Genomic DNA, 44,940 nt, shown 5'->3' on the forward strand with positions numbered 1-44,940 from the left:
ACGAGCAGAATGGGAGGCAGGCTGGCGGGGGTCACGTCGCACATACTCGCACGCCCTCGGGGCGGATCGTGCCTGCTCATCGCGGACTGTGACGGCCGAGCCCGCACTCAACGCAAATCCAGACATTTCCCTTGATCCCCGCACCTATCGCAACAGAACGCCAGCGCGTTCACCGCTACCGTCCCGGCCCGGTACCGCACGCCACCACCGCCCGACCGGCGCCGACCCGGACGGCCTTCACAGCGGCGGCGCCCCCTGCGGGGGAATGAGTCCCGCTCGGCTCTGCCGCGTCCAGCAGCACCGCGCTCGTCCGGTCGACCAGCGCGCGCACCGACCGGGAAGCCTCCCGGACCGTCAGCGACCAGGAGACCTCCGGCCCGGTCGTGGGCGTCGACACCGCACGCCTCGCCGGAGGTCTCGCCTGGTCTCAGGCCGTCACGCCGTCGACGAGGCCCCTGGTCGCCACGACTAGCCGATGCAGATGGCGACGGCCCTGATGGTCTGGACCGTCGCGCCCCGGTTGCTGCCGCGCACCGCCCAGCCGTTGCCGGAGGCGAAGGAGTCGGTGAAGAAGATGTCGAAGGCGGATGTCTGGCCGCCACCGCCGGTCACAATCGTGCCGGACGGGCAGGTGACGGTGGCGACCCCGTTGGCCCCCGGCGACACCGACACGGAGGTGCCGGTCCGCTGGGACATCGGAGCCATCGCCGCCTGCGACTTGGCGGCCGCGGTCGAGCCGGGGTCGGCGGAGGCGGCAGTCAGGGGTACGGCCAGCAGGAGGCCGCCGGCCAGCGCCGCCCCGGCGCCGGCGAGGATCAACTTCTTGTTCTTCATGGCTGGAATGCCCTTCGCTTGTCGAGACATGGTCGCCCGTACGGTGGCCCCAGGTTGGCCCACTCCGGGGGATCAAATCCATAGATGACCGGCTAAATTCCAGATAAGACAAATCTATCGACATTCATCTGGTTTGGCCCACGGCAGTATCCTCTGACCAGGGCTTTTGTCCCGCCTGACCGCCGTTGGTCGCCTGGTCGTCAGCGGGCCACACCAGCGGCTGGGTCTGTCAGCGACCACGGCAGTGTGGCGGGCAGAGCTTCAGCGCGACCGTCCGGGCCCGGTGCCGCGCGCCACCACCGCCAAGCCGACTCCGGCCCGGACGACGGCCACGTCCCCATCGGTGTCGGTACGCATCACCCGCGCGCCACCCCTGCTCAACCGCCCCAGCAGACCGGGGTTGGGATGCCCGTAGTCGTTGTCGACACCGACGCAGACCAGCGCGACTGCCGGGCGCACCGTGGCGAGGAAGTCGGGGTCCTGGTAGGCGGACCCGTGATGCGCCACCTTCAGCACGTCCGCCCGGAACGCGCCGGCCGGCACCGTCTCCAGCAATGCCCGCTGCTCCTCGGTCTCGGCGTCCCCGGCCAGCAGGATCCGCACACCGGCCACCGTGGCGGTCAGCACCAGGGAATTGTTGTTCGGATCGGAGCGGCTGCCGTGCAGCGGGTACGGCGGCCCGACCGCGGCCAGCTCCACCGCGCCGGCCCGCCAGCGCCAACCCGCCGAAGCCGGGGCGAGCGACGCACCACCCCGACGGGCCGCCTCGCGCACCTGGGCCACCCCGTAGGGCGGCTCGGACCAGGGCGGGCCCACCACCGCGCCGACCCGCCGGCCCCGGAACACCCCGGCCAGCCCGCCCACGTGGTCGGCGTGGAAGTGACTGACCACCAGCAGCGACACCTCGCGTACGCGGAGGCGGCGCAGACAGGCGTCCACGCCGGACGGCTCCGGGCCGGCGTCGACCACCACGACCCGGCCGGGGGTGACCGGCAGCACCACGGCGTCGCCCTGGCCCACCGCGCACGCCACCACCACCCAGTCGCGCGGCGGCCACCCGGAGGCGAGCAGCCGGATCGGCAGCGCGCCCAGCACCACGGCGAGCGCCACGACCGCGACCAGCCGTCGGGCCCGACGTCGTCGGGTGGCGAGCAGCAGCGCCACGCTGACGGCGGTCAGCAGCAGGCCGCCGGTCACCCCGCCCGGCCAGGGCAGGTTCCCGGCCGGCAGCCCGGCCCCGTGGGTCGCCACCGCCACCAGCCAACGCGCCGGCCAGCTCGCCAGCCAGGCGAGGAACTCCGCGCCGGCCGGCCACACCGGTGACAGCACCGCGGCGAGCACACCCAGCACCGTGGCCGGCGCGACAGCGGGCACCACCAGCAGGTTCGCCGGCACCGCCACCAGGCTGACGGTCGCGGACAGCGCGGCGATCACCGGGCCGCAGGCGAGCTGCGCGGCGGCCGGCACCGCCAACGCCTCCGCCAGTCCCGGCGGTACGCCCCGACGACGCAGCGCGTCCCGCCAGCCCGGCGCGAGCAGCAGCAGCCCGCCGGTGGCACAGACCGACAGCGCGAAGCCCGGGTCACCGGCCAGATCCGGGTCCAGCAGCACCAGCCCGGCGACCGCCGCGGCCAGGGCGGGCAGCGTGGCCCGGGGCCGCCCGGCGGCCAGCGCGGCGAGCCCGATCGCCCCCATCGCCGCGGCCCGCACCACGCTCGGCGAGGGTCGCACCAGGATGACGAAGCCGACAAGCGCCAGGCCGCAGAGCGCCACGGCGGTACGCGGACCGGCGCGCGCCCAGCGAGCCAGCAGCAGCACCGCTCCCACGACGATGGCCACGTTGGACCCGGACACCGCGTTGAGGTGCGTCATCCCGGTGGCCCGGAAGTCCTCCTCCACCTCGGGCAGCAGCCGGCTGGTGTCGCCCACCACCAGGCCGGGCAGCAGCCCACCCGGGGCGTCCGGCAACGGTTGGCAGGCCCGCTGCAACCCGGACCGCAGCGCGCCGGCGGCCCGCTGCGGCCACGACGCGGCGCCGTGCCGGGTGGGCGGCCCGGTGGCCGAGAGCACCGCCGCGGTCAGGTCGCCGCCGCGCGGCGCGGCGAGCCGTCCCCGGGTGGTGACCCGCTGCCCCGGCAGCAGCCCCCGCCAGCCGGGGTCGGTGGCCAGCACCAGACCGCGCACCGGGCCGGTGACCTGACCGCTGGCGGCGCCGGTGAGGCGTACCAGCTCGACCCGGACCAGCAGGGTGGCCGCGCGGCCGGGCGCGCCGCGCACCGGGCGGGGGTCGTCCCGGACCACCAGGTCGGCGGTGACCAGCGCGCGTTCGGCGACGAGTGCGCGGACCGGGGCGGCGTCGCGGACCGCGACCCGCGCCCCGGTGGCCGCCGCCCCGCAGAGCGCCCCGAGCAGGACGGTGACGGCGATCCAGCCGTACCGGCGGGCCGGGCCGACGGGGTGACCCAGCAGGCCACCGAGGTGCAGGCCCGCGACGAACGCGAGCACGGCGGCGACGGCGGCCAGCCCGGCGGTCCACCGGACGGAGAGGTGCAGCCCGGCCAGCGCGGCGAGCCAGGCCGCCACCGCGAAGCCGGCCAGTCGCAGGTCCGGCCCGGCCTCCCCACCGTCGGCGCTCACACCGTCACCAGTGTCTTGAGCTGCTCGTAGCGGGCGTCCCCGATGCCGTCGACCTGACGGAGGTCGGCCACGGACCGGAACCCGCCGTGCTGGTCCCGGTGGTCGAGGATCCGCTGGGCGAGCACCGGGCCGACGCCGGGCAGCGCGTCGAGCTGGGCCAGCGTGGCGGTGTTCAGGTTGACCGGCCCGGCCGCCGGACCACCGGGCGCACCGCCGCCGGCCGCCGGACCGGGTGCGGGCTGCCCGGGCGGGGCGGTGACGCCGACCAGGATCAGCTCACCGTCGGTGACCTTCCGGGCGGGGTTGAGCAACGCCACGTCGATCCCGGGCAGTGCTCCCCCGGCCGCCGTCAGGGCGTCGGCCAGCCGGGCGCCGGCCGGGAGCCGGACCAGCCCGGGGCGGCGGACCTTGCCGGCGACCGTGACGACCACCTGGCCGGACGGACCCGCCAGGTCGGCCGCCTCGGTCGCCGCGTCGACCGGCACCCGCGTCGCCGCGCCGGCCGGCGTCTCGCCGACCGGCGCGGCCGGCCGGACCGGTTCGGCGCTCGGACGGGATCGCCACGCCCAGACGGCGGCCACCAGGACGACGATCGCGGCCACCACGGCCAGGACGCGGACGCCCCGCCGCCCCGGATCGAACGCGCCCGGCCCGGGCAGCCGGGACGTCAGCCCGAGCCCGGCCTCCGGCTCCGGGCTGTCCTCGTGGGGCCCGTCCGCATCGTCCGTCGTCGGTGTCCCCGACAGGGGCGCCGGGTGTCCGCGTCGAGGTCCGGGACGCTCCGGCTCGGCGAACAGGTACGCCGGTGGCGGCTCGGGCACCGCCGCCCGGGCGGCCCGCGGAGCGCTGCCGGCGGGAGCCGGGACGGCAGCCCTGCCCGCCGCCGGTGTGAACAGCCGGGCGAGCCTCCGCTGTACCGTCGTCTCCTCGTCGTCTGACACGGCCGGGACGCTAGCGGCGACGCCGGGCCGAGAGCTGTCCCGCGTACCCGCGCCTGTGGACAGCAGGGCGGTTGTGGACAACCACCCGATCATGCCGGCGATGTGCTGTTGTCAAAACGGGCCGGAGACAGCCATGGCGTTCCCGTCACGGGTCGGAGGAGCGCGCCGGTCAGCGGGCCTCCGGGTCCAGCCCGAGCGCGGCCCGACCGCCGTCGACCGGCAGCGTCACACCGTTGACGAACGAGGCCGCCTCCGACAGCAGGAACGCGACCACGTCGGCCACCTCCCCGGTACGCCCCATCCGGCCCACCGGGTGCAGTCGGGCCAGCTCCGACTCGACGTGCTCCACCCCGGCCCGGTCCAGCCCGGCCAGGTAGGCGGCGTGCCGTTCGGTGTGGATCGAGCCGAGCGCGACCGCGTTGGTGCGGATGCCGTGCCGGCCGTAGTCGACCGCGAGCGCCCGGGTCAGCCCCTCCACGGCGGCCTTCGCGGTGGCGTACGGCAGGGCGCCCGGCACCGCCCGGCGGGCCTGGTGGGAGGAGACGTTGACGATCGCGCCGCCGCTCCCGGCGGCCAGGAACCGGCGTACGGCGGTGCCGGCACCCACCACGGCGGGGCGCAGGTTGGCCGCGATCAGGTCGAACACCTCGGTCGCGGGCACCCGGTGCAGGTCGCCGTCGCGGAAGACCGCGGCGTTGTTCACCCAGCCGGCCAGCGGCGCGGACGCCTCGGCGCGGTCGGCGGCCCGGCCGGTGACCCCCTCGTCGGCGGCGTCCCCGGTGACGGCGTGCAGCCGGTCGGCGGCCGGATGCCCGGTCAGCCAGTCGAGCGCGCTGTCGTCCCGTTCGACCACGACCACCGCGCCACCGTCGGCGGCCAACCGTTCGACGACGGCCCGACCGACGCCCCGCCCGCCTCCGGTGACGACGTACGACCGCGCGGTCATCCGGCCGACCTGGCGTGCGGGCCACCGCGGCGTGCCCGGTGACCGCCCGCCACCGGGACCGTCACGGGCGGCGGTGGACGACCACGCAGGCCAGCCCGGGGCCGGCGTGCGCGGCGACCACCGCGCCGGCCTCGGTGACGTACGTGTCGTGCAGCCGGTCCCCCAGCCGCTCGGTCAGCGCCGCCAGCAACGCCTCGGCGCGCTGCGGGGCGGCGAGGTGGTGCACGCCGAGGTCGACGTCGTGGTCGCCGGCCGCCTCGACGGCCAGGTCGACCAGGCGCGCCACGCCCCGGCTGGCGGTGCGGACCTTGTCCCGCACCACGATCGCGCCGTCCGGCATGTGCATGATCGGCTTGACCGAGAGCGCGGTGCCGAGCAGCGCCTCGGCCGCGTTGATCCGGCCGCCCCGACGCATGAACTCCAGCGTGTCGACGTAGAAGAAGATGGTGGTCCGGTCGATCGCGTCCAGCGCCGCCGCGCGTACCCCGGTCAGGTCGGCGCCCCCGGCGGCGGCCGAGGCGGCGGCGAGCGCCGGGAAACCGAGGCCCATGCCGGTGGAGCGGCTGTCCACCACCGCGACCCGGTCGTCGCCGACCTCGGCGGCGGCGAGCCGGGCGGCGTCCACGGTGCCGGACAGCCCGGCGGAGAGGTGCACGGAGACCACGCCGTCCGCGCCGTCGGCGAGCAACGCGCGGTAGACCTGCGCGAACTGTTCCGGCGCGGGCCGGGAGGTGCTCACCGAGACGCGTCGGGCACCCAGCGCGCGGGTGGCGTCCGCCGGGAAGGTCTCGATGCCCTCCAGCCCTTCGGCGCCGTTGAGCACGACGGTCAGCGGGACGACGGTGAGCCGGTGCGCGCGGACCAGCTCGGGGGGCAGGTAGGCGGTGGAGTCGGTGACGACCGCTACGGGCATGACCGGCACGCTAGCCGATGTCGCGGTGCCGCGCCGGGGCCGACCGGCTCAGACCGCGTCGGTGAGCGCCGGCTGGGTGATCAGCCCGACATTGTGCGCGCGCAGGTGCCAGCCGCGATCGTCGTCGTGGCGCAGCTCGGTCCAGTGGCAGTTGGCCAGCGAGCCGACGCTGCGCAGCACCACGTGGTCCCAGCCGAGCAGGTGGCCGATGCCCTGCCGGGCCCCGCCGCCGTGGGTGGTGACCACCACGGTGCCGCCGGTGGCCAGGTCGGCCGCGTCGCGGAACGCGGCGCCGAGCCGCCCGCCCAGGTCGTCGAGGCTCTCGATGCCGGCGCCGGGGTCGGGGTCGCCGGCCCGCCAGCGGGCGAACTCGTCGGGGAACCGCTCGGCGGCCTCGGTCAGGTCCAGGCCCTGCCACTGCCCGAAGTGCCGCTCGCGCAGCCGTGGGTCGGAACGGACCGGCAGCCCGGTCGACGCGGCCAGCGCGGCGGCGGTGTCGGCGGCGCGGCGCAGGTCGCTGGCGACGATGGCGTCCGGGCGCAGCGCGGCCAGCACCGACGCGGCGGCGCGGGCCTGCTCCCGGCCGAGGTCGTTGAGCGGCACGTCGGTCTGCCCCTGGACGCGGCTCCGCGCGTTCCAGTCGGTGTTGCCGTGCCGCCAGATGATCAGGCGGGTCATTCGGCGGTGGCGGTGCCGGCGGCCGAGTCGGCCAGGTCGCGGTCCACGAACGGGATCTGCGGGCAGTCCTTCCAGAGCCGGTCGAGCGCGTAGAACTCGCGCTCCTCGGTGTGCTGGACGTGCACCACGATGTCGACGTAGTCGAGCAGCACCCAGCGACCGCCCCGCTCACCCTCGCGGCGGACCGGCTTGGCCTTCTCCGGCAGCTCCAGCAGGCGCTCCTCGATGGCGTCGACGATGGCGAGGACCTGCCGCTCGTTCGGAGCGGAGGCCACCAGGAACGCGTCGGTGATCGCGAGCTGGTCGCCCACGTCGATGATGACGATGTCCTGTGCCTTCTTGTCGGCCGCGGCCTGGGCAGCGGCCATCGCCAGCTCGTAGGCGCGTTCCGGAATGGTGGTCACCGTTCTCCTTCGATCAACCGTGCGACCCTCCAAGCCTCTCATACCCGTCGACGTGACGACCTGTCAGTTCTGGCCGGTTATCGGCACGAACGGGGCGGTAACGGGCGAGATCATCGCTGGTAGAGGCGCCGTTTGGCGATGTACTGCACCACACCGTCCGGTACCAGGTACCAGACCGGCTCGCCCCGGGCCACCCGGGCGCGGCAGTCGGTCGAGGAGATGGCCATGGCGGGCACCTGCACCAGGCTGACCGAGTCGGCCGGAAGGTGCTTGTCGGTCAACTCGAAGCCGGGGCGGGTCACCCCGATGAAGTGGGCCAGCTCCAGGACCTCGTCCAGGTCTTTCCAGGAGAGGATGCGCTCCAGCGCGTCCGCGCCGGTGATGAAGAAGAGCTGCGCCTTCGGGCCGTACTCGGCGTGCAGGTCGCGCAGCGTGTCGACGGTGTAGGTGGGCCCGCCGCGGTCGATGTCGACGCGGCTCACCTGGAAGCGGGGGTTGGAGGCGGTCGCGATCACGGTCATCAGGTACCGGTCCTCGGCGGGGCTGACCGGTTCGTCCGCCTTCTGCCACGGTTGCCCGGTCGGCACGAAGACCACCTCGTCCAGCCCGAACCGATCGGCCACCTCGCTCGCCGCCACCAGGTGACCGTGGTGGATCGGGTCGAACGTGCCACCCATGATGCCGATCCGCCGGATGTCTTCCTCCACCCCGCGATCCTAGGCCGCGCCCGGGCACCGGTCGGCCGGGGTCGCCGGCTCGCGCCGGGCGGGCGGTCCGCCGCCCGGCGCGATGCGTCGCTCAGGCGCCCACGGCGGCCACCGCCGTCCGGGCCACCAGCGCGCGGCGCAGGTCGTCGTCCAGGTCGACGACCCGCCGGCGCAGCCCCGGCGTCAGGTCGTCACGGGCCAGCAACGCCGCGGCCAGTTCCCGGGTGGACTGCGTCACGGCGTAGCGCGGGAACGCCACGGCCGCCACCCGGTCGGCCACCCACGCGGTACGCAGACGCGCGGTCGCCGGCATCTCGGCGAAGTAACGCTCGACGTAGCCGGCGGTCAGCTCCGCCTGCTCCGGCTGCCAGAACCCCTCTGCGGTGGCCTCCACCAACCGGTTCGACAGGTCGGTGTTGCTGACGATGATCTCCCAGGCCGCCCGCTTGGCGTCGGCGTTCGGCAGGGCCGCCCGGCAATCGGCCGCCCGCTCGGCGCCGGTGGCGCTGCGGTCGGCGGCCGACTCGGCGGCGATCTCCGCCTCGCCGGCGCCACCCAGCACCACCAGCCGGTGCAGCAGCGCCCAGCGCAGGTCGGCGTCGACCGCCAGCCCTTCCGGCACGCCCGCGCCGACCAGCCAACCGTGGAGCAGGTCGGCGTCCGTGGTGGCGCCGATCAGGCCCCGCACGGCGGCAAGCTGGAGCGAACCGCCGGCGGGAGCGCCGACCAGCAGCGCCCGACACGCCTCGGCGATCCGCAGCAGCGCCGCGTCCCGGGCCAGCGGTTCCAGGTAGCGGTCGACGAGGTTACGGCTGAGCGCGAGCACGTCCTCCGCGATGATCACCTCGGTCTCGGCCGGCAGCGCGGCGGTGATCAGGGTGACCAGCTCGGCGACCGGCCGCTCGCCGTCGGTGGCGGCGTCCAGCGCCTCACCCCAGAGCAGCGCCCGGGCCAGCGGATCGTCGAGCCCGGGGAGCAGCATCGGCACCGCGTCGGCGGAGGCCGCGTCGAGCCGGATCTTGGCGAACGTGAGGTCGCCCGCGTTGGGCAGCAGCAGGCCGGTGGCGGGCTGACCGGTCAGCTCGGGCAGCGGCGTCCGGCCGCCGTCGGCGTCCGGGTCGAGGTCGACCTCGAACCGGCGCGTCGGGCCCTCGGCGGTGTGGTGGGCCACGCCGATGCGGTGCGGTCGCAGCACCGGATGGGTCGTCGGCGCGGTCTGCGTCACCGCCACCTCGCTCCACCGGCCGTCGGCGTCCACCGCGGTCTCCATCCGCAGCGTGTTGACCTGCGCCTGGCGCAGCCACCGCTCGGCCCAGCCGCTGAGGTCCCGGCCGGCGGCCGAGGCGAGGCTGTCGAGCAGGTCGGCGAGGGTGGCGTTGCCGAACCGGTGCGCGGCGAAGTGCGCGTTCAGGCCGGCGAGGAACACGTCGTCACCGAGCCAGGCGACGAGCTGGCGCAGCACGCCGGCGCCCTTGGCGTACGAGATGCCGTCGAAGTTGAGCAGGCCCGCCGCGGCGTCGGCGACCTCCTCGGGTGCCACCGGGTGGGTGGAGGGGCGCTGGTCGGCGGCGTATCCCCACGCCTTGCGACGCATCGCGAAGGTGGTCCAGGCCTGGTCGAAGCGGGTGGCCTCGGCGGTGACCCGGGTGCCGAGGTACTCCGCGAACGACTCGTTCAGCCACAGGTCGTCCCACCAGCGCATGGTGACCAGGTCGCCGAACCACATGTGCGCCATCTCGTGGGCGATCACGGTGGCCCGGTACTCCCGCTGACTGTCGGTGACCGCGGAGCGGAAGACATAGTCGTCGCGCAGCGTCACCAGGCCCGGGTTCTCCATCGCGCCGGCGTTGAACTCGGGCACGAACGCCTGGTCGTACTTGCCGAACGGGTAGCGCTCGGCGAAGAGCTGGTGGAAGCGGTCGAGGCACTGCCGGGTGACGGTGAGGATCTCGTCCGCGTCGGCGTCGAGGTGCGCCGCGAGCGAACGCCGGCAGTAGAACCCGAGCGGGATGCCGTCGTGCTCGGCGCGCAGCACGTGCCAGGGCCCGGCGACAAGCGAGACGAGGTAGGTGGCCAGCGGCGCGGTCGGGGCGAACTCCCACCGACCCGGCGCCGGCCGGTCGGCGAGCTGCCCGTTCGCGGCCACCGTCCACTCCGGTGGCGCGGTGACCGCCAGCGTCACCGGCGCCTTCAGGTCGGGCTGGTCGAAGGCGGCGAAGATGCGCGGCCCGTCGTCCAGGAAGGACATCGCGTACAGGTATGTCTCGCCGTCGGCCGGGTCGACGAAGCGGTGCAGCCCCTCGCCGGTGTTGGAATAGGCCATCTCGGCCTCGACGGTGATCTCGTTGGTCCCGGCCAGCCCGGTGAGCGGCAGTCGCCCGTCGGTCAGCAGGGCCGGATCGAGGTCGCGGTCGTTGAGGCGGACCCGTAGGAGTCGGCGGGGCTTGATGTCGACGAACGTCTCGGCGCCGGGGGTGGCCCGGAACCGGATGGTGGTGGTGGAGCGGAACCGCTCGGCGTCGCCGGTCACATCGAGGTCCACCTGATAGGACTCGACGGTGATCGACGCGCCACGCGCGGTCGCCTCTGCACGGGTCAGGCTCGGCATCCGCTTATCCTGCCCGATGAGGTCCGCACGGGCCTTCCCGTGACGCGTGGCGATGGAGGTAAAACGATGGGTCAACACCCCAAGGGCGATTTCGACCTTTCTCGGGCGGTTTGGCAGCGAGCGGAGGGCGACACGTCCGAGGGCGCGGTCGAGGTGGCTTTCGTCGACGACCTGATCGGGATGCGCAACTCGGCCGAGCCGGACGGCCCGGTCCTGGTCTTCACCCAGGCCGAGTGGGACGCGTTCGTGGCGGGCGCCCAGGACGGCGAGTTCGACCTGGACTGAGCCGCCCGGGTCAGTCACCGTCGCCCCAGCCGAGGCCGCCCGGCCCGGGCGCATGGTGGAAGCCGGGATGGCCGGCCACGTCGACGCACCGCTCGCCGTCGGGCCCGGCCGCCCCGCAGAACAGCCGCTCGGCCCGGTGCCAGGCGTCGGCCGGGGACAGCGCCGCCGCGCCGAGCGCCAGCTCCGGGCGGAGCAGGTCGAGCGCTTCCGCGTACGCGACGGCCAGCTCCCGCGCGACGGCGGGGTCGGCGGCCACGAAGCCGAGGTGCACGGTGAAGAACCCCGGCGGGCGGGCCCCGGGCCGCCGGGGCCCACTGGTCGGTGACTCCGCCCGTCCGCCGCCCCGCAGCCGGACCGTCCCGTCGCGGTGATACCGCCGCGCCGCCCGGTTGTCGCGCATCCGTGCCTCCCCCGTCGCCGGTGACCGCCCGCCGGACGCCGGGCCCGGCGCGGGCCGGACCGGCCGCCGCCGGTCCGGGTACGAGCCAACCAGCTTTTCCGCGCCTCGGGAGGGGCCAGCGCCCGGGTGTGTGGGCCGCCCTCCCCGGGCGGGCGGATCTGCGGAAACGGAGGATTCGGCCGCCCCGGCCCGGGTAGGTAGCGCAGACCGCGCAGGGTCCAGGAAGCGCAGATCGCGCAGGGTCGCCGAGCCGGGGCAGGAGCAACCGAGATGAGCACCATGCCGAGCGACCGGAGCCCGGACAGCACGCTCGCCTACTACCGGGAGGGCTACCGCTTCGTCGGCGCCCGCTGCGACCGGCTGGGCTCCGACGTCGTGCAGATCCGACTGATGCTGGAGCCGACCATCTGCCTGCGCGGCCGGGAGGCCGCCGAGCTGTTCTACGACGAGGAGCGGTTCGTCAGGCGGGGCGCCACGCCGATGCGCGGCCAGCGCACGCTGACCGGGGTGGGTGGCGTCCAGGGCCTCGACGGGGCGGCGCACCGCGCCCGCAAGGCGATGTTCATGTCGATGATGACGCCGGCCGCGGTCCGGCGGCTCGGGCAACTCTTCGACGACGAGTGGCGGGCCCGGATCCCGGTCTGGGCGGAACACGGGCCGGTGGTGCTCTACGACGAGGTGAGCCGGCTGCTGACCCACGCGGTCTGGGCCTGGGCCGGGGTGCCGCTTGCCGAGGCCGACGCGCGCCGCCGCACCGCCGAGATGCACGCCATGATCGAGGGACCGGCGGTGCTGGGCCCGAAGCACTGGCGCGGCCTGCTCGGCCGCCGCCGGGCCGAACGCTGGGCCGGCGCGCTGGTCGAGCGGGTCCGCGCGGGCGCGCTGCCGGCGCCCGAGGGCAGCGCGCTGCGGATCGTCGCCGAGCACCGGGACGAACGCGGCCAGCCGCTGCCCCGCCGGATCGCCGCGGTGGAGCTGCTCAACGTGCTGCGCCCCACGGTCGCGGTGGACCGGTACGTGGTCTTCGCCGCGCTGGCGCTGCACGACCACCCGCACTGGCGCGACCGGGTACGCGGCGACGACGACGCGACCGAGCAGTTCGTGCAGGAGGTCCGCCGCTACTACCCGTTCTTCCCGCTGGCCGCCGCGCGGGTGCGCCGCTCGTTCGAGTGGCGGGGGTACGCGTTCCCGCAGGGCCGCCGGGTGCTGCTCGACCTGTACGGCACCAACCACCACCCGGAGCTGTGGCCGGAGCCGGAGCGGTTCCGCCCGGAGCGGTTCGCCGGTTGGCGGGACGACCCGTTCGGCCTGGTCCCGCAGGGCGGCGGCGACCACGACACGGGTCACCGCTGCGCCGGCGAGTGGATCACGATCGAGTTGATGAAGCGGGCGGTGGCCAACCTGACCGGCGCGATGAGCTACCGCGTCCCGCCGCAGGACCTGGCGCTCGACCTCACCCGGATGCCGACGCTGCCGCCCAGTGGGCTGGTCGTCGACGGGGTGCGGCGAGCGGCCTGAGCGGCCCACCGCTCCCGTCCACGGTCAGCCGGCTGCGCTACCCGGGTCAGGCGGCCGAAACGGTTTCAGGGGCCGCATTCCGGGCAAGTCGCGGGACCCGACCCGACCGGAGACGACGTGACCCGAGCGACCGTTCCACCGCTGCCGCACCCCGGCCGGTCCGTCGCGGCGTCCGCGCCGGACCGGCTCCCGATGGCGTACGTCCTGCCGCTGCGCGCCGCCGACGACCACGGCCTCGACGAGCTGACCGGCTACCTGCGCGAGCTGCGCCGCTGGGTGGACGTGGTGGTGGTCGACGGCTCGCCGCCGGAGCTGTTCGCCCGGCACGCGGACGCCTGGCGAGGGCTGGTCCGGCACGTCCTGCCGGATCCCGCGCTGCGCGGGCGCAACGGCAAGGCGCTCGGGGTGCTCACCGGCGTCGCGCTGGCGCGGCACGAGCACGTGGTGATCGCCGACGACGACGTCCGGTACGACCTGTCGGCGTTGCGCGCGGTGCACGAGCTGCTCGACCGGGTGGACCTGGTCCGGCCGCAGAACCACTTCGCCCCGCTGCCCTGGCACGCCTGGTGGGACACCGGACGGACGCTGCTCGCCCGGGTGTTCGGCGGGGACTGGCCGGGCACGCTGGCGCTGCGTCGGAGCACCTTCCTGGCGATGGGCGGCTACGACCCGGACGTGCTCTTCGAGAACCTGGAGCTGGTCCGGACCGTCCGCGCGTACGGCGGCAGCACGGCCACCCCGGCCTGGCTGTACGTGCGGCGACTGCCGCCCACCGCCGGGCACTTCCTCGGGCAGCGGGTGCGCCAGGCGTACGACGAGACGGCCCGGCCGGCGTGGCTGCTGGCCGCGCTGGCGGTGCTGCCGGCCACGGCGGTCGCGCTCGCCGCCCGCCGCCCGGGGCTGCTGGTGCGGGCCGGGCTGGTCACGGTCGCGGTGGCGGAGCTGGGCCGGCGACGGGCCGGCGGGGCCCGGGTCTTCCCGGCGCACACCACGCTCGCGGCGCCCGCCTGGGTGTTGGAGCGCGGCGTGTGCGCCTGGCTGGCGGTGGGCCGGCGGCTGCGCGGCGGGGTGCCGTACGCGGGCAGCCGCCTGCGGACGGCGGCCCACAGCACCCGCGCCCTGCGGAAGCTGGCCACCCGCCCCCACCCCGACGACCTGACCCGCTGGGTCGAGACATGCGAAGGCGGGGGCCCTTGTTAACGCCTGAGCGATAGCAGGGGCCCCCGCTTGGCAGACTGCGGTCAGGAGCGCGCCTGGTGGGCGCTCTCCCGCACATCCTGGGCGGCGCTGCGGCCGTCGTCCTTGACCGCGTGCACGGCGTCCTGCGCGGTGGAGCGCACCGACTCGGCGGCGTGCTGGGCCGGCTCGCGCAGCTCGTCCCTCAGCTCGTTGGCGACCTCACCCAGCTTCTCCTTGACGACGCCGCTGTGCTCGGTCGCCTTCTCCTTGACCTGCGCGGCGAGCTCCTGCTCGCGGCGGGTGGCCGGGATCAGCGAGGAGACCAGCATGCCGACGCCGAACGCGATCACGCCGGCGGCGATCGGGTTGCCCTGGGACTTCTGCCGCACGACCCGCGGCGCCCGGTGCGCCGCGTCGCCCACCGTGGCGGCGGCGGAGTGCGCCTTGTCGCTGACCGTGGACGCGGCCGAGGAGGCGTGGTCGCCCACCGAGTGCGCGGCGTGGCCGGTGCTGTGGCCGAGGTCGGAAGCGGTTCCCATCACCTTGTCCTTCACGTTGGTCAGCGCGCTGCGGACGCGCTGCTTGCGGTCGTCGACGATGCGGCTCGGGCTGACCTTGTACGCCAGGGCGTCCACGTCCGAGCTGAGGTTGTTGCGGGTGGCTTCGATCTCCCGGCGGATCTGGTCGGGATCGGTGCTCATCGGGTGACTCCCTCCGGGTGCGGCTTGAGTGCGTCCGGGATGCGCTGGACGCTCTCGTTGGTCTGCTTCAGGCCACGGATCTGCTCGGCGTTCTTCTTGGCCTTGGAGTAGAGGACCGCCGCGATCGCGGCCCACACCACCGCCACGATGAGCGCGGCCAGGCCGGAGTCCATGACGTTGTCGAGGAACTGCCACACCGCGACGGAGACGAAGAGCGCCACCATGTAGCCGCCGAAGCCGGCGCCACCGTAGAGGCCGGCGGCCTTGCCCGCCTTCTTGCCCTCCTGGCGGATCTCGGCCTTGGCCAGCTCGACCTCCTGGCGCATCAGCGTGGAGAGGTCGCCGGTGACCTGGCTCATCAACTGCCCGATCGAGCTGCCGCGTACCTCGTCGGCGTGGTGCGGCGCGCCCCCGGCCTGGTAGCCGGGGTCCTGCGTCGGCACGGTCATGCCGTGGTCTCCCTTCTGCCGGTCCGGCCGCTCACGGGCGCGGAGCACCGGTCGACGGCATGCCCGGCAGCGGGTCGGTCTGGCTCGGCGGCGGCAGCGGCTGGCCGGTGCCGCCGGCCGGGTCGGCCCAGGTGTTCGGGGCGCCGCCGGCGGGGTAGGTCGCGCCCGGCGCGGAGTAGCCCGGGTCCGGCTCGGCGTAGGTGCCCGGCGTCGGGTCGAGGTAGCCACCGGCCGGCTGGGTCGGCACGGCCGGCGTGGTCGGGATGACCGCGGTCCGGTCCGGGTCGTAGGCCGGACGGACGCCGCTGCCGCCGTTGCCCACCGCGGCGATGTTCCGGGTGAGCCGGCCGGCGACCACGCCCAGCAGGGCGGCGCCGACCAGGAACGTGCCCGGGTTACGACGGGCGTAGCTCTTCACCTCGTTGAGCAGGTCGCCCGGCTCGCGCTGCTCCAGCCAGCCGGCCACGCCGTGCACCCGCTCGGCCGCCTGGTGGGCCAGCTCGGTGACCGGCCCGGAGCCGCCACCCTGCTGCGCCATCGACCGCATCTCGTCGGCCAACGACCGCAGGCCGCTGGCGGCCCGCTGCTGCTGCTGGCCGGCCTGCGCGGTGACCTGGTTGCGGGTCTCGCCGTAGAGGTCGCGGGCCTGCCGCTTGGCCTCGCCCACCACCTCCCGGCCCTGCTCCTTGGCGGTCTGCGCGACCGCGCCGCCCGCGCTTGCGGCGTCGGAGCCGACCTGGCGGGCCTGATCGCGTACGCCGCCGCCGTTCGTCGACTCGTACGTGGCGGTCGTGGAGGAAAAGTCCTGAGTCATGGTGTCCCTTCCGCTCGTGCGTTCCCAGCGGTTGTGTTCGGGGGTTCACGCGAATGCTTTCCGCGTGACAACTGCCCTACCCTCGGCCGTCGGGTCCATGCCTGATTCGTCATTTCTCTGCGGAAACGGCCCGCCCCGATCACAGAATGGGGAGGCCGACCCGCCCCGGGTGGGCCCCACGGGGGGTGACAGCGATGCCACGTGAGGTGCGCGGACGCCCGTCCGCCCGGCCGACGGTGCAGAAGGTCGCGCTCGCGGCCGCGGCCGTCTTCGTCCTGATCGGCGTGCTCGGCTTCGTCCCCGGCGTCACCACCCACTACGGCGAGCTGGCCTTCGCCGGGCACCACTCGGGGGCGAAGCTGCTCGGGGTGTTCCAGGTGTCGGTGCTGCACAACCTGGTGCACCTGCTCTTCGGGCTGGTCGGGCTGCTGGCCGCGCGGCGGCTGGCCGGCGCGCGGGTGTTCCTGGCCGGCGGCGGCGCGCTCTACCTGGTCCTCTGGCTGTACGGCTTCGCCATCGACCGGGAGAGCACGGCGAACTTCGTGCCGGTCAACGACGCCGACAACTGGCTGCACCTGTTCCTCGGCTTCGGCATGCTCGCCGCGGGCCTGCTGCTGAACAACGAGGTGGGTGCCGGCGGCCGGCCGGACATCCCGATGGACCGGCCCTGACCAGCCACGACACGACACGCCGGGCCGGATCAGCGCCCTGCAGTTCCTCGGCACCAGCGACTTCTGGTTCCAGTCCATGCCGAACTGGCAGAGCGAGTTCCTCGCGGTGGGCGTGCTGATCCTGCTCAGCATCGTGCTGCGGCAACACGCCAGCCCCGAGTCCAAGCCGGTGACCGCCCCGCACGCGCAGACGAGCGCCTGAGCGGTGTGTGAGAAGGGGCCCCTTCTCGACGCCAGGCGTTAGGAAGGGGCCCCTCCTTACGCCGCCACGGGGAGGTGTTTGGCGAAGCAGACGCTGTACGGGTTGTCGACGTACTCGCCGTAGACCGGGACCGGCTGGTAGCCGCTGGAGCGGTAGAGCCCGATGGCGGCCGGCAGGTAGGTGCCGGTCTCCAGGCACACCGTCCGGTGCCCCTGCCGGAAGGCCAGTTCCTCAAGCGCGAGCAGCAACTGCCGGGCGATGCCGCGCCCCCGGTACGCCGGCCGGACGTACATCCGCTTCAGCTCGCCGGTGTCGACGTCGAGCGCCTGGAGACCGCCGCAGCCGACCGCCCGGCCGCCGACCACGGCCGCCAGGTAACGAATGTCGGAGTGGGTGACGGTGACCTGCCCGTCCAGCCCGCCGTCGGCGTCCCGCAGCTCACGCTGCTGGGCCACGACGAGCGCGGCGACCTCCGGATCGGTGGCGGGCCGGCATTCGATCAGCATCCCGTCACGGTAGGTCGACCGGATTTCGCGAAGGTTTCCGGCCGAGGTCCCCGACACGGACACGACCGGACTAGTCGTCGTCCGGTTCCTCCGCCGGGGCCGCCTCGACCTCGTCCTCCGGGCGCTGCCGGCGGGCCTTGCGGGCCTCCAGCCGGTCGGCGGCCGACGGTCGTGTCGACTTGTCCTCTAGCCGCACGTCGGTGCCCCGGTTGCCGGGCGTGAAGTCGACGCCGGCGTAGAGCGTCGGCTGCCAGTCGAACTCGCGCTCGCCGATCCGCACCAGGTCGCCGGCCCGCGCGCCGGCCTTGGCCAACTTCTCCTCGACGCCCAGCCGGGCCAGCCGGTCGGCCAGGAAGCCCACCGCCTCGTCGTTGTCGAAGTTCGTCTGCTTCACCCAGCGTTCCGGCCGGCTGCCCCGGACGGTGTAGGAGCCGTCCGGCTCGGCCTCGATGGTGAAACCGGCGTCGTCGACCGCCTTCGGGCGGAGCACGACCCGGGTCGGCTCCACGTCCGGAACGGCGCGGCGGCCCTCGTCGACCACCTGGGCCATCGCGTACGTCAGCTCGCGCAGGCCCTCGCGGGTGGCGCTGGAGACGTCGAAGACGCGGAAGCCACGGGCCTCCAGGTCGGGGCGGACGATGTCGGCGAGGTCCTTCCCGTCCGGCACGTCGACCTTGTTCAGCGCGACCAGCCGGGGCCGGTCGGCCAGCCCGCCGTACTGGGCCAGCTCCGACTCGATGGCGTCGATGTCGGCGAGCGGGTCGCGGCCCGGCTCCAGCGTCGCGGTGTCGACCACGTGCACCAGCACGGCACACCGCTCGACGTGGCGGAGGAACTCCAGGCCCAGCCCCTTGCCGGTGGCGGCGCCCGGGATCAGGCCCGGTACGTCCGCGACGGTGAAGGTGTGGTTGTCCACCCGGACCACGCCCAGGTTGGGCACCAGCGTGGTGAACGGGTAGTCGGCGATCTTCGGCTTGGCGGCCGAGATCACCGAGATCAGCGAGGACTTCCCGGCGGACGGGAACCCGACCAGACCGACGTCGGCGACGCTCTTCAGCTCCAGCACCACGTCGAGCTTGTCGCCGGGCTCACCCAGCTCGGCGAAGCCCGGCGCCTTGCGACGGGCGTTGGCCAGCGAGGCGTTGCCCCGGCCGCCCCGGCCACCGCGGGCCGCCTCGAAGGTGGTGCCCACCCCGACCAGGTCGGCCAGCACCTCGCCGTCCAGGGTCTGCACCACGGTGCCGTTCGGCACCTTGATCACCAGGTCGCGGCCGTTGGCGCCGTCCCGGTTCGAGCCGGCCCCGCCCTTGCCGTTGTCGGCCTTCAGGTGCGGCCGGAAGTGGAAGTCGAGCAGCGTGGTGACCTGCGGGTCGACCACGAGCGACACGCTGCCGCCATGGCCGCCGTTGCCGCCGTCCGGGCCACCGAAGGGCTTGAACTTCTCCCGGTGGATCGAGACACAGCCGTGCCCGCCGTCGCCGGCCTGCATGTGCAGGACGACCCGGTCAACGAACGTCGTCACGACGCCAATCCTTCCAGCGGGGTCCGCCCCGCACGTGGAAAGCCGAAGCGGGCCGGGACCCGAGGTCCGCGGCCCGCTTCGGCTTCGAACTACTGCTGAGGCACGATGCTGACGGTCTTGCGACCGCGCTTGGTGCCGAACTGCACCGAACCGGCGGACAGCGCGAACAGCGTGTCGTCGCCGCCACGGCCGACCAGGTCACCGGGGTGGAACTTGGTGCCACGCTGACGGATGAGGATCTCACCCGCGCTGACGACCTGACCACCGAAGCGCTTCACGCCGAGCCGCTGGGCCGCGGAGTCGCGACCGTTACGCGAGCTGGACGCACCCTTTTTGTGAGCCATTTCCGACGACCTACTTCCCGCTGTTGGAGATGCCGGTCACCTTGATCTGGGTCAGCGGCTGCCGGTGACCCTGACGCTTGTGGTAGCCGGTCTTGTTCTTGAACTTGTGGATCCGGATCTTCGGGCCCTTGGTGTGCGCGGCGATCTCGCCGGACACCGCGACCTTGGCGAGCTTCGCCGCGTCGGTCACCAGGTCGTCACCGTCGACGAGGAGCACCGCGGTGAGCTTCACCGCGTCACCGGGGGCACCGGTGAGCTTCTCGACCTCGATCACGTCGCCCTCGGCGACCTTGTACTGCTTGCCGCCGGTCTTGACGATCGCGTACATCGGAGGCGCACTCCCTGTCGTTGAGGCTGCTGGCGTCTTTTCCCACCGTTGCCGGCGGGTCGTTCCCACGGCGTCTCGCCGGGAGCCGTGACACCGGCGGCGCGGGCGCGCGGGAACTAGGCACACCAAAGTGCGCCGCAGGCAAGAGTACGCCATACCCGGTCCGCCGCCCAAACCGGGCTGCCGGTCACGCCGGGCAGAGCTGGTCGAGCCGCTGCTGGAGCCGGTCGAACGCCGTCTCGTCGATCTTCCGCACGTCGGTGCCGAGCCCGCCCACCTCGGTGGCCAGGTCCGCCAGCAGCGTCCGCAGGCCCGGGTCGGTGGCCCGCCCGGACTGCTCCCGCAGCACGTCCCGCCAGCCCGCGAGCGCGGCCTCCGCGTCCCGCCGGGCGGCCTTCTCCGTGCCCCGGTCCCCGGTGCCGCCCGCCCGCAGCATCTCCGCCAGCTTCTGCACGTACGTCTGGACGGCCACGGACCCGGCCTGCTTCGCGCGGGCGCAGACGCCCGCGTCGCCGGTGACGGTCGGGGCGGGCGTGGGCGACGTGGCCACCGGGGCCGGTGAGGCGAAGCCCACCGAGAACGGGTCGGTCCGTTCGGCGCAGCCCGACCCGGCCAGCAGCAGTCCGGTCAACGCGGTGACCGCGAACACCCGGCGCATGTCTCCTCCCTCCGGGGCGCGGCCGGCCCGACCGGGGGTCGACGGGAAACGGCAGGGCCCCTGCTCCCGGCACTCTGTTGCCGGACCAGGGGCCCTGTCAAACGCTACGCAGGTCAGCGGCTCACGGCCGGGTACGCCGCCGGGCGCCGCCACGGCGGGACCGCCGCCGCGACGAGCCGCCGTCGGCGCCCTCGTCGTCGCTGTCGCCGTCGCCGATCGCGTCCGGGTCGTCAGCCGCCGCGAGTCGGGCCGAGTCGCCCTCCTGGCTGTCCGCGACCGCCGGGGCGGCCGGCGTCTCCGTCTCGAACCGGGACAGGTCGTAGCCCTGGGTGTCGTAGTAGTCGTCGGCGGACTCGGCCACCTCGACGACGGTCCGCTCCGGCGCGGCGGCGGCCGGCGGCTCCGCCGCGGCCTCCACGGCGGGCTTCTCCGCCGCGGCCTTGCGACCCCGGCGACGGCCCTTCTCCTCGACCGGCGCGACCGCCGAGGCGACCGCCTTGACCTTCTCCCCCGCGCCGGCGGCACGCGGCTTCTCCGGCACCGGCTCGGTGTGGATCACCACCCCCCGGCCCTTGCAGCACTCGCAGGTCTCGCTGAACGCCTCCAGCAGGCCCGCGCCGATCCGCTTGCGGGTCATCTGCACCAGGCCCAGCGAGGTGATCTCGGTGACCTGGTGCTTGGTGCGGTCCCGGCCCAGGCACTCGGTGAGCCGGCGCAGCACCAGCTCCCGGTTCGATTCCAGCACCATGTCGATGAAGTCGATCACCACGATGCCGCCGAGGTCGCGCAGCCGCAACTGGCGCACGATCTCCTCGGCCGCCTCCAGGTTGTTGCGGGTGACCGTCTCCTCCAGGTTGCCGCCGGAGCCGGTGTACTTGCCGGTGTTGACGTCGACGACGGTCATCGCCTCGGTCCGGTCGATCACCAGCGACCCGCCGGAGGGCAGGAAGACCTTCCGGTCCAGCCCCTTGAGGATCTGCTCGTCGATCCGGTACTCGGCGAACACGTCGGTGACGCCGGCGTGCCGGCGCAGCCGCGCCACCAGGTCCGGCGAGACGTGCGACAGGTACGACTCGACCACGTCGTACGCCGACTCGCCCTCGATGACCAGCTCGCGGAAGTCCTCGTTGAAGAGGTCCCGGACCACCCGGATGACCAGGTCCGGCTCCTCGTAGAGCAGCACCGGGGCACCGCCGGAGGCGGCCTTGGCCTGGATGTCGTCCCACTGCGCCTGGAGCCGCTTGACGTCCCGGGCCAGCTCGTCCTCGCTGGCGCCCTCCGCCGCGGTCCGGACGATCACCCCGGCGCCGTCCGGCACCAACTTCTTGAGGATGTCCCGCAGCCGCTTGCGTTCGGTGTCCGGCAGCTTGCGGCTGATCCCGGAGGCGTTGCCGTTGGGCACGTAGACCAGGTGCCGGCCGGAGAGCGCGACGTGGCTGGTGAGCCGCGCGCCCTTGTGCCCGATCGGGTCCTTGGTGACCTGCACCAGCACCGGGTCGCCGGAGCGCAGTGCCTGCTCGATCGAGCGGGCCCGGCCCTCCAGGCCGGTGGTGTCCCAGTTGACCTCGCCGGCGTACAGCACGGCGTTGCGCCCGCGCCCGATGTCGACGAAGGCCGCCTCCATGCTCGGCAGCACGTTCTGCACCTTGCCGAGGTAGACGTTGCCGGCCATGGTGCCGGACGAGTTGCGGGTCACGTAGTGCTCGACCAGCACGCCGTCCTCGAGCACCGCGATCTGGGTGCGGTCGCCACGCTGGCGCACCACCATCGTCCGGTCGACCGCCTCGCGGCGGGCCAGGAACTCCGACTCGCTCAGGATCGGCGGCCGGGTACGCCGCTGCTCGCGGCCGTCCCGGCGGCGCTGCCGCTTGGCCTCCAGCCGGGTCGACCCGGAGACGCCCTGCACCTCGTCTACCGCCTTGCGCGGCTCACGGATCTTGACGACGGTGGGCACGCCGTCCTCGGTGGTGGTCTCCGCCTCACCCGCGCCCCGGCGACGACGCCGACGGCGACGACGGGTCATCCCGTCGCCCTCGGCCTCCTCGTCGCTCTCCTCGGCCTCCGCCTCGGTCGGCTCCGCCGTACCGGTCTCGTCCTCGTCGGCCTCGTCGGCGCCACGGCCACGGCCACGGCCCCGGCGACCACGACGGCGGCGGCGGCGACCCTCGGCGGTGTCGTCGTCGTCCTCGGCGTCGGCGGACTCGTCCGCCTCGGCGGCCGGCTCCTCCTCCTCGACGGCCTCAGGCTCGACCTCGGCCGCCACCGGCTCGGCCTCCCGCCGGCCGCGACGGCGACGGCGGCCGGTCTCGACCGGCTCCTCCGCCGCCTCCTCCACGGCCGGGTAGGTGACCCGGACCGCCGGGGCCTCCTCGGGCTGCGGGGGCATGAACAGGACGGTGGGCGCGGAGAGCGCCGCGCGACGCCGGCGGCCGGTGGCCGGCCGCTCCTCGGCCGCCGGCTCGTCCGCCACACCCGGCACCGCGGCGCCGGTCGACACCACGCCGGTGGCGTCCGCCGGCCCGCCGGCCCGGGCCAGGTCAACCTCGTCGGTACGCCGGGGCGCGCGCCGCCCGCCGGCACGCGACCGCGCACCACCCTCGGCTGCGGCCCCGCGGGTACGGGACCGGGTGGCGCCCTCGCCCGGGGTGGGCTCGTCCACGGCGTCCTCGCCGACCGCGTCCCCGTCGAGCGCATCCTCGTCGAGCGCGTCCTCGTCGAGCGCGTCCTCGTCGAGCGGGGCCCGCCCCTCGGCGATCTCACCCGCGCCACCCGGGACCGAGACCGGTCCGTCGACCACGGCAGCGCCCGACGGCCCGGTGGCCCCGACAGCCGGCTCGACCGCCGGGCCGGTGGCCTCGGCGGCCGGCTCGACCGGCGCGGCCGACGGCCCGGTGGGCGTCTCGATCGACGCGGCCGGCTCGACCGGCCGGCCGGCGGCCTCGGCGGGCGCCTCGGTCGGCGACTCGGCGGCCGGCATCGGCTCGGCGGCGGGTGGGGTGGCCTTGCGGCGGCGGGTCCGGGTGACCTTGACCGGCGGCACCACCTCGTCCGAGGTGGCCTGCACCTCGGCAGCGGCCACCGGCTCCTCGACCGCCTTCGCCGGGGTCGCCTTCCGGCGCCGGCGGGTGGTCTTCGGCGCGGCCTCCACCTCACCGGCCACCGGCGCGAACACCTCGGCCTGCGGCGACTCGCCGCTGCCGGTGGCCGCGGCGGACGCCTCGACCGGCGCGTCGGTCTGCTCCGGCTGGTTCAGCGGCGCGGCCTTGCGCCGGCTGGCCCGCTTGCGGGGCGGCGGCTTCACCTCGGCGACGCCGTCGGTGCTGGTGGCGGTCGGGTCGGCCGGCTCGGCACCGGTCCGTTCGCCGCCCTCGGGCTCGTTCTCGAGCATGGACGTTCTCCAGTTCTGGCTGCCCCGGGCGCGGTTGAGCGCTGCCACGCAGGGTTGCCGCAAAGGTGTTTCCGCCGAGCGCGCAGGTGCGCGACCGCCGAAGTCTGCCTGCCAGAGCGCTGACCGTCGGTCAGTGCCCTCCGATGGCTGCCCCGTCGCGATCCGCGTCCAACGGATCGACGATCTCGCCCTGCGCGGTCAGCGTGCCCTGCGCCAGCCGGATCACCTTCGGGGTGACCGGCGGCTCCAGGTCCGCCACCACGCGGAGGCCGGAAAGGACGTCATCGGGTCGCACGGACGGGGTGACCTGCCGCACGACCAGTTCGAGTATCGCACACGGTACGGTCGCCGCTCCGGAAGGCGTCTCAGCCGGCACCAGCGCATCGATGACGATCACGGCGGCGCGGGCGTCGAACGTCCGCCGGCCCTGCTTGGTCATCCGCTCGACCTGGATCTCCTCGGCGGCGGTGAAGGCCGCCACGGCGGCCCGGAGCACGTCCGGATCGACCTCGGGCAGCTCGATCCGCCAGTACGACGCCTCGATCCGGTCGGCCAGGCTGCCACCGGACGCCTCGACCGCGTCGAGCACGTCGAGCCCGGGCGAGAGCGCGGCGTCCAGAGCGGCCCGGAGGCGCTCCGGGTCGACCGGCTCACGCAGGCCGATCTCCAGGTACTCGGCCTCGCTGGCCACGCCGGTCGGCGCCGCGGAGGCGTACGAGATCTTGGGGTGCGGGGTGAAGCCCTGGGAGAACGCGATCGGCACGCCGGCGCGGCGCAACGCGCGCTCGAAGGCTCGGGCGAAGTCCCGGTGCGAGGTGAACCGCAGCGGTCCACGCTTGGCGTACCGGATGCGGACCCGCTGGACGACGGGCGCCTGGCCGCCCTCGGGTTGAGGCTTTCTGGCGATCGTGAGCTCCTCGGCTGTGCCTGCGCGTGTCCGTCCCATCCTGGCGCAGGCCGCACCGCCTCCCACACCCGCCCCCACCACCCCCTCTACGGTGGGGTGGGTCAGGGGCGGCGGTCGCCGGCCGGGGTGGGGCCGCCCAGCCGGCCGGGCGCGTCGTCCGGGAGCTGCGCCACCCGGGCCAGCTCACGTCGGTGCCGGCGCCGGTTCCAGATCAGGAACACCACGAGCGCCAGCAGCACCACCAGGGCCACCGCGATGCCGATGCCGATCACCAGCACCTGCTGGTCGGTGGGGCCGCCGCGGTCGCCGTACTCCGTCACGTCGAAGTCGTCGTCCTCGGCCGCCTGCGGCGCAGCCGCGCTCGCCGAGGCCGGGTCGAGCAGCGGGTTCGCCGAGACCGACGGCACGTCCGCGGTGAGCGCCGCCACCGGGTCGATCCGGCCGAAGCCGAACTGCGGGTCCCGGCCCGACGGCCCGGCGTCCCGGGCGGTGCGGATGATCCGGTTGATCACGTCGGACGCGGAGAGCTGCGGGTACTTCGAACGGATCAACGCCGCGACGCCGGAGACGATGGCGCTGGAGTCGGAGGTGCCGTCACCCCAGCCGTAGCCGTGGTCGCGGCCGGCGTTGTAGATCCCGCCCGCCGGCGCGGCGATGACCGCTGCCGGGCCCTGGGCGGAGCCGGACCAGAAGCCGCCGCCCCGGGTGGTGCCGGTCACCGCGATCACGCCGGGGATCCGGGCCGGCGAGGCGATGTCCACGTCGCCCGCCTTGCGGTTGCCGCCGGCGGCGACCACGACGACGTCGCGCGCCAGCGCGTACCGGATCGCCTCCTCCTCGTCCGGGTCGGGCGCGCCGGCCCGGCCGAAGGAGAGGTTGAGCACCGTCGCGCCACCGTCGACCGCCATCCGGATGCCCAGGGCGGACGCGCCGTCGGGCACGGTTCCGGGGCCGGGCTCCTGCTTGATGGGCAGGATCCGGGCGTCCGGCGCGATGCCGTCCACGCCGTCGCCGACGTTCGCCGCCGAGATGATGCCGGCCATGTGCGTGCCGTGACCGTCCGGGTCCTCCCGGCCGTCGCCCCGGGCGCCGTAGCTGCGGTCGCCGGGCAGCACGCGACCGCGCAGCGCCGGATGGGTGGCGTCGACGCCGGTGTCCACCACGCCGACCACCACCCCGCGCCCGGTGGAGATCCGATGCGCCCGGTCGATGCGCAGCTCGTCGAGGTACCACTGCTCGGCCCGGCGCGGCGCGGCCGGTGCCGGCGGGGCCGCGCCCAGCACCATCAGGCCGGCCAGCAGTCCGGCCGCCACCGGCCGGAGCGCGGCGACGTGCACCCTCATCCGTCCGTCCTCATCGCAGGATGCCCGGGGACGCACTGTCACCGGCACCCCACGGATCGTCGTCCTCAGTCAACCACGACGAGTGCTCGGCACCGCCGCCGCCGTGCCCGGCGCCGCCGTGCCCGCCCATCATCCCGCCGCCCATCATGCCCCCGCCGGCACCCGCGCCGGTCGCGTTGCGGAGCGCGCTGGCGGCGCTGGTCAGCGGCGGGACCTTGCCGTTGCCGCCGCCGACCAGGCCGGGCAGCGCACCCACGCCCATCCCGCCGGCCGCGCCGAGACCACCGCCGCCGAGGCCACCACCGGCGCCCAGCCCGGCGCCACCGCCGCCGAACCCGCCACCACCACCGACGGTGCCCGGTACACCGCCACCGAACGCGCTGCCCGGACCGCCGGTCGTGATCGTGCCCGGCCCGCCCGCGCCGGCCAGGCCGGTGCCGTAGTCGTGGTCACCCGGGCCCGGGTAGCCGCCACCGGTGACCGGCGGGACGTACGACCCGCCGCCGGTCTGACCGCCGCCGAGATCGACGCCGCCCGTGGTGGGCGGCGGTGAGAACGAACCGCCACCGTACGAGCCACCGCCGCCACCACCGATGCCGGTGCTGCCCAGCGAGGGCACCTTGCCACCCCCGCCACCACCACCGCCGCCGGGCAACCCGGTGTCGGGCACACCGGACGGCGGGACGCGGTTGTCGGGCGTGTAGCCGTCACGCGCGTCATTGGCCGAGGGCTGGGGCACGACCAGCTTCGGGCGTTCGGTCTCCACCGCGGCGGGCAGCGGCGACATCGCCCTGTTGGCCGCCTCCTGGTTGTCCCGGTACCAGTTGTCCAGGTGCGACTTGGTGTCCCACCAGCCGCCCCGCTTCTGGTCGTCGGCGTTGCCGTCGACCCTCATCGTCGCCTCGAGGTCGTCGGCCTTGTCGCGGAACGCGCCGTCGGCGTAGAGCGACTGGTTCTGCTGGTAGTCGCTGCGTAGCGAGGCGAGGAAGCCGGACTGGCTCTCGCCGTCGCGGGCGTCGTCGAGCTCGGTGCCGCCGGGCAGGCTCCACTCGTTCCAGCCGAAGTCGTCCATCAGCGGGATCGGGATGCTGGCCACCGCCTTGCGGATGTCGCCCTCGATCCGCGACAGCGCGCCGCTGACGTCGCTGGCGTGGGTGATCAGCTCCTCGATGTCCTTGCCGATGCCGCCCAGGTGCTCGCGGTACGCGTCACCGCCGCTGCCCGTCCAGCCGGCCAGCAGGCCGGGGAGACCGCCGCTGTGCGGGCGTTCCTGACCGGACGCGATCGGACCGACGAACGAACGCCCGACAAGCGCGTCGCGCAGGTGGCCGAGCCCGGCGGAGAGGTTGCTCCAGCCGACGCCGACCGATCCGACCGTCTCCGGATCCGCGGCGAGCGTCACCTCCCGGACGCAGCGCTCCCAGGTGCCTCCAGCCATGATCGCCTCTCCCTCAGGCCGGGTACGGATAGGTGGGCTGCTGCCCCGCCTCGGGCGGCGGCGCCGCGGACTCCAGCAGCCGCTCGATCTGCTTGCCGTTGGCGGCGTTGCGGGCCTCGGCGTCGCGGAACGCCTTCGCGATGTCCTCGGTGCCCTTCTTCAGCCCGGCCAGCTTGCTGGAGATGGCCTTGAGGTGGGCCTCCATGTTGGCCGTCGACCGGGTCAGCGCCGCCCACTGCATCCGCGCGTCCTCGTACGCGCCGAACGGCGTGCCGTTCGGCACCGCCTGGGCGTTGTTGCTGTCGCCCTTCATCCGCTCCTTGATGCGTTCCATCTCGTAGCCGATGGTGTCGTCGACGTACTGCTTGAGGCGCTCGACGTAGTCGGCGGCGGCGTCCAGGTCCTCGACGCTGACGTGCAGGTCGCCGGTGTCCGGCGGCTTGATGCCCATGCTGCTGTCCTCCCCCGCTACCGGCCCGGCCGGTCCAATACGGACGCAGCGTATCGAGGAAGCACCAGCCGGGCAGCCCCGCCCCGACCACCCGACGGTCGACACGTGACACGACGGAGCGCGGGCCCCCCGAGGGTTCCCGCGCTCCGCTACGCGTCGGTGCGGCTCAGCCCTGGGCCGCCGTGGGCAGCCGCATCCCGCCGACCGGCGTCAGCGGCAGCAGCTTGCGCCCGGTCGGGCCGATCTGGATCTCGGTGTCCATGGACGGGCACACGCCGCAGTCGAAGCAGGGCGTCCAGCGGCAGTCGTCCTGCTCGTACTCGGACAGCGAGTCCTGCCAGTCCTGCCAGAGCCAGTCCTTGTCCAGGCCGGAGTCGAGGTGGTCCCAGGGCAGGACCTCCAACTCCTCGCGCTCCCGGGTGGTGTACCAGTCGAGGTCCACCCCGAACGCCGGCAGCGTCTCGGCCGCCGCGTCCACCCAGCGCTGGTACGAGAAGTGCTCGCTCCAGCCGTCGAACCGGCCGCCGTTCTCCCAGACCCTGCGGATCACCGCACCGACCCGGCGGTCGCCCCGGGACAGCAGGCCCTCGATCAGCGACGGCTCGCCGTCGTGGTAGCGGAAGCCGATCGCCCGGCCCAGCGAACGGTCACTGTTGATCGCCTGCTTGAGCAGCTTGAGCCGGCCGTCGATGACCTCGGGCGTGGACATCGAGGCCCACTGGAACGGGGTGTGCGGCTTCGGCACGAACCCGCCGATGGAGACCGTGCAGCGGATGTCCTTGGACCCGGTGGCCGCCCGGCCGGCCCGGATCACCTCGTGCGCCATGTCGGCGATCTCCAGGACGTCCTCGTCCGTCTCGGTGGGCAGGCCGCACATGAAGTAGAGCTTCACCTGCCGCCAGCCGTTGGTGTACGCGGTGACCACGGTGCGGATCAGGTCTTCCTTCGACACCATCTTGTTGATCACCTTGCGGATCCGCTCCGACCCGCCCTCCGGGGCGAAGGTCAGGCCGGTCCGCCGCCCGTTGCGGGACAGCTCCTGGGCGAGGTCGATGTTGAACGCGTCCACCCGGGTCGACGGCAGCGACAGCGAGACGTTGGTGCCGGCGTACTGCTCGGCCAGGCCGGAGCACATGTCACCGATCTCGGAGTGGTCGGCCGACGACAGCGACAGCAGGCCCACCTCGTGGAAGCCGGAGAACTCCAGCCCCTGCTGCACCATCTGGCCGACGGTGGTGATCGAGCGCTCCCGCACCGGGCGGGTGATCATGCCGGCCTGGCAGAACCGGCAGCCCCGCGTGCAGCCCCGGAAGATCTCCACCGCGTACCGCTCGTGGACCGTCTCGGCGAGCGGGACCAGCGGCTTCTTCGGGTACGGCCACGCGTCCAGATCCATCGTGGTGCGCTTGTGCACCCGGAACGGCACGTCCGGGCGGTTCGGCACGACCCGCTGGATCCGGCCGTCGGGCAGGTAGTCGACGTCGTAGAAGCGCGGCACGTAGACGCTCTCGGTGCGGGCCAGCCGCAGCAGCAGCTCGTCCCGGCCGCCCGGGGAGCCCTCGGCCTTCCACTCCCGGACGATGGCGGTGATCTCCAGTACCGCCTCCTCGCCGTCGCCGAGCACCGCGGCGTCGACGAAGTCGGCGATCGGCTCCGGGTTGAACGCGGCGTGCCCACCGGCCACGATCACCGGGTCGGCGTCGGTGCGGTCGGCGGCGAGCAGCGGAATGCCGGCCAGGTCGATCGCGGTGAGCAGGTTGGTGTAGCCCAGCTCGGTGGAGAACGAGACGCCGAACACGTCGAAGTCACGTACCGCGCGGTGCGCGTCGACGGTGAACTGCGGGACGCCGTGGGCGCGCATCAGCGCCTCCAGGTCCGGCCAGACCGCGTACGTACGCTCGGCGAGCACGTCGGGCAGCTCGTTGAGCACCTCGTAGAGGATCTGCACGCCCTGGTTGGGCAGGCCCACCTCGTAGGCGTCCGGGTACATCAGCGCCCAGCGGACGGTCGCCGCGTCCCAGTCCTTGACCACCGCGCCCAACTCGCCCCCGACGTACTGGATGGGCTTGGTCACCTGGGGCAGCAGCGGCTCCAGCCGGGGCCACACGGAATTGGCCGCGACCGGGCGCGGCGTCGTCGACGGGGCACTCATGATGCCCAAGGATACGCGGTCCCCCACCCCGCCCTCCCCCACCGGCACGGTTCCCCCCGACCCCCGCCCCGTTGATCAAGGAGTTGGCGCGCGAATCCGGGCCCCGGCCGACGCGAACTCCTTGATCAACGGGCTGGCGGGCGGAGGCGGGGATTCGTCGGGGGTGGCGGGGCGGTACTAACCTCGCAACGGGCGCGAGAGGAGATTGCCGCGATGTCGCAGCCGCAGCCGGAGGCGGGCCGGCCGGCCGACGGGGCCGATGGGCCAGCCGTCACCGAGCCGCCGACCGCCGTACCGACGCCGGCCGACGCCGAGGCCACCACCCCGCCGTCTCCACCCGACGCGCCGTCTCCACCCGACGCGCCGTCTCCACCCGACGCGCCGGAGACCGGGGTGCCGCAGGTGGCGGCGCCCGACGAGGCCCCCACCGCCGGGGCCGGGGAGCCGGTCACCGCGGGAGCCACTCCGCAGGTCCCCGACCCGTCGAACGCCTCGACGCCGCCGGAGGCACCGAACGCCTCGGCAACCTCGGACGCCTCGGCCGACGATGACGCCGTCGGAACCAGCGCCGTCGGAACCAGCGCCGTCGGAACCAGCGCCGTCGGAACCAGCGCCGTCGGGACCGACGCAGAGCGCGACGCGCCGCCGACGCCCGACACCGACGCGGAGCACCAGGCGCCGCCAATCTCCGGCACCGGCACCGGCACCGACGCCACCCCGGCAGTGCCGGTCGTACCGGTCGGCCGGGCCCGCGGCTCCGCGGCCGTGCCCGGCCGCGCCACCCCACCGCCACCGGAACCGGCACCCACCCGGGGCGAGGACGGGCCGCACCCCACCCGGGTCGAGAACGCGCCGGACGCCACCCGCATCGAGACCGGCCCGAACGCCACCCGGGTCGAGAACGGGCCGCCGCCGACCCGCGTCGAGCCGCCCGCGCCGCGGTGGAGCGGCTCCGCCGCGGTTCCGCCCCCGCAGCCGCGCCGGCGCGGCTGGGGCGAGTCGGCCGAGCCCACGCCGGTACCGCCGGTCGCCTCACCCGAGCACGCCACCCCGGTCGACCCGTGGGCGGGCGTGGACACCACCGGCTGGGACCTCCACTCGGCCGATCTGCCGGCGCCGCCGGCGACCATGCCGTACACCGCGCCCTGGCCGGCGCACCCCGCCCCGCCGCCGGGCGCGCGGCCGGTGTCACCGCCGGCGCCCACCCCGCCGTACCCGGGGCCGCCGGCCGCCCGGCCGGTCTCGCCACCCGCGCACACGCCGCCGTACCCGGCGTCACCCGCCATCCACCCGGTGTCACCGCCGGCGCACACCCCGCCGCCGGCCCCGGTGGTCGCCCCCCGGGCGCCGAAGCAGGCCCGACCGCCGAAGCAGCGCCGGGGCGGGACTCCGCCGCCGGTCGCGCCGCCGCCCGGGTGGCAGGCGCCCAGGGGGTACGCGCCGCGACGCCGGCGGCGCCGCTGGCCCTGGGTGCTGCTGCTCTCCGTGGCCTGCTGCTGCGGCGTCCCGCTGTGGTGGGTCCAGCCGCTGTCCAGCCAGTATCCGGCCAGCGCCAGCCTCCCGGACCAGCTCGACTCGATGCAGTTGCGTCAGGACGAGCGCAGCCGGGCCGCCGCCGAGGAGTTGAAGAGCCAGGTACGCCAGGCGGACCTGCTCGCCGAGGACACGTTCGCCGGCATCTACGCCACCGACGACGGCAAGCGGGTGACCCTCTTCGGCAGCACCGGCTTCCGGTTGACCCCGGAGTCCGACGCCGAGGCCGAGCTGAAGCGTCTGGCCGGCGACTACGCCCTGCAAGCCTCGGTCAGCGTGGACACCGGGGTGCGGGGCCGGTACGAGCGCTGCGCGGTCGGCCGGACGGACGGAGACGCGGTGGTGGTGTGCACCTCGGTCGACTACGGCAGTCTGACCACGGGCGTGTTCACCCGGCTGTCGGTGGACGACAGCGGCCGGCTGCTGAACGAGCTGCGGGAGCAGGTGGTGGTCCCGAAGAAGTCCTGACCCGGGGACCGGGTCAGGCGGGCGACTCGCCCGGCGTCTGCTCGGCGCGCTTCGGCGCGTAGCGCGGGACGTACTCCTGGCCGGTGAGCTTCTGGATCTCGGTCATCAGCTCGTCGGTCATGGTCCGCAGCGACGTCCGGTCGTCGGGCCGGCCGGTGAAGTCCAGCGGCTTGCCGAACTTGATGGTGATCTTGGCGCGACCGGGGCGGGGCACCCGCGTCCCGATCGGCTGGGCCTTGTCGGTGCCGGTCACGCCGACCGGGATGATCGGCACGCCGGCGGCCACCGCCAGCCGGGCCGCGCCGGTGCGCCCGCGGTAGAGGCGCCCGTCCGGCGAGCGGGTGCCCTCCGGATACACCGCGACCAGGTCACCTGCCTGGAGCACCGGGATGGCCGCGTCGAACGCGGACAGCGCCGCCCGGCCGCCGGCCCGCTCGACCGGGATCGCACCCAGCCCGGTGAGCACGAACTTGGAGAAGCCGCCCTTCACCCCGGTGCCGTTGAAGTACTCCGACTTGGCCCAGAAGGCCAGGTGGCGGGGCACCACGGTGCCGAGCAGCAGCTCGTCCGCGACGGAGAGGTGGTTGCCCGCGAAGATCGCACCGCCGGTCGCCGGGATGTGCTCCAACCCCTCCACGTGCGGACGGAAGGCCAACCGGAGCGTGGGCGCCACGGTGAGCTTGCCGATGGTGTAGAGCAGGGGCACGGGTCCTCCGGCGGTCGTACGCGGAACAGGCGCTGTCACGGTAGCCGACGCCGCCATCCCCGGCCGAGCGGGTGGCGGGCAGTCCACCCGCCGGTGCGTCGAGTGAGACGGGGCCCCTTCTCTACCGAAGGCGTTAACAAGGGGCCCCGCCTTACACCTCACACGCGGCGGACGCTGACCACCACGCGCTCGCCGTCGCCGACCTCGCCGGCGAAGCCGTCGAGGCCCTCGACGAAGTCGATGCTCTCCGCCAGCACCTCCCGCGCCACGAAGTCCGTGAACGCGGCGACCGCCGCGCGCACCTCCTCGGACGCCGACACCGCCACCGTGATCCGGTCCGAGATGTCGAGGTCGGCGTCCCGGCGGGCCTGCTGCACCACCCGGACCACGTCCCGGGCCAACCCTTCGGCGGCCAGTTCCGGCGTGACCTCGGTGTCCAGCACGACCACGCCCTCACCGCCGGGCAGCGGCGCGGAGTGCTCGGCGTCGGCGGCGACCAGGCGCAGCTCGTACTCGCCCTCGGCCAGGGTGACCCCGGCGGCGACCGGGGCGCCGTCGACGAGTTCCCACTCCCCCGACTTGACCGCCTTGATCACCTGCTGGACCGCCTTGCCGACGCGCGGGCCGAGCGCCCGCGGCACCACGGTCAGCACCTGCTGGCAGTAGGCCGCCACCTCGCCGGTGAGCACGACCTCCTTCACGTTGACCTCGTCGGCGACCAGCTCGGCGAACGGCCGGAGCTGGTCGGCGACCGGCGAGGCCACGGTCAGCGTCGCCAGCGGCAGCCGGACCCGCAGGCCCTTCGCCTTGCGCAGCGACAGCGCCGCCGAGGCGACCGCCCGGACGTTGTCCATCGCGGAGACCAGCTCGTGGTCGGCCGGGAACTCGTCGGCCGACGGCCAGTCGGTCAGGTGCACCGACCGCTCGCCGGTCAGCCCGCGCCAGATCTCCTCGGCGGTCAGCGGCGCCAGCGGCGCCACCACCCGGCAGAGCGTCTCCAGCACGGTCGAGAGCGTGTCGAACGCGTCCGCGTCGCCGGCCCAGAACCGGTCCCGCGAGCGACGCACGTACCAGTTGGTGAGCGCGTCCAGGTAGGACCGGACGGTGGCGCAGGCGCCGGAGATGTCGTACGCGTCCATCTGCGCGCCGACGGTCGCCACCAGCTCGTTCGTCTTCGCCAGCACGTACCGGTCGAGCACGTTCGTCGAGTCGGTGCGCCGACGCGCCTGGTAGCCGTCCGCGTTGGCGTAGAGCGTGAAGAAATACCACACGTTCCACAGCGGCAGCAGCACCTGACGCACCGCGTCCCGGATGCCCGACTCGGTGACCGCCATGTCCCCGCCGCGCAGTACCGGCGAGGACATCAGCATCCACCGCATCGCGTCCGACCCGTACGCGTCGAAGACGTGGTAGACGTCCGGGTAGTTGCGCAGGCTCTTGGACATCTTGCGCCCGTCGGAGCCGAGCAGGATGCCGTGGCTCAGGCAGTTGCGGAACGCCGGCCTGTCGAACAGCGCGGTGGCCAGCACGTGCATGGTGTAGAACCAGCCACGGGTCTGCCCGATGTACTCGACGATGAAGTCGCCCGGGTAGTGGTGCTCGAACCAGTCGCGGTTCTCGAACGGGTAGTGCACCTGGGCGAACGGCATCGAGCCGGACTCGAACCAGCAGTCCAGCACCTCCGGCACCCGGCGCATCATCGACCTACCGGTCGGGTCGTCCGGGTTGGGGCGGACCAGGTCGTCCACCGCCGGCCGGTGCAGGTCGGTCAGGCGTACGCCGAAGTCGCGCTCGATGTCGTCGAGCGACCCGTACACGTCGACGCGCGGATAGGTCGGGTCGTCGGAGCGCCAGACCGGGATCGGCGAGCCCCAGAACCGGTTCCGGCTGATCGACCAGTCCCGGGCGTTGGCCAGCCACTTGCCGAACGAGCCGTCCTTGATGTGCCCCGGCGTCCAGTTGATCTGCTGGTTCAGCTCGACCATCCGGTCCCGGAACTGCGTCACCGCGACGAACCACGACGACACCGCCTTGTAGACAAGCGGCGTGTCGCAGCGCCAGCAGTGCGGGTACGAGTGGGTGTAGACGTCCTGCCGCAACACCACCCCCCGCTCCTTCAGCTCCCGGATCACCGGCTTGTTCACGTCGAAGACCTGCTCGCCCTGGTACGGCGGGACCAGCGCGGTGAACCGGGTGTGGTCGTCCACGGTGACCACGGTCGGGATGCCGGCCGCGTTGCAGGTGTTCTGGTCGTCCTCGCCGAACGCGGGCGCCAGGTGGACGATCCCGGTGCCGTCCTCGGTGGTCACGAACTCCGCGCCGAGCACCTGGTAGGCGTTCGGCCCGGCCGGCTCGACCAGGAAGTCGTAGAGCGGCGTGTAGCGACGACCGACCAGGTCCCGGCCGTGCACGGTGCCGACCTGCTGGTACCCCTCCAGTTCCTTGGCGTACGCGCCGAGCCGGGCCGCGCCGACGACGTACCGCTCGCCGTCGCGGTCCAGCACCGCGTACTCGATGTCGGGGCCGACGGCGAGCGCCAGGTTCGACGGCAGCGTCCACGGCGTGGTGGTCCAGACACCCAGCCTGACCGGCCCGCGCAGCGGCTCCGGCGCGTTCTCGTCGGCGGTCAGCTCGAACCACACGGTCAGCGTCGGGTCGTGCCGGTCCCGGTAGACGTCGTCCATCCGGGTCTCGGTGTTCGACAGCGGGGTCTCGCACCGCCAGCAGTACGCCAGCACCCGGAAGCCCTCGTAGACCAGGCCCTTGTCGTGCAGCGTCTTGAAGGCCCACATGACGCTTTCCATGTAGTCCAGATCGAGCGTCTTGTAGTCGTTGGCGAAGTCGACCCAGCGGGCCTGCCGGGTGACGTAGCGCTCCCAGTCCTGGGTGAACTCCAGCACGCTGGCCCGGCAGGCGTCGTTGAACCGCGCCACGCCGAGGTCGAGGATCTCCGCCTTGCTGGTGATGCCGAGCTGCTTCTCCGCCACCACCTCGGCCGGCAGCCCGTGGCAGTCCCAGCCGAACCGGCGCTCGACGTGCCGCCCGCGCATGGTCTGGTAGCGCGGCACCACGTCCTTGACGTAGCCGGTGAAGAGGTGGCCGTAGTGCGGCAGGCCGTTGGCGAACGGCGGGCCGTCGTAGAAGACGTACTCGTTCTTGCCGTCGTCTCCGGCGGGGCGGGCTTCCAGGCTCGCCTCGAAGGTCTTGTCGGCGGTCCAGTGCTCAAGCACCCGACGCTCGACCGCGGGCAGGTCCGGGCTCGCCGGGACACCGGCGCCGGTCGGGTCGTGCAACGGATAGGCCATCGGGGGTCGCTCTCCTCGCGCAGCTCACTCGTCGGTGGGTCTGCGAGGACGAACGTCTCCGGGTACGCCTGGAACGACGCCCCCGGGTGGTCCGCGGTACCACCCCGCTTGACGGTCGAGGTGCGACCGCCCGCTCGTTGGTCGGCTGTGACGGGCCGTCCCGTCCGGTTCTACTGAGCCGGTTGCCCGACCGTTCTTCCGGAGGCTCGCCGGTGATGGCCGGGTCGACGCCTGTACGCCCCAGCCTACCCTCCCCGCCCGCCCCGCCGCCCCCGAGTAAGGAGGGGCCCCCTGTTAACGCATACGGATTGGAGGGGGCCCCTCCTTACAGAAGCGCATGACCGGCGTCACATCGTCGGGCGTCACGCCGGCCGGGGTCGGATCCGTCGTGTGGGCGTAGCGACGACACGAGGGAGAAGACGATGAGCCGGATCAACCTGGCGACGGTGGCGCCGGAGGCGTACCAGGCGGTGCTCGGGCTGGAGACCTACGTCCGGGGCAACCTGGACCACACCGTGCTGGAGCTGGTGAAGGTGCGGGCATCGATGCTCAACGGCTGCGCGTTCTGCGTGGACATGCACACCCGGGACGCGCTGGGCGCCGGGGAGGACAGCCGGCGGCTGTTCGCGGTGGCGGCCTGGCGGGAGGCGCCGTCGTTCTTCGACGAGCGGGAGCGGACCGCGCTGGCGCTGACCGACGCGGTCACCCGGCTCGGCGAGCACGGCGTGCCGGACGACGTGTGGGACGCCGCCGCGAAGGTCTGGTCGGAGAAGGAGCTGGCGGACCTCGTCGTCGCGATCGCCACAATCAACGTGTGGAACCGAATCGTGATCAGCAGTCGGACCCAGCCACCGCGCGAGGTGTGACCGCCACCGGAGCGGCGGAGTCGGCCGGTGCGCTCACCGCGCACCGGCCGATGCTGCTCGGGCTGGCCTACCGGCTGCTGGGCAGCCTGCACGACGCCGAGGACGTGCTCCAGGAGGCGTACCTGCGCTGGCTCGGCGTGGACCGGGAAACGGTCACCGAACCGCGCCGTTACCTGTCCCGGGTGGTGACCCGGCTGGCGCTGGACCGGCTGCGCGCCCGGCAGGCCGCCCGGGAGACGTACGTCGGCCCGTGGCTGCCCGAGCCGGTGCCCACCGACCCGTCGCCGTTCGGGCCGTTGGAGACCGTCGAGCTGCGGGAGACGGTCTCCACCGCCCTGCTGCACCTGCTGGAACAGCTCACCCCGCCGGAGCGGGCAGTCTACGTGCTGCACACCGCGTTCGCGCTGCCGTACGCGGAGATCGGCGACATCCTGGACCGGTCGGCGGCGGACTGCCGCCAGCTGCACCACCGCGCGGCGGCCCGGCTGACCGAGCAGCGGCGACGCTTCACCGCCGGCCCGGCCGAGCAGCGACGACTGCTCGACGCGTTCCTCGCCGCGGCGCGCGACGGCGACCTGGCCCGGCTGACCGATCTCGTCGCGGCCGACGCCACCGCCTGGTCCGACGGCGGCGGGCGGATCCGCGCGGCCCGCAACCCGCTGTACGGCGCGGACCGGATCGCCCGCTTCTTCGCCGGGGTGTACGGCCGCCGGCGGCCCGGGGTGCGGATCGCGTCGGTCGAGCTCAACGGCGCGCCGGCGCTGGTGCTGAGCTGGCCGGACGGCGCCTGCTACACGCTCGGGGTCGCCGCGGCCGGCGGCCGGATCACCGGCGTCTACCTGGTCGGCAACCCCGACAAGCTCAGCCGGGTCGCCGGCTGACGGGGCGGGCCGGCGCCGGTCGGGCTGCGGTCAGTCCAGCTCGGGGAACCAGAGCGCGATCTCGCTCTTGGCGCTGTCCGTCGAGTCGGAGGCGTGCACCAGGTTCTCCCGGTTCGACAGCGACAGGTCGCCACGGATGGTGCCGGCGGCGGCCTTGCGACCGTCGGTGCTGCCGATCATGCCGCGCACCACCTCGATCACCTGGTCGCCGGAGAGCACCAGGGCCACCAGCGGGCCGCCGGTCATGAACGTCTTCAGCGGCGGGTAGAACGGCTTGTCGACGTGCTCGGCGTAGTGCTGGTCGGCGAAGTCGCCGTCGATGGTCCGGCTCACCAGCGCGTCGATCCGCAGGCCCTTGCGCTCGAAACGGGACAGGATCTCCCCCACCAGACCGCGGCGCACCGCGTCGGGCTTGATCAGTACGAGCGTCCGCTCTGCCGGGCTGCTGCTGGACACGCTGGTTTCCTCCTGTGCACGAACCGGGGTCAGGCTGGGTACGGTCAGCGTAGCGACCCGGTCCCGGCGCCGGCGCGGCGGCTGCGTCTTCCCTGGCCCGCCGCGGCGGCCTAGCCTGGCCTTGGAACCCCTGGGAGGTCCACTGTGGCGAATGGCGGGAACCGCACCATCGCGCCGGTACGCAAACTGATCGGCGCGGTGCTGGGCACCGTGGCCGCCTTCGTGACCCTGTTCGGGCTCGGCATGACCAGTTGGGCGATCGTGGCGCTCGGCGTCGCGCTGCTGGTGCTCGCGATAGCCCTGGCCACGGTGCGCGGCGGTGGCCGCACCTGGGTGGTCGGCCTGGGGCACGTGCACAGCGCGTCCGAGCCACCCACGCAGTACGCGTTCGGTCGCTGCGAGTTGCAACTGGTGATCGACGCCCCCGGGCTGCCGCCCCGCTCCAAGAAGATCATCGAGCCCCGGGTGCCGGTGGCCAAGTGGCCCTCGCTCGGCCAGGCGCTGCCGGTCCGGGTGGCCCTCGACGACCAGCGCCACGTCCGGGTGCTCTGGGACGAGGTGCCCACCCACGCCGAGAACGCCGCCACGGTCGCCGACCTGCCGCCCGAGTACGCCGGGCCGGAACAGCCGCTCGACGAGCCGCTCTTCGGGCAGGAGGCGCCGCCGTGGGCCGGGCGCGCCCCGGAGGACGACTTCCGCGACGACTACCCGCCCGCACCGGACCCGCTGCTGGACGACGTCACGCTGCGCGGCGAGGAGCGCGGGCCGGTGGTGATGCACCAACGGCCCGGCGGCCCGGTCGTGCTGGAGGGGCAAGTGGTCGAGCCGACCACCCTCGGCCCGCTCCCGCGCCGCGCGCCGGCGCCCCGCCCGCCGGCCGAGGAGCAGGACCCGGACACGGTCCCGGTGGAGTCGATCGACGTGCCGTTGGACGCTCCCGAGTCCGCCACCACGCCCACCCCGCAGGAGCTGGACGAGGCCATCTTCGGCCCGGTCGCCGACGCCGAGCCGGACGAGCTGGCCAGCCCGATCAGCGGGGTCGGCATCACGCTGCTCGTCACCGACCTGGACCGGTCCCTCGACTTCTACCGGGAGCTGGGCTTCGACGAGATGGACCGGGGCGAGGGCAACGCCGTGCTCTCCTCCGGGCCGACCCGGCTGGTGCTGCGCCGGGTGACCGGGGCCGCCCCGATCAGCCGCCGGCTGGTGCACGTCAACCTGGAGGTCGACGACATCCAGGCGGCGTACGAGCGGCTGCGCGAGTCCGGCGTGCGCTTCACGTACGCCCCGCGGGTGGTCAACCGGGGCACCAAGCTGGAGGTCTGGGCCGCCGCCTTCCGCGACCCCGACGGCCACGGCGTGGCGCTGACGCAGTGGCGCACCCTAGCCGACGCCTGACGGCGCAAGGCCGGGCCCCTTCTTAACGCATTCGGTAGAGAAGGGGCCCCCGCTTAACACGCGCATGCGGACCGCGCTCAGCCGAGGATGACCCGCCGCACGTGCAGCGCGTACGCCCACACCAACGCGAAGATCACGCCGAGCCCGAACAGCGACCAGTGCAGCAGCCCGGAGAGCAGCAGCAGGCCCTGGAGCACGGTGCCGGCGTGCCAGGCCCAGGGGCGGCGCATCATGCCGGCCAGCACCACACAGGCGACCGCCAGCGCGACGATCACGCCGATCGCGGCGCCGCCCAGGTCACCGCCGACCACCCGGATCGGCTGGATGGCCAACAGCAGCACCAGCGCCTCCAGCGCGAGCGTGCCGGCGCCCAGCCCGCGTACCGCCCGGTCCGGGTTGCGCAGTCCGGAGCGGCGGACGCCGCCCGACTGCTCCGACCCCGACTGCTCCGACGCGTCCGGGCGCTGCTCCGGGCCGGTCATCGCTTGAGCAGCCGGCGGGCGTCGGCCACGGTCACCACCGAACCGGTGATCAGCACGCCCACCCCGGCCAGCTCGCCCGGCACGTCCGACTCGGCCTCCGCCACCGCCGCCTCGATGGCGTCGGGCATGTCCCGGGTCACCTGCACCCGGTCCGGCCCGAAGACCTCCCGGGCCAGCTCGGCCAGCTCGTCGACGGGCATCGCCCGGGGCGAGCTGTTCTCCGCCACCACGATCGTGTCCAGCACCGGCTCCAGCAGTTCGAGCAGGCCCGCCGCGTCCTTGTCGCCGAGCACCGCCAGCACGCCGACGAGCTTGCTGAACGCGAACTCCTCCTGGAGCGCGGCCACGGTGGCGGCCATCCCGTGCGGGTTGTGCGCGCCGTCGAGCAGCACCGTCGGAGCGGTACGCACCCGCTCCAGCCGGCCCGGGGAGCTGGTCGCCGCGAAGCCCTCGCGGACCGCCTCGATGTCGAGCTGCCGCCGCGCGCCGGCCCCCAGGAACGCCTCCACGGCGGCCAGCGCCACGGCCGCGTTCTGCGCCTGGTGGGCGCCGTGCAGCGGGATGAAGATCTCCTCGTACACCCCGCCCAGGCCCTGGATGGTCAGCACCTGACCACCGACGGCGACGGCCCGGCGCATCACCCCGAACTCGGCGCCCTCCCGGGCGACCGTGGCGTTGACCTCGGCGCAGCGTTCCAGGATCGGCCGGGCCGCCTCCTCCTCCTGCGCCGCGGCGATCACCGTGGCGCCAGGGTGGATGATGCCCGCCTTGTGCAACGCGATGTCCTCGATCGTGTCGCCCAGCCACTCGGTGTGGTCCAGCCCGATCGGCGTGATCACCGCGACGCCGGCCTGGATCACGTTCGTCGCGTCCTCCGCGCCGCCCAGCCCGACCTCCACCACCGCCACGTCGACCGGGGCGTCGGCGAACGTGGCGAACGCCAGCGCCGTGGTCAGGTCGAAGTACGTCAGCGGCTCGGCGGAACGCTGGTCGACCAACTCGGCCAACGGCGCGATCTCCCGGTACGTGGAGACGAACCGTTCCTCGCTCACCGGCTCACCGTCCAGGCTGATCCGCTCCCGGACGGTCTCCAGGTGCGGGCTGGTGTAACGCCCGGTGTGCAGCCCGAACGCCCGCAGCAGCGAATCGATCATCCGGGCCGTCGAGGTCTTGCCGTTGGTGCCGGTCAGGTGGATCGACGGGTATGCCCGCTGCGGGCTGCCGAGCAGGTCCAGCAGGCTCTCGATCTTCTCCAGCTCGAACCGCATCCGGGTGAAGCCGCGCGCGTTCAGCGCGGCCTCCACCTCGACGAACGCGGCGTGATCGGTACGGTCGCTCACGCGGAGCCACCTTCCGTTCGCGACTGCGGGGCTCGCAACACCGGCTCACTCCTCGCGCTCACGCGGAGCCACCTTCCGTTCGCGACTGCGGGGCTCGCAACACCGGCTCACTCCTCGCGCTCACGATGTCAGGGCCTTTAGGGCGGCGTCGATCCGGGCCAGGTCCGTCTCGGCCACCGCCAGCCGCTCCCGGATCTTCGCGACCACCGGCTCGGGCGCCTTGCCGACGAACGCCGGATTGTTCAACTTCGCCCGCGCCTGGGTGGCCTCCTTCTCGGCCGCCGCGCGGTCCTTGGTGAGCCGGGCACGCTCGGCCGCCACGTCGATCGCGCCGCGGGTGTCGAGCGCGACGCTCACCTCGCCGGGCATGGCCAACGTGGCGCTGGCCTGGAAGTCGTCGCCGGGCGCGTCGAGCCGGGCCAGCGACCGGATCAGCGGCTCGTGCGCCGCGACGCCCGCGCCGGCCAGGCCGTCGAGCCGGGCGGTGACCCGCTGGGTCGGCCGCAGCCCCTGGTCCGAACGGAACCGGCGGACCTCGGTCACCACCCGCTGCAACGTGGCCACCTCCGCCTCCGCGGCGTCGTCGATCCCGGTACGGTCCACCGCCGGCCACCGGGCCGCCAGCAGCGTCTCCGCGCCGGTCAGCGCGGCCCACAGCTCGTCGGTGACGAACGGGATCACCGGGTGCAGCAACCGCAGCAACTGGTCCAGCACGTGGCCCAGCACCCGGCGGCTGGCGTCGGCCGCCGGCCCGCCCTCGGCGAGCACCGACTTGCTCAGCTCCACGTACCAGTCGCAGACGTCGTCCCAGGCGAAGTGGTACAGCAGGTCGCAGACCTTGGCGAACTCGTACGCCTCGAACTGCTCGTCCACCTCGGCCGTGACGTGCGCCAGCCGGGACAGGATCCACCTGTCGACGGTCGACAGCTCACCGGCCGCCGGCAGCGGACCGTCGGTGTGCGCGCCGTTGAGCAGCGCGAACCGGGTGGCGTTCCACAGCTTGTTGCAGAAGTTGCGGGAGCCCTGGCACCACTCCTCGCTGACCGGCACGTCCTGGCCCGGGTTGGCGCCGCGGGCCAGCGTGAACCGGGTGGCGTCGGCGCCGAACCGGTCGATCCAGTCCAGCGGGTCAACCACGTTGCCGAACGACTTCGACATCTTCTTGCCGTGCTCGTCGCGGACCATGCCGTGCAGCGCCACCACGTCGAACGGCTGGACGCCGTCCATCGCGTACAGGCCGAACATCATCATCCGGGCGACCCAGAAGAACAGGATGTCGTAGCCGGTGACCAGCACGCTGGTCGGGTAGAACTTGGCCAGGTCCGGCGTCTGCTCCGGCCAGCCGAGCGTGGAGAACGGCCAGAGGCCGCTGGAGAACCAGGTGTCCAGCACGTCCTCGTCTTGGTGCCAGCCCTCGCCGGTGGGCGCGGCCTCGTCCGGGCCGACGCAGACGATCTCGCCGGCCGGGCCGTACCAGACCGGGATGCGGTGGCCCCACCAGAGCTGGCGGGAGATGCACCAGTCGTGCATGTTGTCCACCCAGGCGAAGTAGCGCTTGGCCAGCTCGGCCGGCTCGATCTTCACCCGGCCGTCCCGCACCGCGTCGCCGGCCGCCTTGGCCAGCGGTCCGGTGTTGACGAACCACTGCAACGACAGTCGCGGCTCGACTGTCGTCTTGCACCGCGAGCAGTGCCCCACCGCGTGCAGGTACGGCCGCTTCTCGGCCACGATCCGGCCCTGCTCGCGCAGTGCCGCCACGATCGCCGGGCGGGCCTCGTACCGGTCCAGGCCCTGGAACGGCCCTGGCGCGGTGATCACACCCCGCTCGTCCATGATCGTCAGCGAGGGGAGGTCGTGCCGCTGCCCGATCTCGAAGTCGTTCGGGTCGTGCGCCGGGGTCACCTTGACCATGCCGGTGCCGAAGCTCGGATCGACGTGCTCGTCCGCGACGATCGGGATACGCCGGTCGGTGAGCGGCAGCGCCACCTCGGTGCCGATCAGGTGCTGGTACCGCTCGTCGTCCGGGTGCACCGCGACCGCGGTGTCGCCGAGCATCGTCTCGGCCCGGGTGGTGGCCACCACGACCTCGTCGCCGTAGCGGATCGAGACCAGCTCGCCCTCGTCGTCGGTGTGCTCGACCTCGATGTCGGAGAGCGCGGTGAGGCAGCGCGGGCACCAGTTGATGATCCGGTTGGCCCGGTAGATCAGCCCGTCGTCGAAAAGCTTCTTGAACATGGTCTGCACGGCCCGGGAGAGGCCCTCGTCCATGGTGAAGCGCTCCCGGTCCCAGTCGACCGCGTCGCCGAGCCGGCGCATCTGGCCGAGGATCGCACCGCCGGACTCGGCCTTCCACTGCCAGACCCGCTCGACGAACTTCTCCCGCCCGAGATCGTGGCGGGACAGCCCCTCACCGGCGAGCTGCCGCTCGACCAGGTTCTGGGTGGCGATGCCGGCGTGGTCCATGCCGGGCAGCCAGAGCGCCTCGAAGCCCTGCATCCGCTTGCGCCGGGTGAGCGCGTCCATCAGCGTGTGCTCGAACGCGTGGCCCATGTGCAGCGAACCGGTGACGTTCGGCGGCGGGATGACGATGGCGAACGGCGGCTTGTCACTCTCCGCCGACGCCCGGAAGTGCCCGCCGGCTACCCACTGCTCGTACCGTCGCTGCTCTACCTCGCCGGGCTGGTACTGGCCGGCAAGGGTCGGGGCGTCGGGGCGTCGGGCATCCAGTCTCTCGGTCACTCTCAAAGTCTACGGAGCGCTTCCGGAGACCTGACGTGCGCCACCGGTGATTCGCGTACGGTGGCGGACATGTCCGACGCGCATCTCACCGAGCGTCAGGTCGACGGGGGTCACAGTCCGGTCGAGCTGACCGACGAGCCGATCCGACTGAGCCGCCGCGACCCCGCGCTGGAACCCGAACGACGGCCCGTCTCGCGACGGCGAAAGGTCGTGCTGGCCGCGGTCCTGGCGGCCGGCCTCGCCGGCGCCGGCGCGCTCGGCCTGGGCGGCTGGCGGGTGCTCCAGCAGAAGGACACCGAGCTGACCCAGCCGCCCGGGGTGGCCGGGCTCACCCGGGACGACAGCGACCGGGCCCGCAGCACGGCCGAGTACCTGCGCGACGGATTCGCCGCCGACATCGACCTGGACCGCAGCTTCGGCGCGGTCTACTCGGACCCGGCGGACGCGAAGCGGGCGGTGCTGCTGTTCGGCGGCACCACGCTGCTCTGGCAGCCCGAACGGGACCTGGACACGCTCTTCGGCCTGATGGCCGACGAGACCGGCAAGGTCTCGGCGGTACGCGAGGTCGACGCCGGCCGGCTGGGCGGCGTGATGAAGTGCGGCACCACGAGCGGCGACGGCGGAGACTTCGCGGTGTGCGGCTGGGCCGATCACGGCAGCGTGGCGATGGGGATGTTCCCCGGCCGGGCGGTCGACGACGCCGCCACGTTGTTCCGGGAGATCCGCGAGGGCGTGCAGCGCCGGTGAAACGCAGTTCAGGGCCACCCCGAAGGGTGGCCCTGAACTGGAAGATTGTCCGGCGGTGTCCTACTCTCCCACACCCTCCCGAGTGCAGTACCATC

The 44,940-nt window shown here is 73.8% G+C and carries 41 protein-coding genes (1 of these 41 cut by a window edge); 10 read left to right on the forward strand and 31 right to left on the reverse strand.

The window, feature by feature from the left end; genetic code table 11:
* The 10 genes from holA to pepN all read right to left on the reverse strand — a co-directional run.
* A protein-coding gene (gene holA / locus ACZ6O5_RS21515; protein WP_465979504.1) for a DNA polymerase III subunit delta crosses the window boundary here: on the reverse strand, positions 1–44 show its beginning. The gene continues 937 nt to the left of window position 1, outside the view; the window shows 44 of its 981 coding nt (coding positions 1–44); it begins with the start codon at positions 42–44; the stop codon falls past the left edge of the window.
* A 424-nt stretch (positions 45–468) separates the two neighbouring features.
* Positions 469–834, reverse strand: coding sequence for a hypothetical protein (locus ACZ6O5_RS21520; RefSeq protein ID WP_465979506.1), 366 nt, complete (start codon positions 832–834; stop codon positions 469–471).
* A 261-nt stretch (positions 835–1,095) separates the two neighbouring features.
* Positions 1,096–3,471 (reverse strand): ComEC/Rec2 family competence protein, encoded by a 2,376-nt coding sequence (locus ACZ6O5_RS21525; protein ID WP_465979508.1) that lies wholly within the window; start codon positions 3,469–3,471, stop codon positions 1,096–1,098.
* On the reverse strand, positions 3,468–4,412 hold the full coding sequence (locus tag ACZ6O5_RS21530; RefSeq protein ID WP_465979510.1) for a ComEA family DNA-binding protein: 945 nt from the start codon (positions 4,410–4,412) through the stop codon (positions 3,468–3,470). Before ACZ6O5_RS21530 ends, ACZ6O5_RS21525 begins: the two co-directional genes overlap by 4 nt.
* Positions 4,413–4,581: 169 nt before the next feature.
* Positions 4,582–5,358, reverse strand: coding sequence for an SDR family NAD(P)-dependent oxidoreductase (locus ACZ6O5_RS21535; protein WP_465979511.1), 777 nt, complete (start codon positions 5,356–5,358; stop codon positions 4,582–4,584).
* Positions 5,359–5,419: 61 nt separating this feature from the next.
* Positions 5,420–6,271, reverse strand: coding sequence for a DegV family protein (locus ACZ6O5_RS21540; protein WP_465979513.1), 852 nt, complete (start codon positions 6,269–6,271; stop codon positions 5,420–5,422).
* A 48-nt stretch (positions 6,272–6,319) separates the two neighbouring features.
* The gene (locus ACZ6O5_RS21545; RefSeq protein ID WP_465979515.1) at positions 6,320–6,949 is read right to left on the reverse strand and encodes a histidine phosphatase family protein; all 630 of its coding nucleotides are present in this window, start codon (positions 6,947–6,949) and stop codon (positions 6,320–6,322) included.
* A complete protein-coding gene (rsfS, locus tag ACZ6O5_RS21550) occupies positions 6,946–7,317 on the reverse strand; it encodes a ribosome silencing factor (RefSeq protein ID WP_107155880.1) in 372 nt (123 codons plus the stop codon). The genes ACZ6O5_RS21545 and rsfS overlap by 4 nt, the downstream gene beginning before the upstream one ends.
* A gap of 146 nt (positions 7,318–7,463) precedes the next feature.
* Positions 7,464–8,060: a nicotinate-nucleotide adenylyltransferase gene (gene nadD, locus ACZ6O5_RS21555; RefSeq protein ID WP_465979517.1), complete on the reverse strand. Its 597-nt coding sequence runs from the start codon at positions 8,058–8,060 to the stop codon at positions 7,464–7,466.
* A 91-nt stretch (positions 8,061–8,151) separates the two neighbouring features.
* Entirely contained in the window at positions 8,152–10,668 is a 2,517-nt protein-coding gene (pepN, locus tag ACZ6O5_RS21560) for an aminopeptidase N (RefSeq protein ID WP_465979519.1), read from the reverse strand.
* A gap of 66 nt (positions 10,669–10,734) precedes the next feature.
* Here pepN and ACZ6O5_RS21565 point away from each other — a divergent pair, with 66 nt between their 5' ends.
* On the forward strand, positions 10,735–10,953 hold the full coding sequence (locus ACZ6O5_RS21565) for a DUF397 domain-containing protein (protein ID WP_013287999.1): 219 nt from the start codon (positions 10,735–10,737) through the stop codon (positions 10,951–10,953).
* Positions 10,954–10,963: 10 nt separating this feature from the next.
* Here ACZ6O5_RS21565 and ACZ6O5_RS21570 read toward each other — a convergent pair whose 3' ends face one another.
* Positions 10,964–11,353, reverse strand: a complete 390-nt coding sequence (locus ACZ6O5_RS21570) for a hypothetical protein (protein WP_465979521.1) — start codon at positions 11,351–11,353, stop codon at positions 10,964–10,966.
* Between the two features lie 270 nt (positions 11,354–11,623).
* On the opposite strand from ACZ6O5_RS21570, the gene ACZ6O5_RS21575 reads away from it, so the two are divergent.
* Both ACZ6O5_RS21575 and ACZ6O5_RS21580 read left to right on the forward strand, forming a co-directional pair.
* Complete coding sequence (locus ACZ6O5_RS21575) at positions 11,624–12,871, forward strand: cytochrome P450 (RefSeq protein WP_465979522.1); 1,248 nt, start codon at positions 11,624–11,626, stop codon at positions 12,869–12,871.
* Between the two features lie 117 nt (positions 12,872–12,988).
* Positions 12,989–14,071: a glycosyltransferase family 2 protein gene (locus tag ACZ6O5_RS21580; RefSeq protein WP_465979524.1), complete on the forward strand. Its 1,083-nt coding sequence runs from the start codon at positions 12,989–12,991 to the stop codon at positions 14,069–14,071.
* A gap of 41 nt (positions 14,072–14,112) precedes the next feature.
* On the opposite strand, the gene ACZ6O5_RS21585 is transcribed toward ACZ6O5_RS21580, so the two are convergent.
* Genes ACZ6O5_RS21585 through ACZ6O5_RS21595 form a run of 3 tightly spaced genes read right to left on the reverse strand, consistent with a single transcriptional unit; the run spans position 14,113 to position 16,014 of the window.
* Positions 14,113–14,751 (reverse strand): DUF3618 domain-containing protein, encoded by a 639-nt coding sequence (locus ACZ6O5_RS21585; RefSeq protein ID WP_465979526.1) that lies wholly within the window; start codon positions 14,749–14,751, stop codon positions 14,113–14,115.
* Positions 14,748–15,200, reverse strand: coding sequence for a phage holin family protein (locus tag ACZ6O5_RS21590; protein WP_465979527.1), 453 nt, complete (start codon positions 15,198–15,200; stop codon positions 14,748–14,750). The genes ACZ6O5_RS21585 and ACZ6O5_RS21590 overlap by 4 nt, the downstream gene beginning before the upstream one ends.
* A gap of 31 nt (positions 15,201–15,231) precedes the next feature.
* Entirely contained in the window at positions 15,232–16,014 is a 783-nt protein-coding gene (locus ACZ6O5_RS21595) for a hypothetical protein (protein WP_465979529.1), read from the reverse strand.
* A 194-nt stretch (positions 16,015–16,208) separates the two neighbouring features.
* Between ACZ6O5_RS21595 and ACZ6O5_RS21600 the strand changes: the two genes are divergently transcribed.
* Together ACZ6O5_RS21600 and ACZ6O5_RS21605 are read left to right on the forward strand one after the other, a co-directional pair.
* Entirely contained in the window at positions 16,209–16,685 is a 477-nt protein-coding gene (locus ACZ6O5_RS21600) for a DUF4383 domain-containing protein (protein WP_465979530.1), read from the forward strand.
* Positions 16,645–16,887: a DUF6766 family protein gene (locus ACZ6O5_RS21605; RefSeq protein WP_465979532.1), complete on the forward strand. Its 243-nt coding sequence runs from the start codon at positions 16,645–16,647 to the stop codon at positions 16,885–16,887. The genes ACZ6O5_RS21600 and ACZ6O5_RS21605 overlap by 41 nt, the downstream gene beginning before the upstream one ends.
* Before the next feature lie 56 nt (positions 16,888–16,943).
* On the opposite strand, the gene ACZ6O5_RS21610 is transcribed toward ACZ6O5_RS21605, so the two are convergent.
* The 11 genes from ACZ6O5_RS21610 to ACZ6O5_RS21660 all read right to left on the reverse strand — a co-directional run bounded on the left by ACZ6O5_RS21610 (position 16,944) and on the right by ACZ6O5_RS21660 (position 29,924).
* A complete protein-coding gene (locus tag ACZ6O5_RS21610; protein WP_465979534.1) occupies positions 16,944–17,393 on the reverse strand; it encodes a GNAT family N-acetyltransferase in 450 nt (149 codons plus the stop codon).
* A gap of 70 nt (positions 17,394–17,463) precedes the next feature.
* The gene (gene obgE / locus ACZ6O5_RS21615) at positions 17,464–18,915 is read right to left on the reverse strand and encodes a GTPase ObgE (protein ID WP_465979536.1); all 1,452 of its coding nucleotides are present in this window, start codon (positions 18,913–18,915) and stop codon (positions 17,464–17,466) included.
* Positions 18,916–19,004: 89 nt separating this feature from the next.
* Positions 19,005–19,259: a 50S ribosomal protein L27 gene (gene rpmA, locus ACZ6O5_RS21620; RefSeq protein ID WP_091072397.1), complete on the reverse strand. Its 255-nt coding sequence runs from the start codon at positions 19,257–19,259 to the stop codon at positions 19,005–19,007.
* A gap of 10 nt (positions 19,260–19,269) precedes the next feature.
* The gene (rplU, locus tag ACZ6O5_RS21625) at positions 19,270–19,587 is read right to left on the reverse strand and encodes a 50S ribosomal protein L21 (protein WP_091072401.1); all 318 of its coding nucleotides are present in this window, start codon (positions 19,585–19,587) and stop codon (positions 19,270–19,272) included.
* A gap of 187 nt (positions 19,588–19,774) precedes the next feature.
* Positions 19,775–20,245 (reverse strand): hypothetical protein, encoded by a 471-nt coding sequence (locus tag ACZ6O5_RS21630; protein WP_465979539.1) that lies wholly within the window; start codon positions 20,243–20,245, stop codon positions 19,775–19,777.
* Between the two features lie 121 nt (positions 20,246–20,366).
* Entirely contained in the window at positions 20,367–23,633 is a 3,267-nt protein-coding gene (locus tag ACZ6O5_RS21635) for an Rne/Rng family ribonuclease (protein ID WP_465979541.1), read from the reverse strand.
* Between the two features lie 130 nt (positions 23,634–23,763).
* Complete coding sequence (locus ACZ6O5_RS21640) at positions 23,764–24,579, reverse strand: TIGR03936 family radical SAM-associated protein (protein ID WP_465979543.1); 816 nt, start codon at positions 24,577–24,579, stop codon at positions 23,764–23,766.
* A gap of 62 nt (positions 24,580–24,641) precedes the next feature.
* Positions 24,642–25,883, reverse strand: a complete 1,242-nt coding sequence (gene mycP / locus ACZ6O5_RS21645) for a type VII secretion-associated serine protease mycosin (RefSeq protein ID WP_465979545.1) — start codon at positions 25,881–25,883, stop codon at positions 24,642–24,644.
* Positions 25,884–25,893: 10 nt separating this feature from the next.
* Complete coding sequence (locus ACZ6O5_RS21650) at positions 25,894–27,321, reverse strand: hypothetical protein (RefSeq protein ID WP_465979547.1); 1,428 nt, start codon at positions 27,319–27,321, stop codon at positions 25,894–25,896.
* Between the two features lie 13 nt (positions 27,322–27,334).
* Positions 27,335–27,772 carry a hypothetical protein gene (locus ACZ6O5_RS21655; protein ID WP_281937272.1) on the reverse strand — a complete coding sequence of 146 codons (438 nt, stop codon included), beginning with the start codon at positions 27,770–27,772 and terminating at the stop codon, positions 27,335–27,337.
* A 166-nt stretch (positions 27,773–27,938) separates the two neighbouring features.
* The gene (locus ACZ6O5_RS21660) at positions 27,939–29,924 is read right to left on the reverse strand and encodes a TIGR03960 family B12-binding radical SAM protein (RefSeq protein ID WP_107155669.1); all 1,986 of its coding nucleotides are present in this window, start codon (positions 29,922–29,924) and stop codon (positions 27,939–27,941) included.
* A 213-nt stretch (positions 29,925–30,137) separates the two neighbouring features.
* Here ACZ6O5_RS21660 and ACZ6O5_RS21665 point away from each other — a divergent pair, with 213 nt between their 5' ends.
* Positions 30,138–31,925, forward strand: a complete 1,788-nt coding sequence (locus ACZ6O5_RS21665; RefSeq protein WP_465979550.1) for a hypothetical protein — start codon at positions 30,138–30,140, stop codon at positions 31,923–31,925.
* Between the two features lie 13 nt (positions 31,926–31,938).
* On the opposite strand, the gene ACZ6O5_RS21670 is transcribed toward ACZ6O5_RS21665, so the two are convergent.
* Positions 31,939–32,631, reverse strand: coding sequence for a lysophospholipid acyltransferase family protein (locus tag ACZ6O5_RS21670; RefSeq protein ID WP_107155667.1), 693 nt, complete (start codon positions 32,629–32,631; stop codon positions 31,939–31,941).
* Positions 32,632–32,789: 158 nt separating this feature from the next.
* Positions 32,790–35,936, reverse strand: coding sequence for an isoleucine--tRNA ligase (ileS, locus tag ACZ6O5_RS21675; protein ID WP_465979552.1), 3,147 nt, complete (start codon positions 35,934–35,936; stop codon positions 32,790–32,792).
* A gap of 422 nt (positions 35,937–36,358) precedes the next feature.
* On the opposite strand from ileS, the gene ACZ6O5_RS21680 reads away from it, so the two are divergent.
* On the forward strand, positions 36,359–36,802 hold the full coding sequence (locus tag ACZ6O5_RS21680) for a carboxymuconolactone decarboxylase family protein (protein WP_465979554.1): 444 nt from the start codon (positions 36,359–36,361) through the stop codon (positions 36,800–36,802).
* Positions 36,799–37,683, forward strand: coding sequence for an RNA polymerase sigma factor SigJ (gene sigJ / locus ACZ6O5_RS21685; RefSeq protein ID WP_465979556.1), 885 nt, complete (start codon positions 36,799–36,801; stop codon positions 37,681–37,683). Before ACZ6O5_RS21680 ends, sigJ begins: the two co-directional genes overlap by 4 nt.
* A 30-nt stretch (positions 37,684–37,713) precedes the next feature.
* Here sigJ and ndk read toward each other — a convergent pair whose 3' ends face one another.
* Positions 37,714–38,139, reverse strand: a complete 426-nt coding sequence (ndk, locus tag ACZ6O5_RS21690) for a nucleoside-diphosphate kinase (protein WP_405090857.1) — start codon at positions 38,137–38,139, stop codon at positions 37,714–37,716.
* Between the two features lie 144 nt (positions 38,140–38,283).
* Here ndk and ACZ6O5_RS21695 point away from each other — a divergent pair, with 144 nt between their 5' ends.
* The gene (locus ACZ6O5_RS21695; RefSeq protein WP_465979558.1) at positions 38,284–39,537 is read left to right on the forward strand and encodes a VOC family protein; all 1,254 of its coding nucleotides are present in this window, start codon (positions 38,284–38,286) and stop codon (positions 39,535–39,537) included.
* A 77-nt stretch (positions 39,538–39,614) separates the two neighbouring features.
* On the opposite strand, the gene ACZ6O5_RS21700 is transcribed toward ACZ6O5_RS21695, so the two are convergent.
* From ACZ6O5_RS21700 to ACZ6O5_RS21710, 3 genes are all read right to left on the reverse strand, one after another.
* Positions 39,615–40,019: a DUF4233 domain-containing protein gene (locus ACZ6O5_RS21700; RefSeq protein ID WP_465979560.1), complete on the reverse strand. Its 405-nt coding sequence runs from the start codon at positions 40,017–40,019 to the stop codon at positions 39,615–39,617.
* Positions 40,016–41,359: a bifunctional folylpolyglutamate synthase/dihydrofolate synthase gene (locus ACZ6O5_RS21705; RefSeq protein WP_465979562.1), complete on the reverse strand. Its 1,344-nt coding sequence runs from the start codon at positions 41,357–41,359 to the stop codon at positions 40,016–40,018. The genes ACZ6O5_RS21700 and ACZ6O5_RS21705 overlap by 4 nt, the downstream gene beginning before the upstream one ends.
* A gap of 120 nt (positions 41,360–41,479) precedes the next feature.
* Positions 41,480–44,098, reverse strand: coding sequence for a valine--tRNA ligase (locus ACZ6O5_RS21710; protein ID WP_465979564.1), 2,619 nt, complete (start codon positions 44,096–44,098; stop codon positions 41,480–41,482).
* A 69-nt stretch (positions 44,099–44,167) separates the two neighbouring features.
* On the opposite strand from ACZ6O5_RS21710, the gene ACZ6O5_RS21715 reads away from it, so the two are divergent.
* Entirely contained in the window at positions 44,168–44,845 is a 678-nt protein-coding gene (locus ACZ6O5_RS21715) for a hypothetical protein (RefSeq protein WP_465979566.1), read from the forward strand.
* The last annotated feature ends 95 nt before the right edge of the window (positions 44,846–44,940 follow it).

It is taken from the genome of Micromonospora sp. NPDC049201 (genome assembly GCF_055586805.1).

Coding starts and splice junctions, on each gene's coding strand:
- ACZ6O5_RS21600 (WP_465979530.1), top strand. CDS start 16,209: ATGCCACGTGAGGTGCGCGGACGCCCGTCCGCCCGGCCGACGGTGCAG.
- rpmA (WP_091072397.1), bottom strand. CDS start 19,259: ATGGCTCACAAAAAGGGTGCGTCCAGCTCGCGTAACGGTCGCGACTCC.
- ACZ6O5_RS21535 (WP_465979511.1), bottom strand. CDS start 5,358: ATGACCGCGCGGTCGTACGTCGTCACCGGAGGCGGGCGGGGCGTCGGT.
- ACZ6O5_RS21585 (WP_465979526.1), bottom strand. CDS start 14,751: ATGAGCACCGATCCCGACCAGATCCGCCGGGAGATCGAAGCCACCCGC.
- ACZ6O5_RS21540 (WP_465979513.1), bottom strand. CDS start 6,271: ATGCCCGTAGCGGTCGTCACCGACTCCACCGCCTACCTGCCCCCCGAG.
- ileS (WP_465979552.1), bottom strand. CDS start 35,936: ATGGCCTATCCGTTGCACGACCCGACCGGCGCCGGTGTCCCGGCGAGC.
- ACZ6O5_RS21610 (WP_465979534.1), bottom strand. CDS start 17,393: ATGCTGATCGAATGCCGGCCCGCCACCGATCCGGAGGTCGCCGCGCTC.
- ACZ6O5_RS21575 (WP_465979522.1), top strand. CDS start 11,624: ATGAGCACCATGCCGAGCGACCGGAGCCCGGACAGCACGCTCGCCTAC.
- ACZ6O5_RS21680 (WP_465979554.1), top strand. CDS start 36,359: ATGAGCCGGATCAACCTGGCGACGGTGGCGCCGGAGGCGTACCAGGCG.
- mycP (WP_465979545.1), bottom strand. CDS start 25,883: ATGAGGGTGCACGTCGCCGCGCTCCGGCCGGTGGCGGCCGGACTGCTG.
- pepN (WP_465979519.1), bottom strand. CDS start 10,668: ATGCCGAGCCTGACCCGTGCAGAGGCGACCGCGCGTGGCGCGTCGATC.
- ACZ6O5_RS21700 (WP_465979560.1), bottom strand. CDS start 40,019: ATGACCGGCCCGGAGCAGCGCCCGGACGCGTCGGAGCAGTCGGGGTCG.
- ACZ6O5_RS21565 (WP_013287999.1), top strand. CDS start 10,735: ATGGGTCAACACCCCAAGGGCGATTTCGACCTTTCTCGGGCGGTTTGG.
- ACZ6O5_RS21635 (WP_465979541.1), bottom strand. CDS start 23,633: ATGCTCGAGAACGAGCCCGAGGGCGGCGAACGGACCGGTGCCGAGCCG.
- ACZ6O5_RS21520 (WP_465979506.1), bottom strand. CDS start 834: ATGAAGAACAAGAAGTTGATCCTCGCCGGCGCCGGGGCGGCGCTGGCC.
- ACZ6O5_RS21650 (WP_465979547.1), bottom strand. CDS start 27,321: ATGGCTGGAGGCACCTGGGAGCGCTGCGTCCGGGAGGTGACGCTCGCC.
- ACZ6O5_RS21595 (WP_465979529.1), bottom strand. CDS start 16,014: ATGACTCAGGACTTTTCCTCCACGACCGCCACGTACGAGTCGACGAAC.
- ACZ6O5_RS21640 (WP_465979543.1), bottom strand. CDS start 24,579: ATGGGACGGACACGCGCAGGCACAGCCGAGGAGCTCACGATCGCCAGA.
- ACZ6O5_RS21630 (WP_465979539.1), bottom strand. CDS start 20,245: ATGCGCCGGGTGTTCGCGGTCACCGCGTTGACCGGACTGCTGCTGGCC.
- ACZ6O5_RS21545 (WP_465979515.1), bottom strand. CDS start 6,949: ATGACCCGCCTGATCATCTGGCGGCACGGCAACACCGACTGGAACGCG.
- ACZ6O5_RS21665 (WP_465979550.1), top strand. CDS start 30,138: ATGTCGCAGCCGCAGCCGGAGGCGGGCCGGCCGGCCGACGGGGCCGAT.
- rplU (WP_091072401.1), bottom strand. CDS start 19,587: ATGTACGCGATCGTCAAGACCGGCGGCAAGCAGTACAAGGTCGCCGAG.
- ACZ6O5_RS21590 (WP_465979527.1), bottom strand. CDS start 15,200: ATGACCGTGCCGACGCAGGACCCCGGCTACCAGGCCGGGGGCGCGCCG.
- rsfS (WP_107155880.1), bottom strand. CDS start 7,317: ATGGCCGCTGCCCAGGCCGCGGCCGACAAGAAGGCACAGGACATCGTC.
- ACZ6O5_RS21715 (WP_465979566.1), top strand. CDS start 44,168: ATGTCCGACGCGCATCTCACCGAGCGTCAGGTCGACGGGGGTCACAGT.
- ACZ6O5_RS21570 (WP_465979521.1), bottom strand. CDS start 11,353: ATGCGCGACAACCGGGCGGCGCGGCGGTATCACCGCGACGGGACGGTC.
- ACZ6O5_RS21655 (WP_281937272.1), bottom strand. CDS start 27,772: ATGGGCATCAAGCCGCCGGACACCGGCGACCTGCACGTCAGCGTCGAG.
- ACZ6O5_RS21660 (WP_107155669.1), bottom strand. CDS start 29,924: ATGAGTGCCCCGTCGACGACGCCGCGCCCGGTCGCGGCCAATTCCGTG.